Consider the following 41,517-nt stretch of genomic DNA (forward strand, 5'->3'; position numbering starts at 1 on the left):
TGCTGCCCGACGGGGCGACGCTCGCGCCCGCGAAGGTGCTCGACATCAAGCAGATCGTCGAGGAGGAGGGCGGCGAGCAGCGGCGTGAGGACACGAACGTGGACGTGACGTTCGCGCTCCAGGCCGAGGTGCTGTTCGCGAAGAACAGCGCCAAGCTCAGCCCCGCCGCGACCGCGCGGATCCGCGCCATCGCCGGCGAGGTGCGGACGCAGGGCTCCGGGAAGGTGCGCGTCTTCGGGTTCACCGACAACCTTGGGACCTACGAGCACGGGCTGAAGCTCTCCAAGGAGCGGGCCGTCGCCGTGCAGCAGGTTCTCGCCCGGGAGTTGGAGCCGGGGACCGCGTACGACATCCGCGGGTACAGCGAGGACTACCCGATCGCCGACAACCGCACCGAGGAGGGGCGGAATAAGAACCGTCGCGTGGAGATCTCCTTCCCGCGGACCGTTCCGCCGCCCGCCGCTCCGTGAGGAGGACGGAGGGCCGCCCGTCGCTCGTTCCGGCGGGCGGCCCCCTCGCCGCGTCGCGTCAGGCGGCGCCGAGCGCGGCCAGCAGCGCCTGGACCGCGGCCACGACCGGGCCGCCCACCGTGCCCACGAGCGCCGCGATGCCGGCGATGCGGGTGAGCGGGCCCTCCAGTTCGGCGCGGGTGGCGCCGGGGTCGAGGTCCGCCGCCGCCGCGTCGAGCTCCGCGCGGCGCGTGTCGTCGAGGTGGGTGCGGAGTCCTTCGATGGCCGCGAGGAGCTCGTCGAGTGCCGTCGACGGGGCGGCCGGCGCGGCGTTGACGGTCTTGCCGCCGGCCACGATGTCGCCGGAGCCGGAGTGGTTCGCGCTGCCGATGCTGCCCGCGCCGTACTGGTGGATCTGATCGCTGCTCATCGTCATCCCGCCTGGATGTTGCCGTGGCCGAAGTGGTTGGCCTGTCCGATGCTGTTGGCGCCGTACTGCTGGATGATGTCCCCGTGGTGCACGGCGTGCTGGACGTAGAAGACCTTCTGGGCCTCGTCCGGCTTGCCGATCGCCTTGGTGATCTCCAGGACGAGGTGGTCGATCTCGGCCTTCTCGGTGCTCCAGACGGTGTCCCGCTGGGTGCCCGCCGTGTTCACGATCAGGCCGTAGAGGACCGGGAGGTCCGGCTGCCGCACCTTGGCGACGAGCCGCCAGATCATGAGGCCGACGATGATCACGACCGGCAGGTAGAACAGGTCGTTCTTGAGGGAGCTCGCGATGGCCGCGCCGATGGCGGCGACGAGCCAGATCCGGGCGATGCCGACGACCAGATCCTTGCCGATCTTCTTCTTCACGGGTACGAGGCGGCGCTGTCCCACGTGGGAGATGTTTCGCAGGGGGTAGGCGTCACCGCCGACCCATAAAGACCCGGTGTGGATCTGTACCTCTACCGGGTTGTGACGTGCCATGCGCGTCCCCTTCCCCTTCCCCAGTGAACCGGTGGCTCACTCTAGCGGAGTAAGGACCGGATTCAGCTGGCTCAAATGCGGGGGTGGGAGCGGGGGTTGGGGCCTCGTGCGCCCCTCGTGCGCCCCACGCTCCCCACGCGTCGCACCCACCGCGCCCACCCGCCGCACGCACCCCTCTCTCCCTCCCCCCTCACCCGCCGAGGTCCGCCAGCGCCGCCCGTACCGCCGCCGTCGTCCTGGCCGGGTGCGTGAAGACCTCCCGGGCGGTGAAGCGCAGCACCCGGCGGACCTCCGGGCAGGACTGGAGCGCGTTGAAGCGGGCGATGTCCCGCTCGTGGGCCCGGCGCGTGCCGTGGTACGCGTACCCCTCCACCTCCACCGCGAGGCCCGCCGCGCGGAAGAGGAAGTCCGGGTGGAGGACGCGGCCCCCGGGCGTACGCAGGCGCGGCTGGCACTCCGGGAGGAGCCCGGCGTCGGCCATCCGCAGGCGGGCGACCGTCTCCGCCGGGGAGCCGGCGGCGGGGTTCACCAGCGGGAGCCACGCGCGGGCGCGCGGGGCGCCCGGGCGGCGGACGGCCAACTGCGCGGCCAGGTCCCCGTACCGGACCGGCGGGTCCCTGCGGACGCCCTCGACGACCCGGCGGGCCAGTGCCGAGTCCGCCGCCACCACCGCCTCCTCCCTGCTCCCGCACGTCCGTATCAGGTCGGCGACCGTCCGCGCGGCCGTCGTCGCCCGCAGACCCCGGCGCAGGCACACGTCCTCCGGCGGGAGGGACGCCCGGGATCCGGGAGGGGCGGCAGGGGCGGCGAGGAGCTCGATCCGGTGGAGCCGGGCCGCCGTGCCGTGGCTGCAGACCCGGCGCGGCCGCAGCAGTTGGAGCGCGGTCTCCCTGACCCGCCAGTCCGTCTCCTTGCCGGGCGCCGCCCAGGCTCCCCGGCAGATCCGCTGCCAGCCGTCCCGCCGCAGGCGCGCGGCGAGCCGGCCCGGCGGCCAGCCCGCCGCGAGCGCCCAGACCGTCAGGAGCACCCCGCCCCGGGCGAGGATCGCCAACTCGTACATACGCGCAACGATCCACGGAAGAGCGACACTTCGCACCCCCTGTGGAAAACCAGCCGAAAGTTGTCCCCAGGAATGCGTAAAAGTGTCAGGACGGGAGGTCGGGGGAGGAGCATTCTGGACCGAAACACCACAACGTCCCGGGGCAGGGCCGCGATGCAGCACACCAGTCCTCAGACCACGACCGACAGACCCGACACCTCACCCGGCGGAGCCGACACCACACCCGGCGGACCCGCCGCCACACCCGGCGGAGCCGACTCCCCGCCTCTCAGACCCGCCTCCACCACATCCGCCTCCACCACATCCGCTTCCACCGCATCCGCCTCCACCACACCCGGCGGAGCCGGCTCCGCACCCGGCGGGCCCGCCGCGGCCGACACCGCACCCGGTGTGCAGCTCGTCCACGACCTCGTCGTCCACGTGCCCGGATTCCAGGGCGCGTACGACAGGCATGTCTTCGGGCAGGGCGGCGTCCTGCCGCACGTCTTCTTCTGGGACGTCGTCCAGAGCACGGTCGGCTCCTATCTGGCGGAGGAGGCGGAGCCGGACTGGCGGCGCACCCTCGCCTTCCTGGAGGAGCGGTGCTGTCGCGGCGACACCGGAGTCGACGAGGTCATCGTCACCTCGTTCCTCGGCGACCTGCCCTCCCCGCAGGAGCCCGGGCACGGCATCGTCGGGCATCTCGGCCCCGTCATGGCCGAGCGGTTCGAGCGCATGAGGCCGCAGGGCTGACGTACGGACGGGGCTTCACGGGCACGGCGGCTGGGTAGCGTCCCGGGGTCATCCGAGGGTCCCTGGAGGCCGAGGCGTGCTGAGCGAAGACGACATCCTGGCGGCGGTACGGCGCAGTCTCGGAGGCGCCGGGGCGGACGGCGCGGTCTTTCCGGCGCAGGGCGCCCGCATCACCCGGCATCTGCTCGTAGACGGGGAGATAGTCCGCTGCGTCGAGTCCCGCGAGGAGCGCCCCGGTTTCCACCGGGGCGTCCTCGACCTGTCGGACCGGCCCGCGTACGACGACATCGACCGGTACGCGCTGCCGGCCCCCGCCGACCCCGGGACCCGCTCGACCCTGCTGCTGGTGCGGCGCGGTTCGGTGGAGGCCCGGGCCTGTGCGGTGTGCGCCAACGGCCGGCAGCACTGCGCGCGCTGCCGGGGCGCCGGGGACGTGCACTGTCCGCCGTCCGTGCCCTGCGCGGCCTGCAAGGAAGGCCTCTGCTGCCTCAGCTGCGAGGGCTCGGGCAAGCGCGCCCGCGAGGCGGCGGACCGGCCCGAGGGCGAGACGGCGGTCCGGGTCCGCTGCCGGCGGTGCGGGGCGGAGGACGCGGCGTGCGCGAAGTGCCGGGGGGTCGGTCCGCGGAAGTGCTCGGTCTGCGGCGGGAGCGGGTCCCGTCCCTGCCCGGACTGCGCGGGGGCAGGCACGGTGAGCCACGGCTTCTGCGGCGGCACCGGCAGATACGTGGAGTGGACCGAGGGGGTCATCGCCCGCGAGCCCGTCGTGGACGCGATCAAGGAGACCTCGTCCCTGCCCGCCCGGGCCTTCGGGTGGACGAACGAGTACGACGCCTGGGCCCGTGTCGACCTCGTCGGCGAGGAGGCCGTCCCGGTGGCCGGGGAGGACACCGACCCGGAGGCCGCCGCCTTCCTGAAGCCCCGCCTCGCGGTCCACGACGGCGAGGTCGGCCGCCGCGTCGCCGTGCGCCACCTGTCACTGGCCCGCGTCACGCACGACGCGCACCCCCACCGCGTGTACATCGTGATCCCGGGCGGGGCCGCGCCCCGGGTCGTCCCGCTGCGCTCCTGGCGCCGCACCTGGCAGCTGGCCGCCGTCGCGCTGCTCCTCGTCGCCGCCACCGTCACGGTCGCCCGCCTCCTGGCGTAGGCGGTACGGAACGGCGGACGCCGCAGGCCGACGGGCGCGTCGAAGCCGTCCGGGCCGCGTCGGAAGCCTTCCGCCCGCCTCGGGATAATCGGGCCCATGCCCCCGCCGACCAGCCGACCCCCTTCCCCGGCCCGACCCCCTGTCCCATCCCCAACCCCGTCCCCATCTCCATCTCCACCCCCGTCCCCGCTCCTCCTCGCCCTCGGCGGCTACGCCCTCACCCGGCTGCTCGGGCTCGTCGCGCTCGCCGTGGCCTCCGCCGCGACCGGGAAGGACGGCTTCCACCGGCTGAGCGGGCGGTGGGACTCGGTCTGGTACGTGCGGATCGCCGAGCAGGGGTACGGGTACCAGATCACGCTGCCGAACGGGGACGTCCACTCCGACCTGGCGTTCTTCCCGCTCCTCCCCGCCCTGGAACGCGCCCTCTCCACCGTCCTGCCGCTCGACGCCGCCGGGGCGGGACTGCTCGTCTCCTGGACCGCGTCGGTCGCCGCCGCGTGGGGGATCTTCCGCTGCGGCGAGCACGTCGTCTCGGCGCGGGCCGGCGTCCTGCTGGCGGTGCTGTGGGGCGTGTACCCGACCGCGTTCGTGCAGTCGATGGCGTACACCGAGACGCTGTTCACCGCGCTCGCGGCCTGGTCGCTGTACGCGGTGCTGCGCGGCCGGTGGATCCTCGCCGGGCTGCTCTGCGCGTGCGCCGGGCTGACCAGGCCGACCGCCGCCGCGCTGATCGCCGCCCTCGGCGTCACCGCCGTCGTGAGCCTGGTCCGGGACCGGCGGCTGCCGTGGCGGACGGTCGCCGGGGTGCTCCTCGCGCCGCTCGGCTGGCTGGGGTACGTCGTGTACGTCGGCGTCCGCGAGTCGAGTGCCACCGCGTACTTCGACGTCCAGGCGGCCTGGGGGAACTCCATCGACGGCGGGGTCGCCCTCGCCCGTTTCATCGCCTCCCTGCCCTGGCCCGCCTCCCTCGGCCTGTGCGCGGCGCTGGCGCTCCTGGCGTGGCTGGTGGCGCTCTGCGTACGGCAGCGGCAGCCGCTGCCCCTGCTCGCCTACACCGTCGGCGTGGTCGTGGTGTCGCTGGTGGGGGCCGCGTACTTCGGATCGCGGCCCCGCCTGATGATGCCCGCCTTCGGGCTGCTGCTCCCGCCCGCCGCCGCGCTCGCCCGCCGCCGTACCGGCACCGCCGTCACGGTCCTCGTCGTCCTCGCCATGGCCTCCGCGGTCCACGGCGCCCTCACGTTGCTGGGCTCGGGCCCGCCCTGACGGCCCTCACAGGAAGACCCCGACCCCTCCCGTCGGGCCCCCGGCTTTCCGCCCTCACCGTCAGACTCGGTCAGCCGCGGCTCCGGCCCTCCCGTCAGGCCCGGTCGAACCCCCGGCTCCCCGCCCCACCGTCACGCCGCCCGCCCCACCGTCAGGCGCCGGCCCCGCCCCCGCCGGAAGGCTCCACGGCCACCCGCACCCCCGGCCGCAGCCCCCATCCCGCCATCGCGCCCGCCTCCGCCTCCAGCACGTGGCGGGCGCGGAGCCGGAGCGCCCCGAGCCGGCCGGGAGGCATGGTGACCACGGCGAGGACCCGCAGGTGCCGGTCCAGGTGGGCGACGTCGATCGGGAAGCGCATGCCGAAGGTGTGGACGCTGCTCGTCGGCGTGAGGAGCATCGCTCCCGCGATCCCGTCCCGCCCGAGCAGCCCGCGCCGCCGCGCCCGGTAGGAGGCCGCGATCTCCACCGGGACCACCGCGCCGCCCGGTACCGCCAGTGACCCCGTCCCGTCGCGCCAACTCCGCCCCATGGCCCCGACCTTAACGTCCTGGCCGGGCCGTACCGCTCCGCCCCATGACGCCGACCCCAACGTCCTGGCCGGGCCGTACCGCTCCGGTCCGGCCCCGACGCCCTGGAGGGCCTAAGGTCGGCCCGTGCACGCCTCGCTGATCGCTCTCGCCGCCCTGTGGGGTGCCGCCGTCGGGCTGCTGGTGCCGCGGGCCGCGTACCGGCTCTCGGTGGAGCCGGAGGAGGCCTGGCGCGAGCTGTGCCCCGCGGGGCACGTGCTCGCCGGGCCGGCCCGCGGGTGGCTCGGCGGGCCGGGGCGGGACGCCTGCGCGACGACGCCGGCGCCGTTCGCGGTGCCGGTGCTGACCGCGCTGGTCTGCGCGCTGCTCGCCGCGGCCACCGGTGGGCCCCGGCCCGAGCTCGCCGTCTGGCTGCTCGCCGCGCCGTTCGGGGTGCTGCTCGCCTGCGTCGACGTGCGGGTGCAGCGGCTGCCGGACGGGCTGACGCTGCCGCTCGCGCTCGCCGTGCCGCTGCTCCTGGGGGCCGCCGAGCTCGCCCCGTACGACGCCGGGTCCTGGGCCCACGCGCTGCTCGGGGCCCTCGCGCTCGGCGGCGGCTATCTCGCGCTGCACCTGATCAGCCCGCGGGGCCTCGGCTTCGGCGACGTGAAGCTGGCCCTGCCGCTGGGCGCCGCCCTCGGCTGGTACGGCTGGGGCGTGCTCTTCACCGGCGCCTTCCTGGGCTTCCTGCTGGGCGCGGGATACGGCTTCGGGCGTGTCCTGCTCGGCCGGGCGGGGCGCTCCTCGGCGATCCCGTTCGGTCCCTTCATGCTCTCCGGCGCCCTCCTGGGCCTCGCCCTCGGCGCCTTCACCGCCGTCCCCTGACCCGCGCCCGACCCCGGCTCCCCCCGGAGGGCCGGCCGGACGCGCAGCGCCATGGCGTCGTCGCGGAGCGCCACTCCACCCGCGTCCACCAGCCGCGGCGTCAACGCGGGGCGGGCACCGGGCGTTCCCCCGTCGGAGGGACGGAAGTCCGCCGCCACGCCGGGGCGCAAACCCGCCACAGAGGGCTGGAACCCTTGTGCCGCCTGGGATCCGGGGAAATCCGACGGCTTCGCCCGGCGCACGTGGCGCGCAGCCCGACTATTGAAGGGTTATGGTGGAACCCCCCCCTCGGGCCGGTCCGTATCCCCCCCACGGACCGGCCCGTTTTTTCTTTCCCGGTGCGTCGTGACCCGTGCGGGTCAGCCCCGTCCGGCCCAGATGTTGGTGCCGGCGGTGTCGACGGCGAAGGAGTCGATCTCCTTCAGCTCCGCGTCCGTGAGCGGGGCGGAGGCCAGCGCGGCCACGTTCTCCTCCAGCTGCCCGACGCTCGACGCGCCGATCAGGGCCGAGGTCATCCGCGGGTCCCGCAGCACCCACTTCAGCGCCAGCTGGGCCAGCGACTGCCCGCGACGCTCGGCGATCCCGGCGAGGCCGTGGAGCCGGCGCAGCACCTCCTCGGAGAGCAGGTTCGGGTCGAGGGACTTGCCCTGGGTGGCGCGGGAGCCCTCCGGGACGCCCTTCAGGTACTTGTTGGTGAGCAGGCCCTGGGCGAGCGGCACGAAGGAGATGCAGCCCATGCCTGCCGTCTCCAGGGTGTCGAGCAGCCGGTCGTCCTCGGTCCAGCGGTTGATCATCGAGTACGAGGGCTGGTGGATCAGGGCCGGGACGCCCATCTCCTTCAGCAGGCGGGCGGCCTCGGCGGTCTGCTCCGCGTTGTACGAGGAGACGCCGACGTACAGCGCCTTGCCCTGCCGGACCGCGGAGGCGAGCGCCCCCATGGTCTCCTCCAGCGGGGTCTCCGGGTCGAAGCGGTGCGAGTAGAAGATGTCGACGTGGTCGAGGCCCATCCGCTTCAGGGAGGCGTCGAGCGAGGACAGCAGGTACTTGCGGGAGCCCCACTCGCCGTACGGGCCGGGGTGCATCTCGTATCCGGCCTTGGTCGAGATGATCAGCTCGTCCCGGTAGGGGGCGAAGTCCTGGGCGAAGATCTTGCCGAAGTTCAGCTCGGCCGAGCCGGGCGGCGGGCCGTAGTTGTTCGCCAGGTCGAAGTGGGTGACGCCGAGGTCGAAGGCGCGGCGCAGGATCGCCCGCTGGGAGTCGAGTGTCCGGTCGTCGCCGAAGTTGTGCCACAGGCCCAGGGAGACGGCGGGGAGCTTGAGCCCGCTGCGGCCCGAGCGGCGGTACTCCATGGAGTCGTAGCGCTCCGCGGCGGCGCGGTAGAGGGGGGAATCAGTCACGTATCCAGGCTTATCACGGACTTGTGACACTCCCGTGGGGAGTTGTGACACGCCCGGACTGGGACGCTTCATCCGGCCGCAGTAGTGTGGCGGCTTGCGATCCGCCCGCCCATGGAGGGTAAAGAACAGTGAACCTGCGCGACCTGGTGTACGGGCTCTACGCACGCCGGGTGGAAGGCCGTCTCGACCACGATCAGGTGCCCAAGCACATCGGGGTCATCCTCGACGGCAACCGGCGCTGGGCGAAGGCGTCCGGCGGCACTCCCGAGCAGGGACACAAGGCCGGCGCGGACAAGATCCGGGAGCTGCTCGGCTGGTGCGCCGAGACGGACGTCGAGGTCGTGACGCTCTGGATGCTCTCCACGGACAACCTGAGCCGCCCCGAGGCGCAGCTGGTCCCGCTGCTCGGGATCATCGAGGACGCGGTGAAGGCGCTCGCCTCGGACGGGCGCTGGCGGGTGCACCACGTGGGCACCATGGACCTGCTGCCCGCCCGGACCCAGAGGGTCCTCAAGGAGGCCGAGGAGTCCACCCGGGGCAACGCCGGGATACTCGTCAACGTCGCCGTCGGCTACGGCGGCCGGCAGGAGATCGCGGACGCGGTCCGCTCGCTCCTCCTGGACCACGCCGAGCGCGGCACCAGCTTCGAGGAGCTGGCCGAGACCGTCTCCATCGACCTGATCTCCGAGCACCTGTACACGCGCGGGCAGCCCGACCCGGATCTGGTGATCCGCACCAGCGGCGAGCAGCGCCTGTCCGGTTTCATGCTGTGGCAGAGCGCGCACTCCGAGTACTACTTCTGCGAGGTCCACTGGCCGGCCTTCCGCAAGGTCGACTTCCTGCGGGCGCTGCGCGACTACGCCGCCCGGCACCGGCGCTACGGCTCCTGAGGCCCCACCCCCTCCGTCCGAGGTCAGGTCCCGGGGGCGTCACCGCACGTTCACGCACACGCCGTCATATGCCCTGGCATGGCCGGGAGTGTTCGAGGGCATAACCCTGGTGAAGTGAGCGGCACGGAGACCGCCACCCGGGAGGCCCCTTGCACCAGGACGACCGTGCGGGACACGTACGGGAGAAGCGGAGGGCCGGAGTTCGGCCCGCGCAGGGCGGTCCGATCCCGGTCCCATTCCGCCGCGACAACGGTGATTCCGTCGCACCCCGGCCTTTTTCGGGTCTTCAGAGGGGGTCTGTCCTTCCGTGGTGACCAGCACGAAGCGCCGCCTTTCCGACCGGCGCACCTATGTTCTCGACACCAGCGTCCTGCTCGCCGACCCCAAGGCGATGTCCCGCTTCGAGGAGCACGAGGTCGTGCTCCCCATCGTGGTGGTGACGGAGCTGGAGGCGAAGAGGCATCACCCCGAGCTCGGCTACTTCGCCCGCCAGGCACTGCGCCTGCTGGACGACTTCCGGGTCAGGTACGGACGCCTGGACGCCCCCCTCCCCGTCGGGGAGCTCGGCGGCACGCTGAGGGTCGAGCTCAACCACTCCGACCCCGGCATCCTCCCGGCCGGCTACCGGCTGGGGGACAACGACTCCCGGATCCTCGCGGTCGCGCGGAACCTCCAGGCGGAGGGGTACGACGTCACCGTCGTCTCCAAGGACCTGCCGCTGCGCATCAAGGCGTCCTCGGTGGGCCTGCTCGCCGAGGAGTACCGCGCGGAGCTCGCCATCACGGACACCGACGGGTGGAACGGGATGTCCGAGCTGAGCCTCTCCGCCGAGCAGATCGACCTCCTGTACGACCAGGAGCGGCTGTACGTGCCGGAGGCGTCCGAGCTGCCCGTGCACACCGGCCTGGTGCTCCAGTCGGAGCGCGGCAAGGCGCTCGGCAGGATCGGCGCCGACGGGAACGTGCGGCTGGTCCGCGGCGACCGGGAGGCGTTCGGGATCCGGGGCCGCAGCGCCGAGCAGCGGATCGCGCTCGACCTGCTCCTCGACCCGGAGGTCGGGATCATCTCGATGGGCGGCCGGGCCGGCACCGGCAAGTCCGCGCTCGCGCTCTGCGCGGGCCTGGAGGCCGTCCTGGAGCGCCGGCAGCACCAGAAGGTGATGGTCTTCCGTCCGCTGTACGCGGTCGGCGGCCAGGACCTCGGCTATCTGCCGGGCAGCGAGTCGGAGAAGATGAGCCCGTGGGCGCAGGCGGTCTTCGACACGCTCTCGGCCGTCGCCGGCCGCGAGGTGATCGAGGAGGTGCTGTCCCGGGGGATGCTGGAGGTCCTGCCGCTCACCCACATCCGGGGCCGTTCCCTCCACGACGCGTTCGTCATCGTGGACGAGGCCCAGTCCCTGGAGCGGAACGTCCTGCTGACCGTTCTGTCCCGTATCGGGGCGAACTCGCGGGTGGTCCTCACCCATGACGTGGCCCAGCGGGACAACCTGCGGGTGGGGCGGTACGACGGAGTCGTCGCCGTGGTCGAGAAGCTGAAGGGGCATCCGCTCTTCGCGCACATCACCCTGACCCGCTCGGAGCGGTCCCAGATCGCGGCCCTGGTCACCGAGATGCTGGAGGACGGACACCTGTAAGGAGCAGAGGTCCGATTCGTACTCTTTAGCTCCCGTACGGGAGTTGGCGCCGCCCGGCGAAGCGCAGGAGCTTAGCCGGGCGGCGCCCCCGTGTCCGCAACATCCGTCAAAACACAGGCGCCCGCCGGGGTGTGAGCTTTCACACGCAACACAGAATTGCCTCGCGGCGTCCGCGTCCGGCAGAGTCTTGCTTCCGTCAGGCCCCGCATACGGCACCCGTGCACCTTCGAGCGTTCGAAGGCGCGCAGCAGCACCGCACAACTCCACAATCGACGCCGTATGCCGCCCACAGCACCACGGGCCCGTGTCTTCTGTGACCCGGTACGACGAAGACCAGCGCGAGGGGCACGATTTCGCCCGCGTGGTCACCGCTGCGGGGGATGCTGGAAGGAAACCGTGTGAGCCGGATCTCGGTCCGGGGATTCGCGGTGGCGTCAGCCACTGCGGTCACCACCGTCGGCGCCGTCGTCGGAGTTGCCACGGGCAACGCCGCCCAGGCCACCTCTGACGACAACTTCGAGGCCGCCGCGGCCGACAGCACGCTGCTCGCGGACATCCCCGCCGGCGCGCAGGCGCAGGTGCAGGTCGCCTCCCTCGCGGAGCAGGCCGACGTCCAGGCCGCCGCCGCGGACGCCACCGCCCGCAAGGGAGCCGAGGAGGCCGCCCGCTTCAAGGCCGCCAAGGACGCCGAGGCCAAGAAGAAGGCCGCGGACGAGAAGGCGGAGCAGGAGAAGAAGGAAGCCGAGGAGCGCGCCGAGCGCGAGGCCCGCGAGAAGGAGGCGGCCGAGCGCGCCAGTCGCGACAGCGTCCGCGACGCGTCGAGCTTCTCCGCCCAGGGCTCGTACTCCATCTCCGAGGTCAAGGCGATCGCCCGCCAGATGATCCCGGCCTCGCAGTTCCAGTGCTTCAGCAACATCATCGACCACGAGTCCGGCTGGAACTACCGGGCGCAGAACCCGTCCTCCGGCGCCTACGGCCTCGTCCAGGCGCTGCCGGGCCACAAGATGTCCTCGGCCGGCGCCGACTGGCAGACCAACCCCGCCACCCAGATCAAGTGGGGTCTCAGCTACATGAACGGCCGCTACGGCAGCCCCTGCGGCGCCTGGTCGTTCTGGCAGGCCAACCGCTGGTACTAGACCGGCGCGCGCTCAACCTCCGGAAGCCCCGCACCGTCCTACGGTGCGGGGCTTCCGGCGTGTAGGTTGCCAGGGACCGAACGGGGGGAAGAAGGACGAGATGTCAAGACTGCCACGATGGGTGAGCCGGCTCGGGGAGGGCATCAGCCGCATCGGTAGCGAGCTGGACGCCCGGCGCGCCGAGGCCGACCGGCCCGAGGAGGCCGGACCGAGGGGAGCGCGACCGGCGGCGCCTGCCGCCGAGCCGGCCGGGGCCCCCGCCGCCGGTGCGGGTCCGGAGGGTGCCGCCGAGGGCGGCTTCCCGGAGGACCGCGCCGTCGTCCCCGCCCCGCCCGCCTACGCGCCCGCCGTCCCCGCCCGGCCCGACCCGGTCTCCGCCATCCCCTGGGGTCTGCGGGTCGCCGGCGAGGCCGGCTGGCGGCTGCTCGTCCTCGCCGGCACGGTCTGGGTGCTGATGCGGGTCATCAGCTCCGTCCAGCTCGTCGTCCTCGCCTTCGTCGCCGCGCTGCTCGTCACCGCCCTGCTCCAGCCGACCGTCGCCCGGCTGCGGACCATGGGCGTGCCGCGCGGGCTCGCCACCGCCATCACCGCCATCTCCGGCTTCGTCGTGATGGGCCTGGTCGGCTGGTTCGTGGTCTGGCAGGTGATGGACAACGTCGACACCCTCACCGACCGGGTCAGGGACGGCATCGAGGAACTCAAGCGCTGGCTCCTGGACAGCCCGTTCCACGTGACCGAGCGCCAGATCAACGACATCGCCAAGAACCTCAGCGACACCATCGGCGCCAACGCCGAACAGATCACCTCCTTCGGCCTCCAGGGCGTGACCGTCGTCGTCGAGACGATGACCGGCATCCTGCTCGCCATGTTCTCCACCCTCTTCCTGCTCTACGACGGCAAGAAGGTCTGGGAGTGGACGCTGAAACTGGTCCCGGCGCAGGCCCGTCCCGGCGTCGCCGGAGCCGGTCCGCGCGCCTGGCGCACCCTCACCGCCTATGTGCGCGGCACCGTCCTGGTCGCCCTCATCGACGCGGTCTTCATCGGCCTCGGGCTCTACTTCCTCGACGTGCCGATGGCGGTCCCGCTCGCCGTCTTCATCTTCCTCTTCGCCTTCATCCCGCTCGTCGGCGCCGTCATCTCCGGCGCCCTCGCGGTGCTCGTCGCCCTCGTCACCAACGGCGTGTTCACCGCGCTGATGGTGCTCGTCGTGGTCCTCGCCGTGCAGCAGATCGAGGGCCACGTCCTCCAGCCGTTCATCCTCGGCCGGGCCGTCCGCGTCCACCCGCTCGCCGTGGTCCTCGCGGTCGCCGCGGGCGGGCTGACCGCCGGCATCGGCGGTGCCGTCGTCGCCGTCCCGCTCGTCGCGGTCACCAACACCGTCGTCGGCTACCTCAAGGCGTGGAGTCAGGAACCGGCACTGCTCACCTCTCCCGAGCCGCGCGGCGCGACCGCCTTCGAGGTGGCGCCCACCCCGGCGCCCGGTTCGCCGGAGCGGAAGGGCAAGGCGTGATCTCCGAACCCGAACTGGTGGACGGCGCCCCCTTCGGGACGGCCGAGGTGCCGGCGGAGGAGGGCGAGCCGCGCCCGCCGCGCGGCCGCAGGCCCTGGCTGTGGGGGCTCGGCGGCGCGCTGGTCGCCTCCGCCCTGTGGGGCGCGGGGCTGTACGCGTACGGCCTGGCGCAGCGGGACGAGGGCGTGGACCTGGGCGGGTACAAGCCGGTCGAGGCGTTCTGCGACGCCGCGCGGATGAAGGCCATGGCCCTGGTCCTCGGCGAGCGGATCGAGGGCGGTCCCGGCCGCTTCCTCGACGAACCGGCCCTCAGCGAGAGCTCCTGCTACATCAACTTCGGCGAGGGCGAGCGGCAGCAGAGCGCCACCGTCTCGTACACCCTGCACAAGAAGATCGACCCCGAGGTCGAGTTCGACGCGCGCGCGAAGCACTCCGACCTGATCCTGCCGGTCTCCGGCGTCGGCGAGCGGGCGTTCTTCGGCGACCGGGGCGAGGACGGCGGCGCGATGCTGGTGCTCGACGGGCAGGCGGTGGTGCAGATCGACATCTACCGCAGCTACTACGAGAACGAGGACGGAGAGCCCGGCGAGGGCGCGCCGGACCTCTCGGGGATCGACGTGCCCATGACCCAGGACGTCCTCGCGCTCCTCGCGGAGCTCAAGAAGTAGCGGGAGCACGACGAAGGGCCCCGGAGCGGTCGTCCGCTCCGGGGCCCTTCGTCGTGCTCGTGCCGACTACTCGGCGAGGACGGCCTCGGCGTCCAGGGTGACGGCGACCGCCTGGATCACCGCGGCGATCTTGAACGCCTCCTGGATCGTCTCGCGGTCGACGCCGGCCTTGCGCAGGACCTGCTCGTGCGAGTCCAGGCACTGGCCGCAGCCGTTGATCGCGGAGACTGCGAGCGACCAGAGCTCGAAGTCGACCTTCTCGACGCCCGGGTTGCCGATGACGTTCATCCGCAGACCGGCCCGCATCGTCCCGTACTCGGGGTCCGACAGCAGGTGCCGGGTCCGGTAGAAGACGTTGTTCATCGCCATGATCGCGGCGGCGGACTTGGCGGCCTGGTACGCCTCGGGCTTCAGGTTCGCCTGCGCCTCGGGCTCCAGCTCCTTCAGCACCCTCGGCGAGCGCGAGGCGATCGCGCAGGCCAGCACGGTGCCCCACAGCTGCTGCTGCGGGAGCTCACTGTTGCCGATGACCGAACCGAGGTTCAGCTTCAGGTCCTTGGCGAAGTCCGGTACGGCGGACTTGAGCTCATCGAGGGCCATGCTCACTCACCGGCCAGGAGCTTGCCGGCGTCCAGGGTGTCCTCGCCCTTGCTCCAGTTGCAGGGGCAGAGCTCGTCGGTCTGCAGGGCGTCGAGGACCCGCAGGACCTCCTTGGGGTTACGGCCCACGGAACCGGCGGTCACCATGGTGAACTGGATCTCGTTGTTCGGGTCCACGATGAAGACGGCACGCTGGGCGAAGCCGTCCTCGCCGCGCACGCCGCAGTCGCTCATGAGCTCGTGCTTCGAGTCGGCGAGCATCGGGAAGGGCAGGTCACGCAGGTCGGCGTGGTCCTTGCGCCAGGCGTGGTGGACGAACTCGGAGTCGCCGGAGACGCCGAGGATCTGCGCGTCGCGGTCCGCGAACTCGTCGTTCAGCTTGCCGAAGGCGGCGATCTCGGTCGGGCAGACGAAGGTGAAGTCCTTCGGCCAGAAGAACACCACGCGCCACTTGCCCTCGTAGGACTTGTGGTCGATCTGCGCGAACTCCTTGCCGCTCTCCAGCGACACGCAGGCGGTCAGGTCGTAGGTGGGGAACTGGTTGCCGACAGTGAGCACGCGCTCTCCTTGCAGCTCGGAAGGGTCCCTTTTGGGGGCTTCCATGAGGGGTTGGACGGATCACAGCATGGCACGCAGTGCATTGATCAGGGAAATAGCTAGAGTGGGTCGTGTTGATCGAAGGTGGTTATCAGTGGCATCCCCGTACGTCCCCCAGCACTCCTCCCAGCGGGCCAAGCAGCCCAGCCTCTCCCAGCTCAGAGCGTTCGCGGCGGTCGCCGAGCATCTGCACTTCCGGGACGCGGCGGCCGCCATCGGCATGAGCCAGCCCGCGCTCTCGGGCGCGGTTTCGGCACTCGAAGAGGCACTCGGTGTCCAGCTCCTGGAGCGGACCACCCGCAAGGTGCTGCTCTCGCCCGCCGGTGAACGGCTCGCGGTCCGCGCCCGGGCCGTCCTCGACGCCGTCGCCGAGCTGATGGAGGAGGCCGAGGGCGCCCAGGCGCCCTTCACCGGGGTGCTGCGGCTCGGGGTCATCCCCACCGTCGCCCCCTATCTCCTCCCCGACGTCCTGCGGCTCGTCCACCGCCGCTACCCCGACCTCGACCTCCAGGTCCACGAGGAGCAGACCGCCACCCTCCTCGAAGGGCTCGCCGCCGGCCGGCTCGACCTGCTGCTGCTCGCCGTCCCCCTCGGGGTGCCCGGCGTCAGCGAGCTGCCGCTCTTCGACGAGGACTTCGTGCTCGTCACCCCGCAGGGGCATCCGCTGGCCGGCCGGGACGGCATCCCGCGCGACGCCCTGAAGGAACAGCGGCTGCTCCTCCTCGACGAGGGGCACTGCCTGCGCGACCAGGCCCTCGACATCTGCCGCGAGGCCGGGCGGGTGGACGGGCCCGAGGTCACCACCACCGCCGCCGGACTCGCCACCCTCGTGCAGCTGGTGGCCGGCGGGCTCGGCGTGACGCTGCTGCCGCGCACCGCCGTCACCGTCGAGACCGCCCGCAACACCGCCCTGTGGACCGGCGCCTTCGCCGAGCCCGCGCCCACCCGCCGGGTCGCCCTCGCGATGCGGGCCGGCGCGGCCCGCCAGTCCGAGTACGAGGAGCTCGCCGAGGCACTGCGCGAGGAACTGGCCGCCCTCCCCGTACGGGTGCTGGGCGCGGACGCCTGACCCCGCCGTCCTGCGGGACGCCTGACCCCTGCCGCCCTGCGGGACGCCTGACCCCTGCCGCCCTGCGGGACGCCTGAGCCCTGCGCGCCGTGGGACACCCGCCCTCGCCGTCCCGCGGTGCTCCTGCCTCCACCGCCCCGAGGACGCACGAAAGCGCGGGTTCCCGAAACCCCCCGGTGTCGGGAACCCGCGCTCCGCGTCTCGTACATCCGACCGGCGGGTTACTCGGTGCGCAGGCCGTCCGCGCGCATCAGCCGCCAGAGCAGCGGCAGGCTGAGCAGGGTCACCGCTGCGATCAGCGCCGCGCCGATCCCGACGACTGGCAGGAAGACCCACCAGTCCTGGATCGGCTGGCCCGTCATCGCCAGCAGGACCGAGCCGAGACCGAGGCCGCCCGCCACCGCGAGGCCCAGGCCGACGGCGATCGGCACCGCCGTCTGCCACAGCACCGACCAGCTCAGGGTGGCGCGGCGGGTGCCGAAGGCGACCAGCGAGGAGAGCAGCCGCTTGCGGTCGCGCAGCTGCTCCAGCGTCGCCACCAGCAGAGAGGCCGCCACCAGCAGCATGGTGAGGGTCGAGCCGACGAGGATGCCGGTGCGGACGCTGGCGAAGCGGGAGCTCTGCTCGGTGTCGCTCAGCCCGCGGACCGTGGCGGTCGGGTCGATCGCCAGGGCCGCGTTCCGTACCCGCTCGGGGGCGTCGGGGACGGCCGGGTCGAACCGGACCATCACCTCGGCCTGCGGGTCGTCGAGGCGGACCGCGTCGATCGCCCCCGGGGTGGTCAGCAGACCGTAGAAGTGCAGGCCGGCCGGGTCGCGGCGGGCGGTCACGCTCAGGGCGTCGCCGGGGACCCGCCACAGCGGCACGGAGCCCTTGTGCTCCTGCGGGTCGCGCAGCGCGACCTGCGCGCCGGCCCGGGCGGTCCTGCGGATCCAGTCGGCGTCGGGGGCGTCGGTGGCGCCCTTCGGCGGCAGGACCACGAAGGCGTCGCCGTCCGCGCAGGAGGGCAGCGTGGCGAACTCGCGCAGCGAGGCGCAGTCGCCGACGGCGATCGGGGTGATCGGCGCGAAGTCCTCGCCCGGCTTCAGCGGGCCCGGCCGAAAGACGTGCGATGTGGTCGTGCCGATCGTCCCGGTCACGCCGTCGACGGAGGAGAGCCGGTCGATGGTCCGCCGCGCCTCGTCGCCGTTCCGGGCGTCCAGCGAGGTGTGGAGCTGGGCGCGGGTGGTGTCATGGCCGGTGGAGGAGGTGAAGTCGCTCTCCATCGCCTGGAAGAGCATCTGGAGGGCGATCGCGCCGGCCGCCGCGACGACGATCCCGCTGACCGCTCGGGCCGCCGTGCCGCTGGAGAGCTGGAGCCGGCGGACGGCGAGCTGCCAGGAGACCGGACCACCCCTGAGCCGCTTCACCGAGGCCTCGACGAGCCACGGCAGCAGGCCGGTGAGGCCGATGAGCACGAGGACGGTGCCGCCGCCGATGGTGGCGGTGTCGATCGCCGTGTCGTCCATCCGGATGCCGCCGATCGTCGGGGCGAGCAGCGCGGCCCCGGCGGCCATGATCAGCAGCCGCCACCAGAGCCGGCGGCGGCGCGGGGTGGCCGTGCGGACCACGCCCAGCGGCTCGATCGCCACTCCGCGCAGGGCGAGCAGGGTGACCAGGACGGAGGAGACCGGCACCACGGCGAGGACCAGCAGGGCGAGCGCGGTGTGCGGGACGACGTCGGACGGGAAGGCGTTGACGTCCCAGATCTCGACGGCGCCCGCGAACTGCCGGGCCACCAGGAAGAGCCCGGCGCCGACGGCGAGTCCGAGCAGCGCGCCGGCGAGCGATTCGCCGGCCGCGATCCGCCGGGTGGTGGCGTTGTCCGCGCCGACGAGCCGGAGCGCGGCGAGCCGGCGGTCGCGCTGCTCGCCGCCGAAGCGGGCGGCCGTCGCGATGAAGACCAGCACCGGCAGGAGGAGCACCACGTACGCGATGACGACGAGGAGGAGCAGGAAGGCGTTCATCGGCTCCTCGGGCACCGACCAGCCGTAGCGCTCGGCGCGCCCGTCGTAGTTGTCGGTGGTGAGGAAGCCGGCGTGGGCGACGTACCGCAGCTCGTTCGGACCGATCAGGCCGGCCTCGCCGATCGTCCCGGCGACCTTGTAGGGGAGCCGCTCCTTCAGGAGGGCGCCGTCGGGGGAGTCGAGCAGTTCGGCGAGGGCGGGGGAGACCAGCATCTCGCCCTCGGCGGGCACGCCCTTCGTCCCGGGCGGCACCGGGGCCTTCGGCCCCTCCGGCTTCAGCAGCAGACCGGTGAGGCCGGCGCCCCGGAAGGAGCTGTGCTGGGTGTAGTGGAGGAAGGTGTCGGGGCGGGGGTCGGTGACCTCGTGGGCGGCGTCGGCGGCGCGGGCCGCCTCCCGCACCTCCCGCTGGAACAGCATGTTCGGCAGCGAGGAGGCGAGCAGGAGCAGGGCGACGCCGAAGCCGACACCGGCCGCGGTGAGCAGCGTGCGGAGCAGCCCGGAACGGCCGCCGGTGGCGGCGAAGCGGGCGCCGAGGGTCAGATCGCGGGCCCAGGCGGCCGGGCTCACGCGGCCCACTCCGTGTCGCGGACCGAGCCGTCGCGGACGACGACCTCGCGGTCGGACCAGGCGGCGACGCGGGCCTCGTGGGTGACGAGGACGACGGCGGCGCCGGTGTCCCGGGAGGCGTCGGTGAGCAGCCGCATGACCCGTTCGCCGTTGAGGGAGTCGAGGGCGCCGGTCGGTTCGTCGGCGAAGATCACGCGGGGCGCGGTGACGAGGGCGCGGGCCACGGCCACGCGCTGGCCCTGGCCGCCGGATATCTCGCCGGGGCGCTTGCCCGCGGTGTCGTCGACCTCCAGGCGGGCGAGCCATTCGACGGCCCGGGCCTCGGCGGCCTTCCGCTTCTCGCCGTTGAGCCGGAGCGGCAGGGCCACGTTCTCCGCGCAGGTCAGCTCGGGGACGAGCTGGCCGAACTGGAAGACGAAGCCGAAGTCGGTACGGCGCAGGGTGCTGCGCGCGGAGTCCGAGAGGGCGGTGAGGTCGCGCCCGTCGTAGGCGAGGGTGCCCGCGTCGGGGCGGACGATGCCGGCGAGGCAGTGCAGCAGGGTGGACTTGCCGGAGCCGGAGGGGCCCATGACGGCGACGACCTCACCGGCGCGCAGGGCGAAGTCCGCTCCGGAGAGCGCCGGCGTGGGGCCGTACGCCTTGGAGAGTCCGGTGGCGCGGAGGAGGGGTGCGCCGGTCATCGGCGGACCTCCTCGGCGAGCCGGTCGAGGCGGGCTGCGGTCAGTTCCAGCCAGCGCAGGTCCGCCTCCAGGTGGAAGAGGGCGTGGTCGCAGATGAGCTGGTCGGCGAGGTCGCCGTCCTTCTTGCGGCGGGTGAGCTCGCGCATCAGGCGCAGGTGCTCGGCCCGCTGGGTGTCGAGCAGCTCGGCGGCCCCGCGGCCGGTCATCAGGGCGAGGACGACCTTGGTGTAGAGCGTGGACTGGAGGTACGGCTCCGGCTTCTCGGGGGTCGCGAGCCACGCGGCGACATCGGTGATGCCGGCGTCGGTGATCGCGTACCGCTTGCGCTCGGGGCCGCCGCCGGGTTCGAGGCCGTCGACGACGACGAGGCCGTTCTTCAGGAGGCGGGACATCGTCGAGTAGACCTGGCCGTAGTGGAGCGGCCGGTCGTGGCCGAACCGCTCGTCGAAGGCGCGCTTGAGGTCGTAGCCGTGGCGCGGGCCGGTCTCGAGGAGGCCGAGAAGGGTGTGACCGATGGACATGGCATCACTGTACACGGCGTGTATACGCACGCTGTATAGCCAGGTGGGCCGGGGTGACGCCCGAACGGGCCGGGAGCGGCGGGGGAGGAGCACCGAAACGGAACCGGTCCTTCACGCAACCATCACGTCCGCCCGGACGTCGGTTCCCCTGGGGGTGGGTGCTGATTCTCACGTCCTGAAAAGGCGTGATCGGTTGCCCTATGTCCGCACTGCCGGTGTTAGCTTGCTGAGCTGATCCGGCGGCTCGCCGGGCCGGGGACGACGGGACACACGACGAGCGGAGCGACGCGACACATGGGCCGACCGGACAAGAAGGCGAAGAAACGGGGCATACGCCGCCTCTTCACCTGGAAGAAGGTGCTGGGCACCTTCCTTCTGCTCGGCCTGATCGGCGCCGGCGGCCTCTACGCCGTCTACCTGCTTGTCCCCGTGCCCACGGCCAACGCCGAGGCGACCATGCAGAGCAACATCTACAAGTACTCCAACGGCACGATCCTCGCCCGCACCGGCGAGATCAACCGCGAGATCGTCGGCCTGGACAAGATCCCGCTCCCCGTCCAGCAGGCCTTCGTCGCCGCCGAGAACAAGTCCTTCTACAAGGACAACGGCGTCGACATCAAGGGCACCACCCGCGCCGCCTGGAACACCCTCACCGGCCAGGGCAAGCAGGGCGGCTCCACGATCACCCAGCAGTACGTCAAGAACTTCTACCTGAGCCAGGACCAGACGGCGACCCGCAAGCTCAAAGAGATGATCATCGCCGTCAAGGTCGACCAGGAGACGGAGAAGAGCGAGATCCTCGCCGGCTACATCAACACCAGCTACTACGGCCGCTCCTCCTACGGCATCCAGGCCGCCGCCCGCTCGTACTACGGCACCGACGCCTCCAAGCTCACCACCGCCCAGGGCGCCTACCTCGCCTCCCTGCTCCAGGCCCCGAACCAGTACGACTGGACCTCGGCCAGCGCCACCGGCCGCAAGCTCGTCGAGGAGCGCTGGAACTACGTCCTCGACAACATGGTCGAGATGGGCTGGCTCCCCGCCGCCGAGCGCGCCGGCCTGAAGTTCCCCGTCCCGCGCGCCCCCAAGCCGCTCCCCGGCATGGAGGGCCAGACCGGCTACATCGTCGAGGCGGCGAACCAGGAGCTGATGCGCCAGGGCGTCAGCGAGGAGGACATCAAGGCCGGCGGCTGGACCATCACCCTCAACATCGACGAGCGGAAGCAGAAGGACCTCGTCGCCGCCGTCGAGAAGCAGCTCGAGGCCAAGATCGACCGCAAGGGCGACAAGAAGGCCGCCACCGTGCAGGCCGGCGCGACCTCCGTCGACCCGAGGACCGGCGGCGTCGTCGCGATGTACGGCGGCGTCGGCGCCACCGAGCACTGGATGTCCAACGCCACCCGGCGCGACTTCCAGCCCGCCTCCACCTTCAAGCCGATCGTCCTCGCCACCGCCGTCGACAAGGGCTCCGAGACCCAGGACGGGCGCAAGATCGGTCTGAACACGGTCTACGACGGCACCAGCAAGCGCAAGGTCGTCAACAGCCCGGTCCCCTTCGCCCCCGAGAACCAGGGCGACGTCTCGCACGGACCCGTCAGCGTCCAGCAGGCCACCGACAAGTCGATCAACTCGGTCTACGCCCAGATGATCGTCGACGTCGGCATCGAGGAGACCAAGAAGACCGCCCTCGCCCTCGGCATGAAGGACGGCCAGGACTTCGGCGCGACCCCCGCCATGTCGCTCGGCACCATGGGCGCCTCCACCCTCGACATGGCCGGCGTCTACGCCACCCTCGACAACCACGGCGAGAAGGTCACCCCCACCCTGGTCAAGGCCGCCCAGCACCACGACCGCAAGGCCGAGCCGGTCAAGCAGACCGGCGAGCAGGTGATCAGCCGCCGCGCCGCCGACACCGTCACCCAGGCCATGGCGGGCGTCGTCCGCGACGGTTCGGGCTTCCGCGCCGCCGGCGACTACGACGCCGCCGGCAAGACCGGCACCTCCGAGAACAACCGGTCCGCCTGGTTCGTCGGCTACACCCCCGAACTGGTCACCGCCGTCGCCCTGTTCGGCGAGGACACCTCCGGCAAGATCGCCCAGCAGGTCACCCTCACCGACGCCATCGAGCCGGGCCGCGCCAGCGGCGGCAACTACCCCGCCAGGATCTGGGGCGCCTACACCGAGCGGGCCCTGAACGGCGGTTCGGACGCCACCTTCGACCTGGAGACCGACGAGAACACCGGCGGCTACGGCGAGCCGACCTGGTCCGGCGGCCCGACCGCCACCCGGGAGCCGACCGAGGAGCCGACGGAGCAGCCCACGACCGCTCCGCCGACCACCACCGCCACCACGCCGCCGCCGCCCACGACCGGTACGACGACCCCGCCCCCGACGGCGCCCACCCAGGGCACCACCACCCCGCCCCCGCCGACCCAGGAACCCACCCGGGAGCCCACCAACACGGCGACGGTTCAGCCGCCCGACACCGGCCGCCCCGGCGGCGGCGGGAACGGCGGCGGCGGGAACGGCGGCGGTGGCGGTGAAGGCGACAGCGGGGGGAGCGGTGAGAGCGGCGGCGACGGCGTCACGCCCGGCCTCGCCACCCAGCAGCCCGGCTGACGCGCCCCGCGCGCAAGGCGAAGGCCGGCCCCGGGAGGGGCCGGCCTTCGCCGCGTCGAGGGGGTTGTTGGATCCAGGATCCGGATATTGGATCCCGAATCCAATATCCCGGATATTGGATCCCGGATATTGGATCCTGCGTCCGGGATCCCGAATATTGGATTCTGGATCCCGGATATTGGATACAGGATCAGACGCGCGTCGCCAGCTCGAACCAGACCACCTTGCCGCCCGACAGCCGGGTCGCCCCCCACCGCCGTGCCAGCCGGTTCACCAGGAACAGGCCGCGCCCGCCCTCGTCCGTCTCGCGCGCCCGCCGCTGCCGGGGCAGTTGCGGGGAGTCGTCGCCGACCTCGCAGCGCAGGACGTCGGTCTTGAGCAGCCGCAGGGTCACGGGCCGCTCCGCGTACCGCACGGCGTTGGTCACGACCTCGCTGATCAGCAGCTCGACCGAGTCGGTCAGCTCCTCCAGGTCCCAGCGGGCCAGGGCGCGGCGGGCGAGCCGGCGGGCCCGGCCCGGGGCCGCGTCCTCCGGTTCGAGGAACCAGTACGCCACGTCGCTCGGCGCGATCCCGTCGAAGCGGGCCGCCAGCAGCGCGATGTCGTCGTCCCGGTCGCCCGGTCCCAGCATGTCGAGCACGTCGTCGCAGAGCGCTTCGAGCGGCGGCGCGTGGTCGGGGCCGGTCAGCTGGGCGGCCGCCGCGAGCCGCTCCCGCAGCTGCTCGATGCCGGTCCAGACGTCCCGCAGCCGGGACTCGACCAGGCCGTCCGTGTACAGCAGCAGCGTCGCGCCCGCCGGGGCGTCCAGCTCGACCGCCTCGAAGTCCACGCCGCCCACGCCGATCGGGGCACCGGCCGGGACGCGCAGCACCTCGGCGCGGCCGTCGAGGTGGAGCAGTATCGGCGGCGGATGGCCGGCGTTGGCGACCGTGATCCGGTGCGAGACCGGGTCGTACACCGCGTACATGCAGGTCGCCATCCGGTCCTGGCCGAGCCGCTGGGCCTGCTCGTCGAGGTGGTGCAGCACCTCCTGCGGCGGCAGGTCGAGCCCGGCCAGGGTCTGCGCGGTGGTGCGCAGCTGGCCCATGATCGCGGCCGAGGTCATGGAGTGGCCCATGACGTCGCCGACGACGAGGGCGACCCGGCTGCCGGGCAGCGGGATCGCGTCGTACCAGTCGCCGCCCACCCGGGCGGTCTCGGCGGCCGGGAGGTAGCGGGAGGCGAGCTTGACGCCGGTCGGCTGCGGCAGCGAGTCCGGCAGCATGGTCCGCTGGAGCTCGTCGGCGATGTACGCCTCCCGGCCGTACAGCACCGCCTTGTCGATGCCGAGCGCGGTGTGGGTGGCCAGCTGGGCGGCGACGAGGAGGTCGTCCGGCTCGAAGGCGGGCTGTTCGGCCCGGCGCAGCAGCACGGCGGCGCCGATCACCCGGCGGCGGCCGCGCAGCGGCGCCAGTATCGCTCGCAGCCCCTTGGGGAGCGGGTGGTCGGAGCCCAGGAGCTCGCCGAGCGCGGTCCGGGCGGCGGCGGAGTCGCCGAAGACCGGCCGGACCCCGCGGAGCACCTCGGCGAGGGCGCTGCCGGAGCGCACCTCGCACAGCTCGGCGGCCGGGGTCGGGTCGGGATCGGGTACGAGGACGAGTTCGTCGCCCTCCACGTCCGGTGTTAACCGCAGCCGGTCGGTGCGGCGCAGCCGCAGCACGAAGGGCGCCACCGGCCGCTCGTCGCCCACCGGCAGCGGGTCGCGGAGGTAGACCAGGATCTCGTCGGAGAAGGCCGGCACGGTGGCGCGGCACAGGCCGAGCACGATCTCGTCCAGGTCGAGGCCGCGGGCGATCCGCCGGGTCGCGGCGCCCACGAACCGCAGCCGGTCGCCCTCCCGGCGCCCGGCCGGGGCCGTACCGGGGGTGATGGAGACGGCGACGGCGGGCGCGGCCGGTCCGCCCGGCGCGGGCGGCGGGGCCGCCTGCTGCGCCGCCGCTCCGGCCGGTGCGGAAGGTTCCGGGGCCTGCGCCTGCGCCGAGGGCTGCGCGGGGATGTCGGAGGGCAGGCCGGCGGGCGCGGCCTCCTGACGGGGCCGCGTCTGTTCCTGGGGCCGGTCGGCCAGGGGCTGCCGGCCTTCGTGGGAGGTGGGATGCTCCGTCACGCGTGGGATTCCGTCCGTCCGGGCCGGTGGTGCGATGCACTCGCTCTTCTCGCCGATGCCGCGCCTTTGCCGGGGATAAACCCCTCGGAAGAGGTGTTCGCGGGGGACGCGGTCGCTCCGCGGACGGCGGCAGGGGCGGGGGGCGCGGCACCCGGGCACAGCTGCGGCACTGCTCTCCCCCTCATCGATGACGTGCGGTGACGTGTGGTCAGTTGCTGTGCTGCGTTCGCTCGGTGACGTCGTGTTCGCCCGGTGCGGGCCGTGCGGAGGACGATCCTACGTTTGGACCCCGGGGGCGCATCAAGGGTCTCATGGCGCCGTGTGCGCCGGGGTGCGATCCCAGTCGGCCGGCAGGGCGGGAACGGTCCAGGCGGGATCGGGCCGCCACTCCTCCCAGCCGTCCCGGAAGGGGGCTCCCCATCTCTCCACGAGCTCCACGGCGGCCGCGCCCGCGGCCCGTACCCGGGCGGCCTGGCCGGTGCTCATCAGCCCGGCCCGCTGGGCCTGGGCGAACTCGTCCTCGTCCCGCCAGAGCCAGCTGCGGTCGGGGTAGACGGAGATGTCGAGGAAGTGGTCCTCGGAGTCGACGCCGCCGGACCAGCGGCGGCGCGGCTCCTCCAGGTTCACGTACCAGCTGCGGAAGCGCCAGCCGCGCTCCCAGAACAGCCAGACCGACCAGGGCTCGCCGGGCCGGGCGAGCTTGAGGACGCCGCTGCCGGCCCAGCGGGCGCGCTCGGTGGTGCGGGGCGCGGTGTAGCGGGTGGCGAGCGGCTCGTCGTGGACGGAGGTGCCGTCGGCGAGCACCGGCCGGACGCACTCGGTGCCGGGTGCCATCCACACGGCCAGCAGATCGGGGGTGTCGCGCACGACGGTCACCGGGCGGCAGATGTGCACGTCCTCGGTGCCGTTGCCGCGGTAGCGCCAGAGGATGTGCTCCCCCGGCGCCCAGTGCTGGATGTCGCCCGATCCGTCCGATCCTGTCATGCGCAGATCTTAGGGGCGCGCTCCCACCGGCGCTGCGGTACGCGTCACGCTTGAGTCACGTGGGGGACGGCCGGGCTTCACACCGCGGCCGTCCGTGGGTCGCGGCCGGGGCCGTGCCCGACCGCGACCGGAGTCACGGCCGGGGGCGTATCCGACCGCGACCGGAGTCACGGCCTGGTCATGCGCAGGACGTCGAGGGCCTCGTCGAGCTGTCCGAGGGTGAGGTCGCCGCGGTCCACGTAGCCGGATTCCAGGACGACCTCGCGGATGGTCTTCCGCTCGGCGAGGGCCTTCTTGGCGACCTTGGCGGCCTCCTCGTAGCCGATGTACTGGTTCAGCGGGGTGACGACGGAGGGGGAGGACTCGGCGTACTCGCGGGCGCGCTCGGCGTTGGCGGTGATCCCGTCGACCGTGCGGTCGGCGAGGAGCCGGGAGGCGTTGGCGAGGAGCCGTACGGACTCCAGCAGGTTCTTGGCCATCACCGGGAGCATCACGTTGAGCTCGAAGTTCCCGGCGGCGCCGGCCACCGCGACCGTGGTGTCGTTGCCGGTGACCTGGGCGGCGACCATGAGGACCGCCTCGGGGATCACCGGGTTGACCTTGCCGGGCATGATCGAGGAGCCGGGCTGGAGGTCGGGGAGGTTGATCTCGGCCAGTCCGGTGCGGGGGCCGCTGGCCATCCAGCGCAGATCGTTGGCGATCTTGGTGAGGGAGACGGCGATGGTCCTGAGCTGGCCGGACGTCTCCACCAGGCCGTCCCGCGCGCCCTGGGCCTCGAAGTGGTCGCGGGCCTCGGTGAAGGGCAGGCCGGTGGCGCGGGCGACCTCGGCGATGACGGCGGCGGAGAAGCCGGGCGGGGTGTTGATCCCGGTGCCCACCGCGGTCCCGCCGAGGGGGAGTTCGGCGAGCCGGGGGAGGGCGGAGCGGAGCCGTTCGATCCCGTACCTCACCTGGGCCGCGTAGCCGCCGAACTCCTGGCCCAGGGTGACCGGGGTGGCGTCCATCAGATGCGTACGGCCGGACTTCACGACCGTCGCGAATTCGGCCGATTTTCGCTCCAGGGCGGTGGCCAGATGATCGAGGGCGGGGATCAGGTCGCGGGTGACGGCGGCGGTGGCGGCGATGTGGATGGAGGAGGGGAAGACGTCGTTGGACGACTGCGAGGCGTTGACGTGGTCGTTGGGGTGGACGGCCCGGTCGGCCGGGAGCCGCTCGCCCGCGAGGGTGGCCAGGACCTCGTTGGTGTTCATGTTGGAGGAGGTGCCGGATCCGGTCTGGAAGACGTCGACCGGGAACTGGTCGTCCCAGCGGCCCTCCGCGACCTCCCCGGCGGCGGCGGCGATCGCCTCCGCCCGGTCCCGGTCGATCACGCCGAGCTCGGCGTTGACCTTCGCGGCGGCGGCCTTGATCCGGGCCAGCGCCTCGATGTGGGCGCGCTCAAGGCGCTGCCCGGAGACGGGGAAGTTCTCCACGGCCCGCTGGGTCTGGGCCCGCCACTTGGCGTGGACGGGGACCCTGACCTCGCCCATCGAGTCGTGCTCGACGCGGTAGTCCTCGGCGTGTTCGACGCGGTGGCCCCCGGCGTGTTCGACGCGGTGGCCGTCCTCGTGGCCGGCGCGGTTGCCGTCGGTGTCGTTCATGGTCGTTCGTCCTCCCGGGCGTGCCCTGCTTCCCCAACATCCTCGAAAAGATGAGCACTTGTCTTGTTCGATGTATTCCCAAGGCGTGTACCGGCCAGTAAAAACCGTGGGTAACCCCACTTCCAGGAGGCGCAATGACGCGCACCAGGTACAGACTCCGGTGGCCCATCGCCGCCGTCGCGGCAGCCGCCGCCGCACTCGGTTCCCTCACCGCCGCCCCCGCCGGAGCGGCCGAGACCGGTACGAGGGCCGCCGTCGCCTCCGTACCCCTGCCCCCGGCCCTGGAGACCATCCGGGCCGCCGAGGCCACCAGGATCTACGGAAGCCCCGAGGAACGCCCCCTCGACCAGCGGAGGACCGGGCTGATCTCGCTCGGCGACAGCGAGATCTCCGGCGAGGGCATCGGCAGCTACGAGTCCCCCACCAACGGCCCCACCAACTGGTGCCACCGCTCGCCCGACGCCGCCATCCACCGCACCGGGATCGCCGCCGACCTCACCTTCAACGTGTCCTGCTCCGGCGGCTACACCGGCAACATCCGGATCGGCGGCAGCAAGCAGTACGCCGACGAACTGGTCCAGAGCGACAACCTCGCCATCAAGGCCCGCAACACCCGCATCAAGATGGTGCTGCTGGTCGCCGGGGCCAACGACGACCTCCAGTTCGGCCCCGTCATGACCGACTGCGTCACCCGGTACGTGCTCAGCCAGGGAGCCTGCGAGCCCAAGTACGCCGCCGGCTGGCAGGCCCGAGTCGACGCCCTCGTCCCCAAGGTCGAGCAGACCGTCCGCGACCTGAGGACGGTCATGCGGGACGCCGGGTACACCGACGGCGACTACAAGCTCGTCGTCATGGGCTACCCCAGCCCGATCGGCCCGGACTTCCGCGACAACCCGAACTTCCCCGGCAAGCTGGTCTGCGGCGGCATGGGGTACGACTCCGACACCAAGTGGGGCCGCAACACCGCCGTCCCGGCCTTCGAGCGCGGCATGCGCAGGGTCGCCGCCTCCACCGGCGCCGTCTACCTCGACAACTCGCGGCTCTTCCACGGCCACGAGGTCTGCATGGAGGACACCTGGGCCCGGGGCCTCTACATCGACCTCTCCAAGCCGGGCGGCATCGACGAGAACTCCACCCGCCAGTCCTTCCACCCCAACAAGGCAGGGCACGCCGCCTTCGCCTCCTGCCTGACCCAGCTCTACGCCTCCGGCCTGCGCGAGGCGAGCTGCGCCGACGTCAACTCCTCCGGGACCCCGACGCTCTTCCCGGTCGCCTGGGACGACGTCTTCGCGCCGCTGCGGAACGAGGCCACCGGCAACTGCCTCGACGTCGACGCCTCCGAGTCCGCCAACGGCACCGCCGTCCTCGGCTGGGACTGCCACGGCGGCCGCAACCAGGGCTGGTGGTACGACTCCACCCGAAGGACCGTCCACACCGAACTCACCCAGGACCGCTGCCTGGACGTGCCCGGAGCCGCCTACCAGGCAGGCAAGGCGCTCATCGTCTGGAACTGCGGCGGCGCCGCCAACCAGAGGTTCGTCCGCGACGGCGCCACGATCCGGCCCGCCGCCGCGACAGGCCTCTGCCTGACGCAGGGGGCGGCGAAGGAGCCCGTCCGGCTCCAGACCTGCAACGGCTCCGCGAACCAGAAGTTCGCCTAGCCCCCGAGCGGCCGTGGCCCTCCGCCCGGTGCGGGGCGGGGGGCCACGGCCTTCGTGTTGTGCGGGGCGGGGAACCGGGGCCTTCGTGTTGTGCGGGGCCAGGGGCCACGGCTTTCGTCCGGTGCGGGGTGGGAGGTCACGGCCTTCGCCGGGTGCGGGGCCGGAGGCTGCGGCTCTCGTCCGGCGTGAGGCCGGAGGCCACGGCCTTCGTCACGCCACCTCGACGCTCGACTTCACCGCCTCGTAGGCGGCGATCATGTCCTCCTCCTCGGAGTCGAGGCCGCCGAGCTCCACCACGACCACGCCCCCGGCGGTCGAGAGCGCGAAGGCCCGCCCCTCGCGCCATTCCTCCGTGAGCCCGCTGAACACCGCGTAGCGGGCCTCGACGGCGGGCACCCCGCCCACCCTGAGGTCGCTCAGGGCGATCCCCTTGGTCTTGTCGGCCTTCACGAAGGCCTCCAGCGTGGGCCGGACCGGGCCCTTCGGCGCGGTCCACACCCGCAGGAAGCCGATGTGCGGGGTCCCCTCCGCCTTGGCCTCGCACACGATCGTCGCCGGGCCCTGCTTCGTGAGGGCCGCGAAGTCGGGATCGTCGGGCGCCTCGACCTCCTCGGGCTCCCAGTCCTCCGTGAGGGAGAAGGAGACGGGCAGGACGCACGCGGTGCCGGCGCCGCCGAGGGAGCGCAGGACGCTCGGGGAGGCCGAGGGCGTCGGCGGCTTCGCGGCAGGGGCGGACGCGGCGGCGGGCGCCGCCGGCCGCGGGGGCGTACCGCAGGAGGTCAGCAGGGCCGCCGCGAGCAGGGCGGTACCGAGAAAGGGGGCTCTACCTGGCATGGCCCCATCGTCCTCGCCCGGGTGCGTCACCCGGACGGCGGCCCCACACTGTGAGGACGGCCCGCGGGGGGAGAGCCCGTACCCCGCCAGGGAGGCAGCCCATGACCCGCACCCTCAGGAGGATCGGCGCGCTCGGCGCCGCGACGGTCGCCGCCGTCGCCTTCTCGGCCGCCGCGCCGGTGGCCGCCGCGCCGGAGCCCGCGGCGAACGGGTTCGAGTTCACGCTCTACGCCAAGGAGGTCCCGACGGACGAGGGCGGCGAGGAGACCCAGGCGCCCGAGGTCGGCGACTCCTTCGCCTTCGCCGACGACCTCTCCCGCACCAAGGGCGGCGAGTCGGTCGGCCGGGACGGCGTCGGCTGCACCGTGGTGCGCGCCGGAAACCCGGCCGACCTGCTCTGCGTCGGCACCTTCGTCCTGAACGGCGGGCCCGGCGGCCAGATCTCCGGGCAGACGCTGCTCTCCGTCGACCCCACGGACGACGCTCCGGCCGCGTACGACATCGCCGTCACCGGCGGCACCGGCGACTTCAAGGACGTCCGCGGCTACATCCGCTCCACGCCGGACGGGGACCACTCACGGCTGGAGTTCCACCTCACCCGCTGACGGGTCAGGACAGCTTGCCGTAGTCCGGCAGCTTGAAGGCGCGCTCGGCGTGACCGCCGACGATGTCGGTCGTGTTGTTCCCGATGTTCGCGATGATCGTGTAGCCCTTGGCCTCGATCTCGGCGCGCTTCTCGGTCTTGTACGCGCTGACCTCGGCGAACAGGTCGGGCAGCGAGCGCACGTACAGCCCGTCCACGGGATAGCCGACCTTCTTCAGGTTCCACTCGGTGAGCGAGTGGATGATGCCGGGGCGGGCGGTCACGAAGAAGACCTTCACCCCGCGCGCGTGCGCGTCCCGGACGAGCGAGTGGATCTCGGGGATGGCCGGGGTCGGCAGCTCCCAGAACGGGTGGAAGTCCGTCTCCAGGGAGCTGTTGTCGATGTCGAGGACGATCGCCTGCTGCTCGGTGTCGGCGTCCTCGGCGCGCTCCTCGATGTACGGACGGGCCTCGGCGACGACGGCGGCCACGTCACGGCGCCAGGTCGTGTAGTCCACGCCCTCGATCGTGGCGGCGGAGGTGAGGTGGCGGTCCGGGTCGGCGGCGGAGGCCGCGGGCACGGGCCCGACGACGAGGAGGGCGGTGAGGCCGAGGACGCCGGTGGCGGTGGCTGCGGACTTGGCGTTGGGCATGGGGGGCTCCCGAGTGGTCGACCGTCTCAGTGGTTGACATGCTCGCGACCCATACTGACCAGTAAGTGACCGGCTGGCTACCGCTCGGTAGCGACTTTCCGAGCGGAGGACGACACCGCCCCCCGGTCCATGCGGACCGAGGGGCGGGTCGAGCGCGGGGGGAGTGCCACCGCGGGTACTACCGCGGGTTACGAGAGCTGGGAGCCCTGCCGCACCGGGATGTGCGTGAACGTCGGCTCCGGCGCCGGGTTCTGGAAGAAGTCGTTGCCCTTGTCGTCGACGACGACGAAGGCCGGGAAGTCCTCGACCTCGATCTTCCAGACGGCCTCCATGCCGTCCTCCTCGTTGTCCAGGACCTCGATCTTCTTGATGCAGTCCTGGGCGAGGCGGGCGGCCGGGCCGCCGATGGAACCGAGGTAGAAGCCGCCGTGCGTGCCGCACGCGTCGGTCACCTGCTGCGAGCGGTTGCCCTTCGCGAGCATCACCATCGAGCCGCCCGCCGCCTGGAACTGCTCCACGTAGCTGTCCATCCGGCCGGCCGTCGTCGGGCCGAAGGAACCGGAGGCGTACCCCTCGGGGGTCTTCGCCGGGCCCGCGTAGTAGACCGGGTGGTCCTTCATGTACTGCGGCATGTCCTCGCCGGCGTCGAGCCGCGCCTTGATCTTGGCGTGCGCGATGTCACGGGCCACGACCAGCGGGCCGGTCAGCGAGAGACGGGTCTTGACCGGGTACTTGGTCAGCTCGGCGAGGACCTCGTCCATCGGCCGGCTGAGGTCGATCCGCACGACGTCGCCCGCGTCCAGGTGGGTGTCCTCGGTCTCCGGCAGGAAGCGCGCCGGGTCGGTCTCCAGCTGCTCCAGGAAGACGCCCTCGGCGGTGATCTTCGCGACGGCCTGGCGGTCGGCCGAACAGGAGACGGCGATGGCGACGGGCAGCGAGGCACCGTGCCGGGGGAGGCGGACCACCCGCACGTCGTGGCAGAAGTACTTGCCGCCGAACTGCGCGCCGATGCCGATCCGCTGCGTCAGCCCGAAGACCTTCTCCTCCAGCTCCTTGTCCCGGAAGCCGTGGCCGGTGGCGGCGTCGCCCTCGGTGGGCAGCTCGTCCAGGTAGTGCGCGGAGGCGTACTTCGCGGTCTTGAGCGCGAACTCGGCGGAGGTGCCGCCGACCACGATCGCCAGGTGGTACGGCGGGCAGGCGGCCGTGCCGAGCGAGCGGATCTTCTCCTCCAGGAACCTCATCATGCTCGCCTCGTTGAGCACGGCCTTCGTCTCCTGGTAGAGGAAGGACTTGTTGGCCGAGCCGCCGCCCTTGGCCATGAAGAGGAACTTGTACGCGCCGCCGTCGGTCGCGTACAGCTCGATCTGCGCGGGCAGGTTCGAGCCGGTGTTCTTCTCCTCCCACATGGTGACCGGGGCCATCTGCGAGTAGCGGAGGTTGAGCTTGGTGTACGCGTCGTAGATGCCCTTCGAAAGGGCCTCCTCGTCCCGCCCGGAGGTGAGCACGTTCTGCCCGCGCTTGCCCATGACGATCGCGGTGCCGGTGTCCTGGCACATGGGCAGGACGCCCGCGGCGGCGATGTTCGCGTTCTTCAGCAGGTCGAGCGCGACGAACTTGTCGTTGCCCGACGCCTCCGGGTCGTCGATGATCTTCCGCAGCTGGCCCAGGTGGGCCGGGCGCAGGTAGTGCTGGATGTCGTGGATCGCCTCGGCGGCCAGCTTGCGCAGCGCCTCCGGCTCGACCTTGAGGAACGTACGGCCGTCGGCCTCGAAGGTGGAGACGCCCTCGGCGGTCACCAGGCGGTAGGGCGTGGTGTCCTCTCCCACGGGGAGCAGATCGGAGTACGCAAACTCTGGCATGACGGCAGCCATTCCTCACTCGGCAGACAGCAGCGCGTCGCCTCCGTTGGCGGGCGCGCCCTCCAGCGTAGAACGAGGGCGCGGCCCCGATCCTGTGAGGTAAGGCTCACCGGGGTCCGGGACCGCGCCGAAGTGGAGTGTTCCGTGGCGGGAGGCGGCGGCGGGAGGCGGCGGCGGGAGGGGGTGGACGGGTGGGCGGACGGACGGACGGGCGTGGGTGGGTGGGGGCCTGGATGGGCGTGCGCGGGTGCGCGCGGGTGGGCGGGGCGGGCGCCCTTCCCGGTGGGTGTCCGCTCCGCTCGCGCTCCGTTCTGAGCGGCCGTCACATGCCCCGTCCCGTCCGTCCGCACCCACGGCCGCGTCCCTTAGGGGAGAGATGGGGGATCTAAGCCCTGGTCGCGATCTATCGCGTGTGTCAGGGTGGATACGTGGACCTCGAAAAGCAGCCCGCCCCCGCGCAGCCCTCCGCCCCCGTCCCGGCCGAGGCACCGGCCTCGCCCGAGGCCCCGGCCCCGCCGGTCGCGCCGGAGCCCCCCGCCGCCTCCACACTCCCCGCGGCTCCGGTACCCCCTGCCGCTCCGGTACCCCCTGCCGCCCCCGTGCCGCCCGTCGCCCCCGCGGCCCCGGCCGCGCCCGCTCCGGCGTACGCCGATCCGCAGGGCGCGCTGCGGGCCTCGGACGCCGACCGGGACCGGATCGCGGACATCCTGGCGGAGGCGCTCGCCGAGGGCCGGCTGGACGCGGAGGAGCACGCCGAGCGGGTCGAGGCGGTCTACCGGGCGAAGACCGTCGGCGAGCTGGAGCCGATCGTGCGGGACCTGCCGGCCGCCGGCGGCGCTCCGTCCGCGCCGCGCGCGGACCCCGCCCCGGCGGCGTACGGGCCGGAGGACGCGGAGGGGAACGCGGACCAGCTGCTCGCGGTGTTCTCCAGCACCACCCGCAAGGGCCGCTGGCGCGTCGCCCGCCGCACCAACGCCTTCGCGATCTTCGGGAACATCGAGATCGACCTGACCGAGGCGATCTTCGCCCAGCCGCTCACCACCATCAACGCCACCTCGATCTTCGGGAACGTCGAGATCCGCGTCCCGGAGAACATCAGCCTGCGCGGCTCCGGCACCGGCATCCTCGGGAACTTCGAGGTCACGACCCTGGAAGGGGTCGACCCGCAGGCGCCGCTGGTCGTGGTCAACGGCTACGCCCTGCTGGGGAACGTGGAGGCGAGACCGAAGCGCGGCAAGTGGGTCGTCGATCTCCAGACCAAGCTCCGCAAGCACCTGGGCCACTGATCCTTCGACGGGTTTCGGTCAAGGAGTTGACCGGAATGCGTCGGCGGGGGTCCGGACTCCGGATGGGAGCCGCACGCAGTGCATAGGCGCGCGCACAGCGGGTAGGGCTCGTGCATCGCTGCTCGCTCGCGAAGCCGTCGTCAGGAGTAGACCGTGCTGCAACTGCCGCATCAGCCCCTCCCGGTAGCCGCCGTGCCGCCCCAGCGTGCTCCCGCGCGGGAGGACGAGGCCGGCCCCTGGCACGCGGAGGCGGTGTGCCGCCGGGACGAGGCCGGGCTCTTCTTCGCCCCTTCCAAGGAGCCGACCGCCGCGCGGCTGGCCCGCGAGGAGGCCGCCAAGCGGGTCTGCGCGCGCTGCCCCGTGATGGTCGACTGCCGCGAGCACGCGCTGCTCCAGCCGGAGCCCTACGGCGTGTGGGGCGGGCTCACCGCGGCCGAGCGCCGGGTGGTCCTGGCCCGGCGCCGGCGCCGCGACGTGGAGCTCCGCAAGGCCGCCGCGGCGGAGCGGGTCGCCCAGGCCGGCTGACGGGCCGCACTCGGAATGCCGTACGCGAAGAGGGGCGCCCCACCGCACAGGGGGCGCCCCTCTTCGCTGCCGTCGTCGGGCCTGGGTCAGTTCGCGCGGTCGAAGTCGATCTCGCTGTACGCGCGCAGCTTCGAGAGCCGGTGCGTGGAGTCGATCTGGCGGATCGTGCCGGACTTCGAGCGCATGACCAGCGACTGGGTGGTCGCCGTCTCGGAGCGGTAGCGCACCCCGCGCAGCAGCTCGCCGTCGGTGATGCCGGTGGCGACGAAGAAGACGTTGTCGCCGCGGACGAGGTCGGTGGTGGTGAGGACCCGGTCGAGGTCGTGGCCGGCGTCGAGGGCCTTCTGGCGCTCGGCGTCGTCCTTCGGCCACAGCTTGCCCTGGATGACACCGCCCAGGCACTTGATGGCGCAGGCCGAGATGATGCCCTCGGGCGTGCCGCCGATGCCCATCAGCAGGTCGACGCCGGTGCCCTCGCGGGCGGCCATGATCGAGCCGGCCACGTCGCCGTCGGAGATGAACTTGATCCGGGCGCCGGTCTCGCGGATCTCCTTGACGATGCCCTCGTGGCGGGGGCGGTCCAGGATGACGACGGTGACGTCCTCGGCCTGCATGCCCTTGGCCTTGGCGACCCGGCGGATGTTGACCGAGACGGGCGCGTTGATGTCGACGAAGTCGGCGGCCTCGGGGCCGGTGACCAGCTTGTCCATGTAGAAGACCGCGGACGGGTCGAACATGGAGCCGCGGTCGGCGGCGGCGAGCACGGCGATGGCGTTCGGCATGCCCTTGGCGTTCAGGGTGGTGCCGTCGATCGGGTCCACGGCGATGTCGACCTCGGCGCCGGTGCCGTCGCCGACCCGCTCGCCGTTGAAGAGCATCGGCGCCTCATCCTTCTCGCCCTCGCCGATGACGACGACGCCGTTCATCGAGACGGTCGAGATGAGGGTCCGCATCGCGTTGACCGCGGCGCCGTCCGCGCCGATCTTGTCGCCGCGGCCGACCCAGCGGCCGGCGGCCATGGCGGCGGCCTCGGTCACGCGGACCAGTTCGAGGGCGAGGTTGCGGTCGGGAGCCTCGGGAGAGACCTCAAGCGCGGGGGGCAGGTGGTGCTCGGTCATCGGAGCGCACCTTTCTGTACGACGACGGCCGGAAAAAAGGAGGGTGCTGCGACTCTATCGCCAGGTCGACAAATTGAGCAGAGGGGTCCACGTATGAGCGCGGGACCGTGATGCGACCATATGGGGCGTGGCAGCTAAGCGAGGCAGGCAGACGGTACGCGGGATGTTCCAGTCCCTCGGGGTGATCATGGTCGCCGCGGGGGTCATGTATCTCTTCATCCCGCACGACGAGAACGCCGATCCGGTGAAGGCGAAGGACTACCGGGTCGAGCTGATCACCGCGCAGCGCGCGGCGCCCTACCCGGTCCTGGCGCCCGAGGGCCTGGGCGACGGCTGGAAGGCGACGGTCGTCTCGTACAAGCGCGAGCAGGGCAACGCCTGGCAGCTCGGCTTCCTCTCGCCGGACACCCAGTACGTCTCGGTGAACCAGTCGACCACGGAGCCGAAGAAGTACGTGCCGAAGGTCACTCACCAGGCGAAGGACACCGGGAAGACGCAGACGGTGGCCGGTCAGGTCTGGCAGCGCTGGGAGGGCCCCAAGTACGACGCGCTGGTGCGGACCGAGGACGGGGCGACCACGGTCGTGACCGGTACGGCGTCCTTCGAGACGCTCGCGCGGATGGCGGGCGCGCTCCGGTCCAAGCAGGTCTGATCCCCGAGGGGCCGGCCGGTCCCCCCCCCAGGGCGTGAGAGAGCCCCCCGGCGCAGGGCGTCGGGGGGCTCTCTCGTGTGCGCGCGGGACTCAGACGGTCGTGATGACCTCGTCGTAGGCCAGGCGCGGGGAGCGGGGGAACCAGGCGTCGTCGCCGGGCTTGCCGATGTTGACGACCATCAGGGGGGTGTGGTCGTCGTCCAGGAACTCCTTCTGGAGGCCGGCGAAGTCGAGGCCGGTCATGGGGCCGGCGGCCAGGCCGGCGGCGCGGACGCCGACGATGAAGTACGCGGCCTGGAGGGCGGCGTTGAGCAGGGCGGAGCCCTCGCGGGCCGGGCGCTCGGCGAAGAAGAGGTCCTTGGCCTGCGGGAAGTGCGGGAGGAGGGCCGGGAGCTCCTCGTGGAACTCGTTGTCGGCGGAGAGTATGGCGACCAGGGGGGCGGCGGCGGTCTTGGCCTGGTTGCCCTCGGCCATGTGCTTGACCAGGCGCTCGCGGGCCTCGGGGGAGCGGACCAGGGTGATGCGCAGCGGGGTCTGGTTGAAGGCGGTGGGGCCGTACTTCACCAGGTCGTAGATCGCCTGGACCTGCTCGTCGGTCACCGGCTCGTCGGTGAACGTGTTGGCGGTGCGGGCCTCGCGGAAGAGGAGGTCCTGGGCGACGGGGTCGAGAACGAGGGACATGCTGCGTACCTTCCGGACTGCACGGGGCCGCCCGGCGGGGAATCCCGGGCGATGTCCCGACAGTACGCCCAAGGTTGGTGAATGTTCAACTATCTGATCCGGATAGTGATCCGCTTCACTTCCGCCAGTCTAACCGGACCGCTCCCCGCCGTCGCGGGGGCTCTCACTCCTCGGACTCCTCCTCCGCGCGCTCGGCCGCCAGCGAGGCGTCGAGCCGGGCCCGGGCGCCCTCCAGCCAGCGCCGGCAGACCTTCGCCAGCTCCTCGCCCCGCTCCCAGAGCGCCAGCGACTCCTCCAGCGTCGTGCCGCCCGCCTCCAGCCGCCGGACGACCTCGATCAGCTCGTCGCGGGCCTCCTCGTAACCGAGCGCCGCCGCCGTCTCCGTACCGCTTGCCATGTCTTCTCCGTCTCCGTGACTCATGCCGTCTCTCTCGTGCTCCCGCGCCGGGCCCCGGCCTGCGCGCACCCGACCCGTCCGACCCGTCCGGTCTAGGCGCGGCGCACCGTGAACTCGCCGTCCGCCACCCGGGCCCGCAGCTCCTCGCCCTCCGCGACCTCCTCCGCCGCGCGGACCACCGCCCCGTCCGCCCGCTGGAGCACCGCGTACCCGCGCTCCAGCGTCGCCGCCGGGGAGAGCGCCCGCACGCGCGCGCGGGTGTGGGCCAGCTCCGAGTCCGCCCGGTCCAGCAGGTGCCCGAGCACCCGCCGGCTCCGCGCGAGCAGCGCGTCCAGCTCGTCCTCCCGGACCTCCACCATCCGCTGCGGGTGCTCCATCACCGGCCGGGCCAGCGCGTGCGCGAGCCCCCGCTCCTCGCGGTCGAGGAGACCCCGGACGGTCCGCAGCGCCCGGTCCCGCAGCCCGCGCACCCGCTCCAGCTCCTCGCCCACGTCCGGCACGACCTTCTTCGCCGCGTCGGTCGGCGTGGAGGCCCGCAGGTCCGCCACGAGGTCGAGCAGCGGGGAGTCCGGCTCGTGCCCGATCGCGGACACCACGGGCGTCCGGCACGCGGCCACCGCGCGGATCAGCTGCTCGTCCGAGAAGGGCAGCAGGTCCTCGACGCTGCCGCCGCCCCGGGCGACCACGATCACGTCGACCTCCTCGTGCGCGTCGAGCTCGCGGACCGCCTGGATCACCTGCGGCACCGCCTTCACGCCCTGCACCGGGACGTTGCGCACCTCGAAGCGGACCGCGGGCCATCTGCGCCGGGCGTTCTCCAGGACGTCCCGCTCGGCGGCCGACGCCCGGCCGCAGACCAGGCCGATCAGCCCCGGCAGGAACGGCAGCGGCCGCTTCCGGTCGAGCGCGAACAGCCCCTCGGCCGCCAGCCCCCGCTTCAACTGCTCCAGGCGGGCCAGCAGCTCGCCGATCCCGACCGGCTTGATCTCCACCGCCCGCAGCGACAGCTGCCCGCGCGGCGCGTACCACTCCGGCTTGGCGCGCACGACGACCCGGGCGCCCTCGGACACCACGTCGGCCACCGCGTCGAAGACCTGCCGATAGCAGGTCACCCCGATGGAGATGTCGTACGAGGGATCCCGCAGCGTCAGGAAGACGACCCCGGCACCGGGGCGTCGCGAGAGCTGCGTGATCTGCCCCTCGACCCAGATCGCCCCCAGCCGGTCGATCCACCCCCCGATCATCCGGGAGACCTCACCCACGGGCAGCGGCGCTTCGGCGGACGTAGTCAGACCCATGCACCGAGCGTAACCGCGCCCTCCGACAACGTCAGCGCCGCGCGGGCGGGGAAATCAGGTCCGGGTGGCGCGGCGGGAGCCGCGCGGGTGGCGCGTCCGGTCCACGAGATCCCCCGCGCCGTCCACGAGATCCCCCGCGCCCGCCGCCCCGCCGCCCCGCCGTCGCCCCGCCGCCCCGCCGCGGCGAGGGCGGCTCTCACGCACCGACCGGCCCCCGGCCCGCGGCTCTCACCCGCCGACCGGTCCCCGGCCCGCCCCCTGGACCGCCAGCACCACCAGGCCCACGCCCAGCCAGACCACGCCCACCACCTGGGCCGCCACCGACGCCTCCACGATCACCGCGACCAGGATCGCCGCGCCGACCACCGGCATCACCACGTGCCGCAGCCAATGCGGCTCCCCCTCCGCCCGCCGGACCGCGAACCAGCCCACCACGCTCGCGTGCAGCAGCACGAAGGCCGTCAGCGCGCCGACGTCCACCACCGACACCAGGTGGTCCAGGCCGTCGTCACGGCGGGCCGCCCACACCGCCGCGACCATCGTCACGGTCGCCGACACCAGCAGCGCCACCCGGGGCACGCCCGAGTCGGTCCGCGCCAGCGCGTGCGGCAGCCGCCCCTCGCGGCCCATCGCGAAGAGCAGCCGGGAGCCGGCCGCCTGCCCGGCCAGCGCCGCGAACGCCGCGCCGATCGCCTTCGACACGGCCACCAGATCGTGCAGCCACCCGCCGACCGAGACGTCCACCGCGTCGTAGAAGGCGGAGCCCTGCCGCCCCGGATCGGCCGCCAGCTCCGCCGAGGAGACCGGTTCGAGCAGTGCCACCAGCCACGTCTGCGCGACGAAGAGGACACCGGCCAGGACCAGGCAGAAGAGGAGCGCCCGTGCCACCTTCGCCGAGCCGCCGGTGACCTCCTCCGCGAAGGTCGCGATCGCGTCGAAGCCGAGGTACGACAGGACCGCCACCGACACCGCGCCGAACACCGCCGCGAGCGAGAAGGCCCCGTCGCCGGTGAGCGGCGACCACCAGTCGCGCTGCGCCCCGTCCCGTACGAGCACCACCACCGCCGACACCACGAAGACCAGCAGCACCACGATCTCCATGGCCAGCACCGCGAAGCCGACCCGGGCCGCGGCCCGCACCCCCCAAAGGTTGAGCAGCGTGGTCACCACCACCGCGATCCCCGTCCACACCCAGCGGTGCACCTCCGGCACCAGCGCCTCCATCGCGATCCCCGCGAAGAGATAGGCGACGGCCGGGATGAGCAGGTAGTCGAGCATCGCCATCCAGCCGGCGATGAAGCCGGGACCCTCGCCGAGCCCCTTGCGGGCGTACGCGAAGACCGACCCGGCCAGCGGGGCGACCCGGACCATCTGCGCGTAGCTGAAGGCCGTGAACGCCATGGCCACCGTCGCCACGACGTACACCAGTGCGACCGCGCCGTGGGACTTCGCGTCGAGCGTGCCGAAGACGCCGACCGGAGCCATGGGGGCGATGAACAGCAGTCCATAGACCACGAGGTCGCGGAATCCGAGACTCCGACGGAGCCCCTCATGGTCCGGCGACCCCGCCGGTTCGCCGTTCACCTGCGCTTTCTCAGCCATGGCGTCAGTTTCGGCCACGGCCGCGCTCTCACCGCTGACCGACGCGGCCTTACGATGGGACGCATGACTGCAACGCCCGCGCCGACGCCCGAGTCCGCCCCCGCGGCCCCGACCGCGACCGACCGTCCGAAGCGTGTCCTGCTCGCCGCGCCCCGCGGCTACTGCGCGGGCGTGGACCGTGCCGTGATCGCCGTCGAGAAGGCCCTGGAGCAGTACGGGGCGCCCGTCTACGTCCGCCACGAGATCGTCCACAACAAGTACGTGGTGCAGACGCTGGAGCGGAAGGGCGCGATCTTCGTCGACCAGGCCACCGAGGTCCCGCCGGGCAACATCGTGATGTTCTCCGCGCACGGCGTCGCCCCGACCGTCCACGAGGAGGCCCGCCAGGGCCGGCTCGCGACGATCGACGCGACCTGCCCGCTGGTCACCAAGGTCCACAAGGAGGCCATCCGCTACGCCAAGGAGGACTTCGACATCCTCCTCATCGGCCACGAGGGCCACGAGGAGGTCATCGGCACCTCCGGCGAGGCCCCCGACCACATCCAGCTCGTCGACGGCCCCGAGGACGTCGCCAAGATCGAGGTCCGCGACCCCTCCCGGGTGGTCTGGCTCTCCCAGACCACCCTCTCGGTCGACGAGACCATGGAGACGGTCGACGCCCTCAAGGACAAGTTCCCGCAGCTGATCTCCCCGCCGTC

39 protein-coding genes (1 of these 39 only partly in view) are annotated in these 41,517 nt (G+C 72.7%); 18 read left to right on the forward strand and 21 right to left on the reverse strand.

From position 1 onward, the window contains the following. A protein-coding gene (locus ACF1BN_RS34500; protein WP_392335529.1) for an OmpA family protein crosses the window boundary here: on the forward strand, window positions 1-470 show its 3' portion. 166 nt of this gene lie to the left of the window's left edge; the window shows 470 of its 636 coding nt (coding positions 167-636); its start codon lies beyond the left edge, outside the window; the stop codon is at window positions 468-470. Window positions 471-528: 58 nt separating this feature from the next. On the opposite strand, the gene ACF1BN_RS34505 is transcribed toward ACF1BN_RS34500, so the two are convergent. From ACF1BN_RS34505 to ACF1BN_RS34515, 3 genes are all read right to left on the reverse strand, one after another. After that, entirely contained in the window at window positions 529-879 is a 351-nt protein-coding gene (locus ACF1BN_RS34505) for a hypothetical protein (RefSeq protein ID WP_392335530.1), read from the reverse strand. A gap of 2 nt (window positions 880-881) precedes the next feature. Beyond that, window positions 882-1,418, reverse strand: coding sequence for a DUF6232 family protein (locus ACF1BN_RS34510; protein WP_392335531.1), 537 nt, complete (start codon window positions 1,416-1,418; stop codon window positions 882-884). Between the two features lie 190 nt (window positions 1,419-1,608). Then, on the reverse strand, window positions 1,609-2,478 hold the full coding sequence (locus tag ACF1BN_RS34515) for a hypothetical protein (protein WP_392335532.1): 870 nt from the start codon (window positions 2,476-2,478) through the stop codon (window positions 1,609-1,611). A gap of 390 nt (window positions 2,479-2,868) precedes the next feature. Between ACF1BN_RS34515 and ACF1BN_RS34520 the strand changes: the two genes are divergently transcribed. From ACF1BN_RS34520 to ACF1BN_RS34530, 3 genes are all read left to right on the forward strand, one after another. Continuing rightward, on the forward strand, window positions 2,869-3,210 hold the full coding sequence (locus ACF1BN_RS34520) for a hypothetical protein (RefSeq protein ID WP_392335533.1): 342 nt from the start codon (window positions 2,869-2,871) through the stop codon (window positions 3,208-3,210). A 76-nt stretch (window positions 3,211-3,286) separates the two neighbouring features. Then, complete coding sequence (locus tag ACF1BN_RS34525) at window positions 3,287-4,357, forward strand: hypothetical protein (RefSeq protein ID WP_392335534.1); 1,071 nt, start codon at window positions 3,287-3,289, stop codon at window positions 4,355-4,357. 96 nt (window positions 4,358-4,453) lie between these two features. Beyond that, window positions 4,454-5,620 carry a hypothetical protein gene (locus tag ACF1BN_RS34530; protein WP_392335535.1) on the forward strand — a complete coding sequence of 389 codons (1,167 nt, stop codon included), beginning with the start codon at window positions 4,454-4,456 and terminating at the stop codon, window positions 5,618-5,620. Window positions 5,621-5,771: 151 nt separating this feature from the next. Here ACF1BN_RS34530 and ACF1BN_RS34535 read toward each other — a convergent pair whose 3' ends face one another. Next, on the reverse strand, window positions 5,772-6,149 hold the full coding sequence (locus ACF1BN_RS34535) for a DUF192 domain-containing protein (RefSeq protein WP_392335536.1): 378 nt from the start codon (window positions 6,147-6,149) through the stop codon (window positions 5,772-5,774). 124 nt (window positions 6,150-6,273) lie between these two features. On the opposite strand from ACF1BN_RS34535, the gene ACF1BN_RS34540 reads away from it, so the two are divergent. Beyond that, the gene (locus tag ACF1BN_RS34540; RefSeq protein WP_392335537.1) at window positions 6,274-7,011 is read left to right on the forward strand and encodes a prepilin peptidase; all 738 of its coding nucleotides are present in this window, start codon (window positions 6,274-6,276) and stop codon (window positions 7,009-7,011) included. A gap of 359 nt (window positions 7,012-7,370) precedes the next feature. On the opposite strand, the gene mgrA is transcribed toward ACF1BN_RS34540, so the two are convergent. Continuing rightward, window positions 7,371-8,408, reverse strand: a complete 1,038-nt coding sequence (gene mgrA, locus ACF1BN_RS34545) for an L-glyceraldehyde 3-phosphate reductase (protein WP_392335538.1) — start codon at window positions 8,406-8,408, stop codon at window positions 7,371-7,373. Window positions 8,409-8,536: 128 nt separating this feature from the next. Between mgrA and ACF1BN_RS34550 the strand changes: the two genes are divergently transcribed. From ACF1BN_RS34550 to ACF1BN_RS34570, 5 genes are all read left to right on the forward strand, one after another. After that, window positions 8,537-9,298 carry an isoprenyl transferase gene (locus ACF1BN_RS34550; protein WP_392335539.1) on the forward strand — a complete coding sequence of 254 codons (762 nt, stop codon included), beginning with the start codon at window positions 8,537-8,539 and terminating at the stop codon, window positions 9,296-9,298. A gap of 307 nt (window positions 9,299-9,605) precedes the next feature. Further along, window positions 9,606-10,931 carry a PhoH family protein gene (locus ACF1BN_RS34555; RefSeq protein ID WP_392335540.1) on the forward strand — a complete coding sequence of 442 codons (1,326 nt, stop codon included), beginning with the start codon at window positions 9,606-9,608 and terminating at the stop codon, window positions 10,929-10,931. A 398-nt stretch (window positions 10,932-11,329) separates the two neighbouring features. Further along, window positions 11,330-12,067, forward strand: coding sequence for a transglycosylase SLT domain-containing protein (locus ACF1BN_RS34560; RefSeq protein WP_376606227.1), 738 nt, complete (start codon window positions 11,330-11,332; stop codon window positions 12,065-12,067). Window positions 12,068-12,167: 100 nt separating this feature from the next. Further along, the gene (locus tag ACF1BN_RS34565; protein ID WP_392335541.1) at window positions 12,168-13,577 is read left to right on the forward strand and encodes an AI-2E family transporter; all 1,410 of its coding nucleotides are present in this window, start codon (window positions 12,168-12,170) and stop codon (window positions 13,575-13,577) included. After that, on the forward strand, window positions 13,574-14,245 hold the full coding sequence (locus ACF1BN_RS34570; RefSeq protein WP_392335542.1) for a hypothetical protein: 672 nt from the start codon (window positions 13,574-13,576) through the stop codon (window positions 14,243-14,245). The genes ACF1BN_RS34565 and ACF1BN_RS34570 overlap by 4 nt, the downstream gene beginning before the upstream one ends. A 66-nt stretch (window positions 14,246-14,311) precedes the next feature. On the opposite strand, the gene ACF1BN_RS34575 is transcribed toward ACF1BN_RS34570, so the two are convergent. Both ACF1BN_RS34575 and ACF1BN_RS34580 read right to left on the reverse strand, forming a co-directional pair. Beyond that, on the reverse strand, window positions 14,312-14,845 hold the full coding sequence (locus ACF1BN_RS34575) for an alkyl hydroperoxide reductase (protein WP_392335543.1): 534 nt from the start codon (window positions 14,843-14,845) through the stop codon (window positions 14,312-14,314). 2 nt (window positions 14,846-14,847) lie between these two features. Continuing rightward, window positions 14,848-15,402 carry a peroxiredoxin gene (locus ACF1BN_RS34580; RefSeq protein ID WP_376597403.1) on the reverse strand — a complete coding sequence of 185 codons (555 nt, stop codon included), beginning with the start codon at window positions 15,400-15,402 and terminating at the stop codon, window positions 14,848-14,850. Window positions 15,403-15,535: 133 nt separating this feature from the next. On the opposite strand from ACF1BN_RS34580, the gene ACF1BN_RS34585 reads away from it, so the two are divergent. Beyond that, a complete protein-coding gene (locus ACF1BN_RS34585) occupies window positions 15,536-16,510 on the forward strand; it encodes a hydrogen peroxide-inducible genes activator (RefSeq protein ID WP_392335544.1) in 975 nt (324 codons plus the stop codon). 221 nt (window positions 16,511-16,731) lie between these two features. On the opposite strand, the gene ACF1BN_RS34590 is transcribed toward ACF1BN_RS34585, so the two are convergent. Genes ACF1BN_RS34590 through ACF1BN_RS34600 form a run of 3 tightly spaced genes read right to left on the reverse strand, consistent with a single transcriptional unit; the run spans window position 16,732 to window position 20,284 of the window. Further along, window positions 16,732-19,092, reverse strand: coding sequence for an FtsX-like permease family protein (locus ACF1BN_RS34590; RefSeq protein WP_392335545.1), 2,361 nt, complete (start codon window positions 19,090-19,092; stop codon window positions 16,732-16,734). Continuing rightward, complete coding sequence (locus ACF1BN_RS34595; RefSeq protein WP_392335546.1) at window positions 19,080-19,763, reverse strand: ABC transporter ATP-binding protein; 684 nt, start codon at window positions 19,761-19,763, stop codon at window positions 19,080-19,082. Before ACF1BN_RS34595 ends, ACF1BN_RS34590 begins: the two co-directional genes overlap by 13 nt. Further along, on the reverse strand, window positions 19,760-20,284 hold the full coding sequence (locus ACF1BN_RS34600; protein ID WP_392335547.1) for a PadR family transcriptional regulator: 525 nt from the start codon (window positions 20,282-20,284) through the stop codon (window positions 19,760-19,762). The genes ACF1BN_RS34595 and ACF1BN_RS34600 overlap by 4 nt, the downstream gene beginning before the upstream one ends. Before the next feature lie 294 nt (window positions 20,285-20,578). Here ACF1BN_RS34600 and ACF1BN_RS34605 point away from each other — a divergent pair, with 294 nt between their 5' ends. Further along, complete coding sequence (locus tag ACF1BN_RS34605) at window positions 20,579-22,903, forward strand: transglycosylase domain-containing protein (RefSeq protein WP_392335548.1); 2,325 nt, start codon at window positions 20,579-20,581, stop codon at window positions 22,901-22,903. Between the two features lie 190 nt (window positions 22,904-23,093). Here the strand turns inward: ACF1BN_RS34605 and ACF1BN_RS34610 are convergent, their stop codons facing one another. The 3 genes from ACF1BN_RS34610 to ACF1BN_RS34620 form a co-directional block, all read right to left on the reverse strand. Beyond that, window positions 23,094-25,046, reverse strand: a complete 1,953-nt coding sequence (locus tag ACF1BN_RS34610; protein ID WP_392335549.1) for a SpoIIE family protein phosphatase — start codon at window positions 25,044-25,046, stop codon at window positions 23,094-23,096. A 309-nt stretch (window positions 25,047-25,355) separates the two neighbouring features. After that, window positions 25,356-26,030: a DUF402 domain-containing protein gene (locus ACF1BN_RS34615; RefSeq protein ID WP_392335550.1), complete on the reverse strand. Its 675-nt coding sequence runs from the start codon at window positions 26,028-26,030 to the stop codon at window positions 25,356-25,358. Window positions 26,031-26,197: 167 nt separating this feature from the next. Next, entirely contained in the window at window positions 26,198-27,670 is a 1,473-nt protein-coding gene (locus ACF1BN_RS34620) for a class II fumarate hydratase (RefSeq protein WP_392335551.1), read from the reverse strand. A 134-nt stretch (window positions 27,671-27,804) separates the two neighbouring features. On the opposite strand from ACF1BN_RS34620, the gene ACF1BN_RS34625 reads away from it, so the two are divergent. After that, complete coding sequence (locus ACF1BN_RS34625) at window positions 27,805-29,331, forward strand: ricin-type beta-trefoil lectin domain protein (RefSeq protein ID WP_392335552.1); 1,527 nt, start codon at window positions 27,805-27,807, stop codon at window positions 29,329-29,331. A gap of 210 nt (window positions 29,332-29,541) precedes the next feature. Here the strand turns inward: ACF1BN_RS34625 and ACF1BN_RS34630 are convergent, their stop codons facing one another. After that, entirely contained in the window at window positions 29,542-30,165 is a 624-nt protein-coding gene (locus tag ACF1BN_RS34630) for a lipoprotein (protein ID WP_392335553.1), read from the reverse strand. 101 nt (window positions 30,166-30,266) lie between these two features. On the opposite strand from ACF1BN_RS34630, the gene ACF1BN_RS34635 reads away from it, so the two are divergent. Continuing rightward, window positions 30,267-30,770 (forward strand): dirigent protein, encoded by a 504-nt coding sequence (locus tag ACF1BN_RS34635; RefSeq protein WP_392335554.1) that lies wholly within the window; start codon window positions 30,267-30,269, stop codon window positions 30,768-30,770. 4 nt (window positions 30,771-30,774) lie between these two features. Here ACF1BN_RS34635 and ACF1BN_RS34640 read toward each other — a convergent pair whose 3' ends face one another. Together ACF1BN_RS34640 and ACF1BN_RS34645 are read right to left on the reverse strand one after the other, a co-directional pair. Further along, window positions 30,775-31,401 carry an HAD family acid phosphatase gene (locus ACF1BN_RS34640; RefSeq protein ID WP_392335555.1) on the reverse strand — a complete coding sequence of 209 codons (627 nt, stop codon included), beginning with the start codon at window positions 31,399-31,401 and terminating at the stop codon, window positions 30,775-30,777. Between the two features lie 188 nt (window positions 31,402-31,589). Continuing rightward, window positions 31,590-33,260 carry a fumarate hydratase gene (locus ACF1BN_RS34645; protein WP_392335556.1) on the reverse strand — a complete coding sequence of 557 codons (1,671 nt, stop codon included), beginning with the start codon at window positions 33,258-33,260 and terminating at the stop codon, window positions 31,590-31,592. 599 nt (window positions 33,261-33,859) lie between these two features. Between ACF1BN_RS34645 and ACF1BN_RS34650 the strand changes: the two genes are divergently transcribed. Beyond that, window positions 33,860-34,546, forward strand: a complete 687-nt coding sequence (locus ACF1BN_RS34650) for a DUF1707 domain-containing protein (RefSeq protein WP_392335568.1) — start codon at window positions 33,860-33,862, stop codon at window positions 34,544-34,546. 153 nt (window positions 34,547-34,699) lie between these two features. Then, window positions 34,700-35,071, forward strand: coding sequence for a WhiB family transcriptional regulator (locus tag ACF1BN_RS34655; RefSeq protein ID WP_392335557.1), 372 nt, complete (start codon window positions 34,700-34,702; stop codon window positions 35,069-35,071). 86 nt (window positions 35,072-35,157) lie between these two features. On the opposite strand, the gene glpX is transcribed toward ACF1BN_RS34655, so the two are convergent. Then, entirely contained in the window at window positions 35,158-36,189 is a 1,032-nt protein-coding gene (glpX, locus tag ACF1BN_RS34660) for a class II fructose-bisphosphatase (RefSeq protein ID WP_392335558.1), read from the reverse strand. Between the two features lie 127 nt (window positions 36,190-36,316). Between glpX and ACF1BN_RS34665 the strand changes: the two genes are divergently transcribed. Continuing rightward, a complete protein-coding gene (locus ACF1BN_RS34665) occupies window positions 36,317-36,841 on the forward strand; it encodes a DUF4245 domain-containing protein (protein WP_392335559.1) in 525 nt (174 codons plus the stop codon). Window positions 36,842-36,931: 90 nt separating this feature from the next. Here the strand turns inward: ACF1BN_RS34665 and ACF1BN_RS34670 are convergent, their stop codons facing one another. From ACF1BN_RS34670 to ACF1BN_RS34685, 4 genes are all read right to left on the reverse strand, one after another. Continuing rightward, window positions 36,932-37,522, reverse strand: a complete 591-nt coding sequence (locus tag ACF1BN_RS34670) for a malonic semialdehyde reductase (protein ID WP_392335560.1) — start codon at window positions 37,520-37,522, stop codon at window positions 36,932-36,934. A gap of 163 nt (window positions 37,523-37,685) precedes the next feature. Next, a complete protein-coding gene (locus ACF1BN_RS34675; RefSeq protein ID WP_392335561.1) occupies window positions 37,686-37,919 on the reverse strand; it encodes an exodeoxyribonuclease VII small subunit in 234 nt (77 codons plus the stop codon). 92 nt (window positions 37,920-38,011) lie between these two features. After that, window positions 38,012-39,217, reverse strand: coding sequence for an exodeoxyribonuclease VII large subunit (gene xseA, locus ACF1BN_RS34680; protein ID WP_392335562.1), 1,206 nt, complete (start codon window positions 39,215-39,217; stop codon window positions 38,012-38,014). A 228-nt stretch (window positions 39,218-39,445) separates the two neighbouring features. Beyond that, complete coding sequence (locus ACF1BN_RS34685; protein WP_392335563.1) at window positions 39,446-40,819, reverse strand: APC family permease; 1,374 nt, start codon at window positions 40,817-40,819, stop codon at window positions 39,446-39,448. Window positions 40,820-40,873: 54 nt separating this feature from the next. On the opposite strand from ACF1BN_RS34685, the gene ispH reads away from it, so the two are divergent. Next, a partial coding sequence (ispH, locus tag ACF1BN_RS34690) for a 4-hydroxy-3-methylbut-2-enyl diphosphate reductase (protein ID WP_392335564.1) occupies window positions 40,874-41,517 on the forward strand: 644 nt, incomplete at its 3' end.

It is taken from the genome of Streptomyces sp. NPDC014861 (assembly GCF_043081625.1).
Lineage (GTDB): Bacteria > Actinomycetota > Actinomycetes > Streptomycetales > Streptomycetaceae > Streptomyces.

Bases quoted from the DNA above. Each gene is read 5' to 3' on its own strand.
- ACF1BN_RS34505 (WP_392335530.1), bottom strand. From the start codon at position 879: ATGAGCAGCGATCAGATCCACCAGTACGGCGCGGGCAGCATCGGCAGC.
- ACF1BN_RS34510 (WP_392335531.1), bottom strand. From the start codon at position 1,418: ATGGCACGTCACAACCCGGTAGAGGTACAGATCCACACCGGGTCTTTA.
- ACF1BN_RS34515 (WP_392335532.1), bottom strand. From the start codon at position 2,478: ATGTACGAGTTGGCGATCCTCGCCCGGGGCGGGGTGCTCCTGACGGTC.
- ACF1BN_RS34530 (WP_392335535.1), top strand. From the start codon at position 4,454: ATGCCCCCGCCGACCAGCCGACCCCCTTCCCCGGCCCGACCCCCTGTC.
- ACF1BN_RS34535 (WP_392335536.1), bottom strand. From the start codon at position 6,149: ATGGGGCGGAGTTGGCGCGACGGGACGGGGTCACTGGCGGTACCGGGC.
- ACF1BN_RS34565 (WP_392335541.1), top strand. From the start codon at position 12,168: ATGTCAAGACTGCCACGATGGGTGAGCCGGCTCGGGGAGGGCATCAGC.
- ACF1BN_RS34575 (WP_392335543.1), bottom strand. From the start codon at position 14,845: ATGGCCCTCGATGAGCTCAAGTCCGCCGTACCGGACTTCGCCAAGGAC.
- ACF1BN_RS34595 (WP_392335546.1), bottom strand. From the start codon at position 19,763: ATGACCGGCGCACCCCTCCTCCGCGCCACCGGACTCTCCAAGGCGTAC.
- ACF1BN_RS34600 (WP_392335547.1), bottom strand. From the start codon at position 20,284: ATGTCCATCGGTCACACCCTTCTCGGCCTCCTCGAGACCGGCCCGCGC.
- ACF1BN_RS34605 (WP_392335548.1), top strand. From the start codon at position 20,579: ATGGGCCGACCGGACAAGAAGGCGAAGAAACGGGGCATACGCCGCCTC.
- ACF1BN_RS34615 (WP_392335550.1), bottom strand. From the start codon at position 26,030: ATGACAGGATCGGACGGATCGGGCGACATCCAGCACTGGGCGCCGGGG.
- ACF1BN_RS34620 (WP_392335551.1), bottom strand. From the start codon at position 27,670: ATGAACGACACCGACGGCAACCGCGCCGGCCACGAGGACGGCCACCGC.
- ACF1BN_RS34625 (WP_392335552.1), top strand. From the start codon at position 27,805: ATGACGCGCACCAGGTACAGACTCCGGTGGCCCATCGCCGCCGTCGCG.
- ACF1BN_RS34630 (WP_392335553.1), bottom strand. From the start codon at position 30,165: ATGCCAGGTAGAGCCCCCTTTCTCGGTACCGCCCTGCTCGCGGCGGCC.
- ACF1BN_RS34635 (WP_392335554.1), top strand. From the start codon at position 30,267: ATGACCCGCACCCTCAGGAGGATCGGCGCGCTCGGCGCCGCGACGGTC.
- ACF1BN_RS34640 (WP_392335555.1), bottom strand. From the start codon at position 31,401: ATGCCCAACGCCAAGTCCGCAGCCACCGCCACCGGCGTCCTCGGCCTC.
- ACF1BN_RS34645 (WP_392335556.1), bottom strand. From the start codon at position 33,260: ATGCCAGAGTTTGCGTACTCCGATCTGCTCCCCGTGGGAGAGGACACC.
- glpX (WP_392335558.1), bottom strand. From the start codon at position 36,189: ATGACCGAGCACCACCTGCCCCCCGCGCTTGAGGTCTCTCCCGAGGCT.
- ACF1BN_RS34670 (WP_392335560.1), bottom strand. From the start codon at position 37,522: ATGTCCCTCGTTCTCGACCCCGTCGCCCAGGACCTCCTCTTCCGCGAG.
- ACF1BN_RS34675 (WP_392335561.1), bottom strand. From the start codon at position 37,919: ATGGCAAGCGGTACGGAGACGGCGGCGGCGCTCGGTTACGAGGAGGCC.
- xseA (WP_392335562.1), bottom strand. From the start codon at position 39,217: ATGGGTCTGACTACGTCCGCCGAAGCGCCGCTGCCCGTGGGTGAGGTC.
- ACF1BN_RS34685 (WP_392335563.1), bottom strand. From the start codon at position 40,819: ATGGCTGAGAAAGCGCAGGTGAACGGCGAACCGGCGGGGTCGCCGGAC.